This is a genomic window from Rhodobacter flavimaris (assembly GCF_021378075.1).
GTDB classification, from domain to species: domain Bacteria; phylum Pseudomonadota; class Alphaproteobacteria; order Rhodobacterales; family Rhodobacteraceae; genus Rhodobacter; species Rhodobacter flavimaris.
In genome coordinates, this window is sequence record NZ_JAJUOS010000011.1 from 55488 (window position 1) to 113158 (window position 57671).

Below are 57671 nucleotides of genomic sequence, written 5' to 3' on the forward strand. Positions count from 1 at the left end.
ACCGAACTGACCCTGCGCCTGCATGGCCAGCCCGAGGCGATCTCGTCGGCCGTCTGCGCCTTCGACACGCTGGAGGCGGCGGTCGAGACCGTGCAGATGACGATCCAGATGGGCATCCCGATGGCCCGGATCGAATTCGTGGACGAAGAGATCGCCCGCGTCTTCAACAAGATGAACGGCACCACGATGCCCGAAAAGCCGCATCTGCTGATCGAGTTCCACGGCTCGAACGATGGCGTGGCCGAGGACAGCAAGCGTTTCGGCGAGGTCGTGGCCGAGATGGGCGGCGCCGATTTCCAATGGGCAACTTCGAGCGAGGATCGCAACCGCCTGTGGAAGATGCGCCACGGCGCTTATACCGCTTGCCTCGCCTCGCGTCCCGGCTGCATGGGGCTGGTGACGGATGTCTGCGTGCCGATCTCGCGCCTGGCCGAGGCCGTGGCCGCCGCGCGCGCCGATATCGAGGCCGAGGGCCTGATCGGCCCGATCCTGGGCCATGTCGGCGACGGCAATTTCCACGCAATCGTCCTGCTCGACCGCGAAAATGCGGACGAGTTGGCCCGTGCCAAGCGCGTCGCGAAGAAGCTGGCCGAGCGTTCACTGGCCATGGGCGGCACGATCACCGGCGAACATGGCGTCGGCCTTGGCAAGCGCGGCCTGATGACCGCCGAGCATGGTGAGGGCTGGCAAGTGATGGGCGCGATCAAGGCCGCGCTTGATCCGCAGAACATCCTCAATCCGGGCAAGGTTGTGCCCGATCTGCCGCTGCCGGAGAGCGCGAAATGAGCCTAGCCACCCCCGCCGATCTTCCGCGCTTTTTCGCCGCCGCATGGGGGGCGCGCGACGCCCGCGCCATTGCCGCGCTGTTTGCTGAGGATGCCGATTTCCTCAGCTTGACCGGCGGCACCGCCGAGGGCCGCCGCCAGATCGCCGAGCTTCTGGCCAGCGAGCTTGCCGGAGCCTTTTCCCGCGCGCGGCTTGTTACCGGCAAGACCAAGATGCGCACTGTAGGCTCCGATGCCGTCGTGCTGATCCAGCGCTTTGTGCTGACCGGGATCGTGCATGAGGACGGCTCGGACGCGGGCCGGATCGGCGCGATCCTTTGCGCGACATTGGGGATTTCACCCGAAGGCTGGCAGGTTGTCGCCGCCCAGTTCGTGCCCGAGGGCTGATCAGCCCGCCAGCAAGGCCTCGGCCGCGGCGCGGGCGGCGTCGGTCACCTCGGCGCCCGCGATCATGCGCGCGATCTCGTCGCGGCGCTGATCGGCGGCCAGCGCGACCACTTCCGAAGTCGTCATTCCGTCCGAGACCGATTTCTGCACGCGAAAATGGTGATTGCCCCGCGCCGCAACCTGCGGCGAGTGGGTGACGACCAGCACCTGCGCGGTTTCCGACAACCGCGCCAGACGCCGCCCGACCGCATCGGCGGTCGCCCCACCCACGCCCCGGTCAATCTCGTCGAAGATCAGCGTCACGGCATCGGCGCCCCGCGCCAGCACGACCTTGAGCGCGAGCAGGAAGCGCGAAAGCTCACCCCCCGAGGCGATCTTGTTCAGCGGCCCGGCGGGCGCGCCGGGGTTGGTCGCGACGGTAAAGGCCACCGCGTCGCAGCCCTCGGGGCCCGCCTCACCCGGTGCGATCTGAGTTTCGAACACGGCGCGTTCGAGCTTGAGCGGTGCAAGCTCCGCCGCCATCGCAGCATCAAGCCGCCCGGCAACGGCCCCGCGCGCCTCGGACAGCCGCGCGGCGGCCTGCGCATAGGCCTTTTCGGCCACGGCCATGTCGGCCTCAAGCCGCGCGATATCGCCCTCGCCCGCATCCAAGGCGGTAAGGCGGGCGCGCAGATCCTCGGCGAAACCGCCCAGATCGTCGGGCAGCACGCCATGCTTGCGCGCCAAAGCGCGGATCGCGAACAGGCGCTCCTCGCAGGCTTCCAGCGCGCGCGGGTCGAATGACAGCGCATCCAGCGCTGTCTCGACGCCCTGCGCGGCCTCGCCCAACTCGATCAAGGCCCGATCAAGCGCCCCGAGCGGCGCATCGAGCCGCCCCTCGGCCCGGTCCGCCGCGCCCTGCAACCAGCGATCGGCATCGCGCATCGCGCCCTCGGCGCCCTCGGGGCCAAGCGCCTGCAAGGCTCGCGCCACGTCCTGGCGGATCTTCTCGGCGCCCTGCATTAGGCGGCGTTGAGCATCCAGCGTGGCCTCTTCGCCCGGTTGCGGATCGAGCGTGTCCAGCTCACCAACGGCATGGCGCAGGAACTCTTCTTCACCCTTGATCGCGGCCAGGGCCGTCTGCGCAGCGGCCAGCTTGCGCGAGGTCGCGCCGCGTGCCGCCCATGCGGCGCGCACGGCCCCCAACAGATCGTCATGGCCTGCAAAAGCATCCAGCAAGGCACGGTGGCCGCGCGCATTCAAAAGCCCGCCGTCATCCTGCTGACCATGCAACTCGACCAAGGTCGCCGAGACCGCCCGTAGCACCTCGCCCGAGGCGCGCCGATCATTGATCCAGGCGGTCTTGCGCCCGTCGGCGGCATTGACGCGCCGGAGGATCAATTCGTCACCCGCCGGGATACCAGCCTCTTCCAGAACCTGTCGAGCGGGATGCGCCTGCGGCAGATCGAACACCGCCGTCACCTCGCCCTGGTCGGCGCCCTTGCGCACCAGCTCGGCCCGCCCACGCCAACCCAGCACGAATCCAAGAGCATCCAGCAGGATAGACTTGCCCGCCCCGGTTTCACCGGTCAGCACGTTGAGGCCGGAGCGGAAGTCCAGCTCCAGCCGCTCGATGATTAGCATGTCCCGAATGTCGAGCGTGCGCAGCATAGCAACCCCTCAGGCCACCAGCGGCGTCAGAGCCATTCGCCCTTGATCACCTGCCGATAGATCGACGCCAGCCAGCTGTCGCCCTTGGCCTTGGGCGCAAGCCCCTGCTTCTTGAGTAACGCGTAGGCGTCCCCATAGAAGGGCGACGACTGGAAGTTATGCCCAAGAATCGCCGCCGCCGTCTGCGCTTCGTCCGTCAGACCAAGCGCAAGATAAGCTTCGGTCAGACGCATCAGCGCCTCGGGTGTGTGAGTCGTCGTCTGGAACTGCTCGACCACCACGCGGAAGCGGTTGATCGCTGCGGTGTAGTGCCGCTGCTTGAGGTAGTAGCGCCCGATCTCCATCTCTTTCGCGGCGAGATGGTCGAACGCGAGGTCGAACTTGAGGATGGCCGAGCGCGCATAGTCGCTCTCGGGATATTGCTCGATCACGTCGCGCAGGGCTTGCAGCGCCTGGAAGGTCAGGCCCTGATCGCGGCCGACCTCGTCGATCTGGTCGTAATAAGACAGCGCCAGCAGGTATTTCGCATAGGCCGCGTCTTCGTCGCCCGGATAGGTGTCGATGAAACGCTGCGCCGAAGCCCGCGCGGATTCGTAATCCTTGGACTTGTGCTGCGCATAGGCTTCCATGATCAGCGCGCGCTTGGCCCATTCGGAATAGGGGTAAAGCCGCTCGACCTCGGAGAAATAGTAAAGCGCCGTATCGGGCCGACGGGGGTTACCCACCTCAAGCTCGTATTCGCCGCGCTTGTAGATTTCCTCGGCGGTGAAGGTTTCGAGCGGAGGCTTGCCGCCATCGCCCGAACAGGCTGCAAGAGCCATCACCAGCATTAGACTTCCGACCCGAAGTGCCGCAGTTCCGCCGCGCGTCATGCCCTGCCCTATCCGTTTCGCCCGAAGCCGTCCCGCCCGGTGCATCGTCCGATCCGCCCCCTCAAAGAGGCGACTGCTTCGCCCGTCCTAGCACAGAAAAATTCCGGGCGCAAAACGCCTTTCGTACCCTTGGGCGAACTGCGGCGATCCGTTTCAGCAGGCGGCAAGCGCGGGGCGGCACACGCCAGCGCCGGGCAGACCATAGGCCTGCTGCTGGCTGCATTCTTCCCAGCACCACGCCTGCGGTTCGGCGAAAAGCGCGCGCAGCAGGCGGTTGGTCATCGCGTGGCCCGCGCGAACGCCGGTGTAGCGCCCAAGAATCGGCGCCCCCGCCAGCGACAGATCGCCAAGCGCGTCGAGCATCTTGTGGCGCACCGCCTCGTCCGAGTGGCGCAGGCCGCCGGGGCTGAGCACCTTGTCGCCATCGACGACGACGGCGTTTTCATAGGTGCCGCCGAGGGCCAGGCCATGTGCGCGCATGTAATCCACATCCGCCTGGCGGCAGAAGGTGCGGCTGTCCATCAACTCGCGCACGAAGGCGCCATTGGCCATGTTCAGGCGCTTGGCCTGCTTGCCAATTGCGGCATCGGCGAAGTCGATGGCAAAGTCGATCTCCAGCGCCGAGGCGGGCTCCAGCCGCGCAACGGCCTCGCCCTCGCGGACTTCGACCGGCTTCAACACGCGGATGGCGCGCAGATTGCCGCCAAGATTGCGCAGGCCGACTTTGCGAATAGCCTCAACGAAAGGCGCGGAGGAACCATCGAGAATCGGAACCTCGTGGCCGTCGATCTCGATCAGCGCACTGTGAACACCGACGCCGGTCAGCGCGGCCATGACATGCTCGATCGTCGAGACCGACACGCCATCTTCATTCTCGATCAGGGTGCAAAGCTTGGAAGGGGTGACGCGATCCCAGAGCGCCGCGATGCGCGGGTTGGCGCCAGCAACATCGGTGCGGCGAAAGACAATCCCGTGTCCGGCGGGCGCAGGGCGCAGGACCATCCGCACGGGCGCACCGGAGTGCAGGCCCACGCCGTCGAAGGTCACCGAGGAACCGAGTGTCGTCTGCACGATCTTGCCCTTTCGTTACACGTTGTTCCCGGAACGGAACGTATTTGTTTCCGCCAGACCCGAGTCCGCAGCATCAGTTAAGAAACCCTGACGCGCATCACAATTCACTCTTTGCAACAAACTGAAACAAATGAATGCAGCTGCGGCAAATCCCCGCCGAGCGAGGCATAACCACCTGTTTTCACGACAAAAAAGGCCGGGGCACCCCAGCCTTTTTCAGAAAGTTTGTGAAGCGATTAATTCGCCTGACGACGCAGAAAGGCCGGAATCTCGATCCGATCCTGCTCACCGTCGCCTTCGTCCTCATAGGTGGCCTGCTGCGGCTGAGCGGCCTGACGCTGCGGCACCTCCTGTCCCGGCTGTGCGGCATGGCCGGTCATCCGGTTGATCAGCGAGTTGATACCGAAGCGCGGCTTCTCGGCCTGCGGCTGGGGCTGCGGCGCGGCCGGACGACTGGCCGACATCGTCGGGCGCTGCGCGGCCTGCTGCTGCGGCACCTTGTTCACGGCAGCCTGGAGGCGCGCCATCGCCTCGGGCGAGGGCGTTCCGGGTGCGCGCGGACGCGGCGCCACGAAGGCGGCGGCATCTTCCTCGACATGCAGATCGCGCGGCGCGGCCGGACGCGGCTGGTAGGCCGGGGGCGGCAGGTGGTCGGCGGCTTCGGGCTGCTGCGGCGCGGGGGCCGCGTCGAACAGGTTGCGCTCGACCGGCTGCGGCGCCGGGGCTGCGGGCTGCGCGGCGACGACCGGCTGCGGGGCGGGCTGCGGCGCCGGAGCGGCGGCAACGGGCTTCACTTCCGGTTCAGCCGGCTTCAGCGGCTCGGCCAGTGAGCGGCGCGGCACCGGGATCTCGGCGGTGACCGGCGCGGCGTCGATACCCGTCGCCACGACCGAAACGCGCATCGCGCCTTCCATCTCGGGGTCCAGCGTCGAGCCGACGATGATATTTGCCTCCGGGTCCACCTCTTCGCGGATCCGGTTCGCGGCCTCGTCCAGCTCGAACAGTGTCAGATCGTAGCCGCCGGTGATGTTGATCAGCACACCCTTCGCACCCTTGAGCGAGATCTCGTCGAGCAGCGGGTTGGCGATTGCCTTTTCGGCGGCCTGCACGGCACGCTCGTCGCCCGAGGCTTCACCGGTGCCCATCATGGCCTTGCCCATCTCGTCCATCACCGCACGCACGTCGGCGAAGTCGAGGTTGATCAGGCCCGGACGAACCATCAGGTCGGTAACACCCTTAACGCCCTGGTAAAGGACGTCATCAGCCATGGCGAAAGCCTCGGTGAAGGTCGTGCGCTCGTTCGCCAGGCGGAACAGGTTCTGGTTCGGGATGATGATCAGCGTATCGACGACTTTTTGCAGCGCCTCGATACCGGCCTCGGCCTGACGCATCCGCTTGGTGCCTTCGAACTGGAAGGGCTTGGTCACGACGCCAACGGTCAGCACGCCCAGCTCACGCGCGGCCTGCGCGATGATCGGCGCCGCGCCGGTTCCGGTGCCGCCGCCCATACCGGCGGTGATGAAGCACATATGCGCGCCGGCCAGATGATCGACGATCTGCTCGATGGATTCCTCGGCGGCGGCCGCGCCCACGCTCGGGCGCGCGCCGGCACCCAGACCCTCGGTGACCTTCACGCCCATCTGGACGCGGGCCGAAGAGCGCGATTGTTGCAGCGCTTGCGCATCGGTATTGGCCACGACGAACTCGACCCCTTCAAGGGCCTTCTCGATCATGTTGTTGACTGCGTTGCCCCCGGCGCCGCCGACGCCGAAAACGGTGATCCGCGGCTTCAGCTCTTCGTGATCCGCCATCATCAAATTCAAGGTCATGGATTTCCGCCTGTTTTTATGTGATGAGCCGCGCCGCCGCGGCCAATTGCCCCCAAAATTAGACCGATTTTACCTTCGAATCCGGGGAACGTCACTTAAAAAACACGCTGTCTCCACAAAATGTGGAGAGTGCCTTGCCGCTGTCAGCGGTATTTCGCGCATACGTCAGGATCTGGTGGAAGCGAATCGGGCAGGCCCCTGCCCTAGCTTTCACCAGTTCTCGCGGAACCAGCGGAACGCACGGCGCAGCGAACGCGCGCCAAGCCGTTCGGCCGGAGTTTCAAAGTCCCACCACTCGTCCTGCGGATGGGCCGCAAACAGCGCCAAACCGACCACCGAGGAAAAGCTTGACCCCGTCGCCGCCTGCGGTAGCCCCTGCACGCGCAGCGGCCGCCCGAGGCGCACGTTATGGCCCAGAATGCGCGCCGCGAGCCCGTCGAGGCCGGGGATCTGGCTGGCGCCGCCCGTCAGCACGATCTGCTGCGAGGGCAGATGATCAAAGCCCGCTGCATCCAGCAGCGCGCGCACGTCCTCAAGGATCTCTTCGACGCGCGGGCGCATGATGCCGATCAGCTCGGCACGGCTGACCTGACGGCGGTCTTTTTCCCAATCACCCGAGCTGCCCGACAGCTCGATCATCTCGCGGTCATCCATCCCGGTCGCAACCACGCCGCCGTGGAAGGTCTTGATACGCTCGGCCACCGCCATGGGCACTTGCAGCCCCGCCGCGATATCGCGCGTCACGTTATCGCCGCCAAGGCGCACCGCATCGGCAAAAATCATGTGCTTTTTCATGTAGATCGACACGCCGGTCGCGCCGCCACCCATGTCGATACAGGCCGAACCCAGTTCCAGCTCATCCTCGACCAGCGATGACAGCCCCGACACATAGGCCGAGCTTGCCACCCCGGCGAGTTCCAGATCGCAGCGACGGATGCAGTAAATCAGGTTCTGAATGACCGATTCATCGACGGTCAGCAGGTGCATGTCCACCGCCAGGCGCTGACCGACATGGCCGCGCGGATCGCCCAGACCCGAGCGATGATCCAGCGCGAAGTTTACCGGATGGGCGTGCAGCACCTCGCGCCCCTGCCCGATCGGCGGCAGATCGCACGAGGCCAGCACCCGCGCCACGTCCTGCTCATCGACCTGACCGCCCAGAACCTCGACATCGCCCGCCAACCCGTAAGAACGCGGCTGCGCCCCGGCAAAGCAGGCAATGACGTGATCGACGCGCGTATTGGCCATCTTCTGCGCGGCTTGCACGGCGGTGCGGATCGCGCGCTCGGTCTCGGCCATCGCGTCAATCTCGCCAAAACGCACACCGCGCGAGCGGGTCGTGGCGGCACCGATCACCCGGAAGCCCGACTGCCCGGCCAGCGAGCCGATCCCCTCGGCGTCGCGCAGCGTATCCGCCCCATCGAAGCGCAACACAAGGCAAGCGATCTTCGACGTCCCGATATCCAGAAGCGCCACAACGCCGCGCTGCATCGCAGCCTTGCGCATGTTCCGCATCGCACGTTGGGACTGGTAAAGATCGGTCATGGCGTTGCCTTCACTTGGATCGTCTGCCCGGCCAGCGTCTTGAACGTGTCCATCGCGGTTGCGCTAAGGCGCAGGGTCGGGCGTTCGCGGTTGCGCAGGTCGAGCTGGGTGAAATCGCGGGCCAGTAGATCCTCGGCCGCGTCGAGCGCGAGCAGGCGCTCGACCGCGCGGGCGGGCTCGGTCTCGGGCAGAAGGATGCGCTGGTCGTGGTCGAGCACCAGATCCCACCGACGCTCGCCCATCCGCACCAGGCCACGGGTGCGCGGCAGGATCGGCTGCGCGGACTCGAGGATCTCAAGCGCCTCGGGCACGGCGGCATCGGCGCCCTCTCCCGCGATCAGCGGCAGGTCGGAACGCGCCGCGCGGTCAAGCAGCGTCGCGACGCGGTGGCCGGTCTCGTCCAGCATCTCGATGCCGGTGACGGTGCGCCACAGGATCGCGGGCTCGCGCTCGGTCACGCGCACCTCAAGCAACCCGCCCGAGCGCACCACGATCGACACATCGCGCACCGCGTCGAGCTTGGCGATGGTGTCGCGGTAATTGTCCAGATCGATGGCGAAGGACGAGGCGGGCAGTTGCACGGGCAGCATCGCGCGGATCGCGGTATCGACCTCGGGCGAGGCGCCCTCGATCTTCATCAGCGAGACCATGAATTCCGGGCGGTTCTGCACCGCCGTCTTGATGTCCTGATAATCCTGCATCAACTCGGCGCGGCGGCCTTCATCACCAAGCCAGATGCCAAGCCCGAGCGTCACCGCGAAGACCGGAACGCCGATCCGGGTGAAGGCGCGCACGAAGGGGGTCAGCCACAGACGCTCGAGCCGGTAGGCCAGACGCGACGGCGCGGGATCGCGGCGCATGGCGCGGGGGGCGGCGGCGCGCGACTGATCGCGGTGCAGATAGCGGGGTTCGGCGCTCAGCGGTCGCATGAGGCATCCTCCACCAGCCAGGCGCAGAGATCGGCGAAAGACAGCCCTTCGGCGGCCGCCTGCTCGGGCGAGAGCGAGGTCGGCGTCATGCCCGGCTGGGTGTTGGTTTCCAGCAGCACCAGCCCCGCAAGGCCGCGCGTGTCGTCCCAACGGAAATCGGTGCGGCTGAGGCCCCGGCAGCCAAGCGCCTTGTGCGCGCGCAGCGCATAGTCGCGGCAGGCCTCGGTGATTTCGGCAGGGATATCGGCCGGGCAGACGTGACGCGAGCCGCCGACATTGTATTTGGCGGCGTAGTCATACCAGCCGGTGGTGACGATCTCTGTCACGCAAAGCGCGCGGTCGCCCATCACTGAGCAGGTCATCTCGCGCCCCGGCGCATAGGTTTCGACCATCACAACATCTGGCATGGTGTCAGCCAGTTGCGGCGGGCTGTTCGCGCCATCGGTGACCAGATAGACGCCGACCGACGATCCTTCATTGTTCGGCTTGACCACATAGGGAACCGGCAGAACGTGGCGCGCCATCACCTCGGATTTCGCGGCCAGAACGCTTTCGACGACAGGCAGGCCTGCCGCGCGATAGACATCCTTCGAGCGGCTCTTGTCCATCGCGATGGCCGAGGCCATCACGCCCGAATGCGTGTAGGGAATGCGCAGCCACTCAAGCAGGCCCTGAACGCAGCCATCCTCGCCCCAGCGACCATGCAAGGCATTGAAAACACAGTCCGGTTTCACATCGGCCAGGCGCGCGGGCAGATCCGCCCCCGCGTCGATCTCGATCACATCGAAACCCGCCACCCGCAGCGCCTCGGCACATTCACGCCCCGAGGAGAGCGACACTTCCCGCTCTGCGGAAAGACCACCCTTCAAAACCGCCACACGGTGGGTTGCCCTGCTCGACACACCCGCCAATTTCGCCTCTCCCGGGGTTGTCCCCGTGGAATGTTGTTCGTTGTCAGTCGCGCGCCGGGCCGATCAATATTCGCCCACGCGCATGATTTCCCACTCTAGCGAAATTCCCTGGGTCTGCAAAACCTTTTTGCGGACCTCTTCGCCAAGGGACTCAAGATCTTGTGCCGTGGCGCCGCCCGCATTGATCATGAAATTCGAGTGCATCTCGCTCATCTGCGCACCGCCGATCCGGGCGCCGCGCATGCCGGCATTGTCGATCACTTTCCAGGCCTTGAGATCGTGCACATCGTCGGCCCGCCCGGTCGAGGACGCGCCCGAGGGGTTGCGGAAGGTCGAACCGGCCGAGCGTTCCTTGGTCGGCTGGCTGGCATCGCGCTTGGCAAGCTGATCCTCCATCCGCGCGGCAAGCGCATCGGGAGCGCCTTGCGCGGCACGGAAGGTCGCCGAGACCAGAACCGCGCCCTCGGGCAAGACGCTTGAGCGATAGGCAAAGCGCAGATCCTTGGCCGTCAGCGTGAGGCGCTGGCCGGTGCGCAGAATAACGTCTGCGCTGACCAGACAATCGGCGACATAGGACCCGTAGCAGCCCGCATTCATCCGCACCGCACCGCCGATCGAGCCGGGAATGGTGCGCAGGAAGGTCAGATCAAGCCCCGCCTCGGCGGCCTTGCGCGCGACATGGGCATCCAGCGCGGCGGCCCCGGCGGTGACGGTATCGCCCGACACCTCAATCGCGTTGAAGCCTCGCCCCAGCCGGATGACAACCGCCCGGATACCGCCATCGCGCACGATCAGGTTGGACCCGACGCCCATCGGGAACACCGGAACCTCTGCCGGAAGGGCTGCCAGGAAGGCCGCCAGATCCTCGGCATCCGCAGGCTGGAAAAACCAGTCCGCCGGGCCACCGACCCGAAGCCATGTCAGATCGGCAAGCGAACGGTTCGGCGTCAGGGTGCCGCGCGGGGTATAGGCCATGTTTTCCATGGCCCCGCTCTACCCCGCCACGGGGCTGCTCGACAAGGGGCGTGGCGCTATTCCGAATGCGCCCCGCGCTCGGATCGCAGCGAACGCAACAGGTATTTCACCGGCCAGCGCAGGACAGACAAGCCGCCCGCCAGCACAAGGATGCCCCAGACCGGCCCGTTCTCATAGGTGACCCAACCCAACACCGGCACGCCCGTGGCGATCAGCACCCAGGCAGCCGGCCAGTGCCAGCGGTTCGGACCAACCGCGATCAGGGTGGCGATCAGCGCCCAGACACAGGCGGCGGTCAGCGAATGGGTCATGCGACACCCCCAAGTGCGGCGAACAATGCGGCCGCTGAGGCCGCCGCGCCGAACAGCGGCACGATCATCGGAACGCGGAACGACGCCTCGGCGCTGCGGCGCTTGAGGAAGACAAGCGACAGGTTCACAAGGATGAAGACGCCAAGCAGCACCATCGAGGTCGCCTGCGCCAGCGCCGACACCGGCAGCATCAGCGCCGAGGCCAGCATCAGCGCGCCCGCCAGCACCGTCGCCAGAACCGGCGTGCCAAAACGCGGATGCGCCTTGTTGAAGATCGCAAGCCCCGGTGCGCGCCGACCAAGCCCGAACAGAACCCGCGCCGCCATGACGATCTGCGCCAGAACCCCGTTTAGCGCCGCCGCCACCGCGATCGCCGCGAGCAGCTGCGCCGAGTTGCCCGCGCTCTCCCAAACCAGCGCCAGCGGACGCTCGGACCCCGCAAGGGTCTCGACCGGCACTGCACGCACAGCGGCGAAACTGACCAGCAGATACAGCGCCGTGGTAATCGCCAGCGCGGCGAGGATTGAGCGCGGCAGGGTGCGGTTCGGGTCGCGCACCTCCTCGGCCATGTTGACCATGTCCTCAAAGCCGATGAAGGCGAAAAAGGCCAGCGCGGCGGCCCCCGCCACGCCCGACCAGTTCACCGGCGGCAGCGCGGCCATCTCTGGGACGGCGGGCGCCGAAAACCCGGCCCAGATCACCAGCGCAAGGCCCACAACCTCGATCAGCGTCAGGATGGCGGCAAAGGCGAGGGTCTCGAGCACCCCGACAACCGCCAGGGCGCTCAGTGCCGCGCCAAGGCCGAGGATGATCAGTGCTGGCTCCAGCGGCACAAGCAGCGCCAGGTAACCCGCCCCGCCCCGCAGGACGGCGGCGGCGGAAATGACGCCTGCGAGCACGATGGCCAGCCCCACCAGAACGGCCAGTGCATGGCTGCTCAGGCCTTCCTCGACATAGGCGACCTCGCCAGCCGCTTCGGGCAGACGCACCGAGAGTTCGGCGTAAGACAGCGCCGAGGGCGCGGCCACGATCCCCGCGATCAGGAAGGCCAGCGGCGCCCAAATCCCGGCCTGCGCCGCGACGGCGCCGACCAGAACATAGATCCCTGCGCCGACCATGACGCCCACCCCATAGGCGGTCATCAGGCCGGGGCCGAGACGCCGCTTGAGGGCAGGCGCGGCCATGTCAACTCGTCCCTAACCGGGCGGGCAGGCCATTCGCCCAGGTGGAGATCGTCCCTGCCCCGAGACAGACGACGATGTCGCCCGGGCGGGTCTGTTCTTTCACCAGCCGCGACAGGTCTTCCTCGGACAGGATCGCGCGGGCGTGGCGGTGACCGTGGCGGATCAGGCCCGCCACCAGATCGTCGCGCGAGGCGCCGGGGATGGGTTCTTCGCCCGCGGCATAGACCTCGGCAATGGCGACAACGTCGGCCTCGTTGAAACAGGCGCAGAAATCGTCAAACAGGTTGTGCAGACGCGAATAGCGGTGCGGCTGGTGCACCGCGATCACGCGCGCATCGGGCGTGCCCGAAACGGCCTGACGCGCGGCGCGCAAAACGGCGGCGATCTCGACCGGGTGGTGGCCGTAATCGTCGATGATGGTGACGCCGCCCAGAACCTCGCCCACCTTGGTAAAGCGCCGGTTCACGCCGCCGAAATTGGCCAGCGCCTCGCGGATCTCTTCCTTTTTCATGCCCAGATGGCGCGCGACAGCCACCGCCGCCAGCGCGTTCGAGACGTTGTGGTCCCCCGGCATAGGCAGGGTGCAGCCTTCGATTTTCGAACCTTCGCCCTCACCCTGAAGCAGGATGTCGAAATGCGCTATGCCCTTCTGGAAGGTCAGGTTGACCGCGCGGACATCGGCCTGCGCGTTGAAGCCGAAGGTCACCACGCGGCGGTCATTGACCTTGCCGACCAGCGCCTGCACCTCGGGGTGGTCGGTGCAGCACACAGCCAGACCGTAGAACGGGATGTTCGATACGAAATCGTAAAAGCCCTTGCGCAGGTTCTCGATGGTGCCCCAGTGCTCCATATGCTCGGGGTCGATATTGGTCACGATGGCGATGGTCGCGGGCAGGCGGTTGAACGAGCCGTCGCTTTCATCCGCCTCAACCACCATCCACTCACCCGCACCGGCACGTGCGTTCGAGCCATAGGCATGGATGATCCCCCCGTTGATCACGGTCGGATCGAAGCCGCCCTTGTCGAGCAGCGTCGCCACCATCGTCGTGGTGGTCGTCTTGCCATGCGTGCCGGCCACAGCGATGTTCGAGCGCAGGCGCATCAGCTCGGCCAGCATCTCGGCGCGGCGCACCACGGGCAGACCGCGTCGGCGGGCCTCTTCCAGTTCGGGGTTACCCGGCTTGATCGCCGAGGAGATCACGACGACGGCTGCCTCACCGATATTCTCGGCGCGCTGGCCTTCGAAAAAGGTCGCGCCAAGCTCGACCAGGCGATCGGTGATCTTCGAGGCCTTGGCGTCCGAGCCCTGAACGCGGAAGCCCTGCGTCATCAGCACTTCGGCGATGCCAGACATGCCGATGCCGCCGATGCCCACGAAATGGATCGGCCCGAGTTCCCCGGGAAGCTTGGTGGCGGCAGCACTCATGACGGATTTCCTGCAAGATGTTCGACAATTTCAACCAGCCGCCCGGTGGCATCGGGAATACCGTAGCGCAAGGCGGCGTGGGCCATTTGCACCGCCCCCTTGGGATTGTCCAGAACAAGGGTGATCTGTTCGGCCAGCGCGGCGGCCTCCAGCTTGCTTTCCGGGATCATGATCGCGGCGCCTGCCTCGACCAGCCCGCGGGCATTGGCGGTCTGATGGTCGCCGGTTGCGGCGGCGAAGGGGATCAGGATCGAGGGGCGCCCGATGACCGAGATATCGGCGACCGACGAGGCCCCTGAGCGCGAGATCACCAGCTGGCATTCCGACAGGCGGCGCGGCACATCGTTGAAGAAGGGCTGCACCTCGGCGTCGATACCGGCCTCGGCATAGGCGGCCACTACGCGCTCCATATCCTCATCGCGGGCCTGATGGGCGACGCGCAGACGGGCCCGCAGGGCCTCGGGCATGCTGGCCAGCGCGGCGGGCACTACATCCGACAGGATGCGCGCGCCCTGCGAGCCGCCGATCACCAGCACCGACATCGGGTAATCGCCCGGCGGGATGTAGGGGGCACCCGCGCGCTCCAGCACCGAGGCGCGCACCGGGTTGCCGGTGTGAAGGCCCTCGACCCCGGCGGGCAGATCGGTCGGCCAGGTGCCGCAAGCGAAGGCGCGCACCTTCTTGGCGAAGACCTTGTTCACGCGCCCCATGACGCCGTTTTGTTCATGAATGGCCGATGGGATGCGCAGCAGTTGCGCCGCCGACAGAGCCGGGATCGTCGGGTATCCGCCAAAGCCCACAACGACGCTCGGCCGGTCGCGCAGCCCCGCCTTGACGGCGGCGGCAACCCCGCCCGCGATGCGGAACGGCACGCCCAGCTTGGCCAACGCCCCGCCTCGCGCGAAGGTCGCCGAGGCGACCTGCTCGATCTGCACTACATGCGGGAAGCCCCCCGCATAGCGCGCGCCCCGTGCATCGGTGGACAGCTTGACCCGCCAGCCCTTACGCACCATCGCCTCGGCCAGTGCCTGCGCGGGGAACATATGCCCGCCCGTGCCGCCGGCGGCGATCAGGAGAAGCTTGGAGTTGCGGCTGGTCATGACGACCTCTCAGTGTTTGCGGCGGGCCAGAATGTCGGAGATCTCGCCCTGCGGGCGGCTCCGCGTCAGCGCAAGCAGCATCCCCACCGCGATCCCCGAGGCAATCACCGACGAGCCGCCGTAGCTGACGAAGGGCAGCGTCATCCCCTTGGCGGGCAGCAGACGCACGGCAACGCCCATGTTGATCAGCGCCTGCACACCGAAGGCACACGCCAGCCCTGCCCCGGCAAGGCGGGTGAAGGGGTCGCGTTCTTTCATTAAGCGCAGGAGCGAGCGCACCACCACCGTCGCGTAAAGCGCGATGATGCAGAGTACCAGAACCAGGCCGTATTCCTCGGCGGCAACCGCGATGATGAAGTCGGTATGCGCATCGGGCAGCGACCATTTCACCGTGCCCTCGCCCACGCCCACGCCGAAGAAGCCACCTTCTTGAATTGCGTTGGTCGCATAGCCGATCTGGGTGCGCGGGTCGATCTCGGTTGAGAGAAAGCCGTTGATCCGGCGCGCGAAATGCTCGGAGGTGTTATAGGCCAGCACGCCACCCGCAGCGGTCAGCCCACCGATGGCGGTCAGAAGCACGATGGGCGCGCCGCCCACGAAATACATCACCATCCAGGAAAACAGGATCAGCGAGGCCTGTCCGAAGTCGGGTTGCAGCGCGAGCGCGATCACGATGATCGCGGTAAGGATGAACGAGTAGAACCGCCCCGGAGGTCCGCCCACCTCATGCGCTGCCGCCATGAACCATGCGGCGATCACAACGAAAGCGGGCTTGAGAAACTCGGACGGCTGCACCGAGGCGAACCCGAACGAGAACCAGCGCACCGCGCCTTTTCCGAAATCCGTCCCGAAGACCGGCAGCAGCAGGATCGCCATGAAGGCCCCAGCAAAGCCGATCACGCCTAGGCGGCGCACTTGCGTCGGGCTCATCATCGAGACCAGCCCCGCAACGCCAAGCGCCACGATACCGAAGAAGGCTTGGCGCTTGACGTAGTAGAAGGGCTCAAGCCCGTTCTTGTCCGCCAGCGGCACCGAGGCCGCCAGCCCCAGAAGCATCCCGATGCCGAAAAGCACCAGAATGGCCGAGAGCGACCACTTGTCGATCGTCCGCCACCACCGGGGAAGAACAGGCTCACCGGCCCGAACGGGCACGGTGCCAAACACCATCTCTGTCATGGCTTTACCGCCGTCGCTGCCTCTGAACTGCCCGTTTTCCGGGTCTGCGTGGAAGCTTAGCCCAAAGTGCTGCCGCTGCATAGGGGAACATGGGCCGAACGGCAGGGTTTCGCCCGCAGGCATTGGGTCACTCGCGCGAAGGTGAAGTGTCTGTCCGAGCGTTTGGAGATGAGGGTTTTCGGCCCTTTATCCGCATGGCATGGTAGCGCAAACGGGAGGGGTGCGATGAAGGTCGGGATCGTCGGAACGGGCATGGTCGGGTCGGCCGCGGGCTATGCGCTGGCGCTGCGCGGCGGCGCGAGCGAGATCGTGCTGGTCGATCACAACAAGAAGCTGGCCATCGCTCAGGCCGAGGACATCGCCCATGCGGTGCCCTTCGCCCATGCCTGCGTCGTCCGCGCGGGCGGCTACGAAGAGCTTGAGGGCGCGGGCGTGGTGATTCTGGCGGCGGGCGTCGCGCAGAAACCCGGAGAAAGCCGCCTGAGCCTACTGTCGCGCAATGCCGAGGTGTTCTCCGAGGTCATCGCGCAGGTCCGTCGCGATGCCCCCGATGCGATCCTGCTGATCGCCTCAAACCCGGTCGACATCATGACCGAGGTCGCGCTACGCGCATCGGGCCTGCCGCGCGAACGCGTCATCGGCTCGGGCACGATCCTAGACACCGCGCGCTTTCGCAGCCTTCTGGGCACGCATCTGGGCATCGCGCCGCAATCCGTCCACGCCTATGTGCTTGGCGAACATGGAGATTCCGAGGTTCTGGCCTGGTCAGCGGCCCGCGCGGGGTCAGAGCCCATCGCGCGCTTTGCGGTGCAGGTCGGCGCGCCGATCACCGGCGAGATCCGTGCGCAGATCGACGCGAGCGTGCGCCGCGCGGCCTATCGGATCATCGAGGGCAAGGGCGCGACCTGGTATGGTATCGGCGCGGGGCTTGCGCGCATCGTGCAGGCGATCCGCGACGATCAGCGCACGGTCCTGTCGGTCTCGATCGTCACGCCCGAGGTCGAGGGGGTGGCCGACGTGGCCCTCAGCCTGCCGCGCATCGTGGGGCGCGCGGGTATCCTGACCACGCTGATGCCGGAACTGACCGAAAGCGAGGCCGCCGCGCTACGTGCCTCGGCCGAGTTGCTCAAGGAAACCGGCGCGGGCCTGCAGTAGAGCTGCCTCAGCCCGGCAGCGCCTGCACGAGCTGCGTGAAATGCTCGCCGCGTTTCTCGAAATTCGGGTATTGGTCAAAGCTGGCTGCGGCGGGGGCCAAGAGCACGGTATCGCCGCCCTCGGCCTCTTCGGCGGCGCGGGCAACGGCGCGCTCCATCGTCTCGCAGATCTCATGCGGGATTTCGCCCAGTTCCAGTGCGAAATCGCGGCCCGAATGGCCGATGAAATAGGCTTTCTTCACCGAACCGAGGAAGGCGCGCAGGCTGGCCACCCCGCCCTCTTTCCCAAGCCCGCCCGCGATCCAGCGGATGTTCTGGAAGGCCTGCAACGCCTTCGCGGCGCTATCGACATTGGTGGCCTTGGAGTCGTTCACAAACCGCACCCCGGCCTTTTCGGCGATCGTCTGCGAGCGGTGCGGCAGCCCGCCGAAGCTGTGGAAGGCCTCTTCGATCTGGCGCGGCGCAAGGCCGAGCGAGCGGCAGGCCGCATAGGCCGCGCAGGCATTCTGGTGATTATGCGCACCGGGCAGCCCGCGCACCTCGCGCAGGTCGATCGAGGCCACCTGCCGCCCCTTGCGCCACTCGCTAAGGAACCCCTTGCGGGCAAAGACCGACCAGCCGAAATCGCCCAGTCTGCGCGCCGCCGAGACGCGGATCACCCGGTCATCCTCGCGCGCGACGGCGATCTGGTTGGCGAGGAAGACGCCCTCTGGCTCATCCACGCCGATGATGGCGCGGTCCGGCCCACCCTCGGCGAACAGACGCCGCTTGGCCGCGAAATAGCCCCCCATTCCGCCGTGGCGGTCAAGATGGTCGGGCGAGAGATTGGTGAAGACCGCGATGTCGGGCGTCAGCGCCCGGGCCAGATCGGTCTGATAGCTCGAGAGTTCGAGCACCACGACCTCGCCATCCTCGGCGGGGTCGATGTCGAGCACGCCCCGCCCGATATTGCCCGCCATCTGCGTCGGGCGACCGGCCTGGGCGAGGATGTGGTGGATCAGCGCCGTCGTCGTCGATTTGCCGTTCGAGCCGGTCACGCAGACCGTGCGCGGAGCGATGTCAAAATTGTCCCAGTCGCGCGTGGCCCAGGAGCGGAAGAAAAGGCCGATATCGTTATCGACCGGAACCCCCTCGGCCATGGCACGGGCGATCAGCTTGTTGGGCGCGGGGTAAAGATGGGGGATACCGGGCGAGACGATCAGCGCAGAGACGCCTTCCCAAGCATCGGCGCGGTTCAGGTCATGGCAGGTCCATCCGGCAGCCTCGGCGCGGGCGCGCGATTCCGGGCTGTCATCCCACAAGAGCGGGGTTGCCCCACCGGCTTGCAGCGCGGCGGCCGTGGCAAGACCGGAGCGACCCAGCCCCAGAACGGCGACCTTGTGACCCTCGTAGCCCTGAACCGATATCATGATGCCCCCTGAACTGCGCGCGGGGGCGCTGCCCCCGCACCCCCGGGATATTTGAGCAAAGCCGAAAGGGGAAGGCCCCTCAGCGGATCTTGAGCGTGGCGAGGCCGATCAGCGCAAGGATGAGCGAGATGATCCAGAAGCGGATGACGATCTGCGGCTCGGCCCAGCCTTTCTTCTCGAAGTGGTGGTGGATCGGCGCCATCAGGAAGACGCGCTTGCCGGTGCGTTTGAAATAGGCGACCTGGATGATGACGCTCAGCGCCTCGACCACGAAGAGGCCGCCGACGATGGCGAGAACAAGCTCGTGCTTGGTGCAGACGGCGATGGCGCCAAGCGCGCCGCCAAGCGCGAGCGAGCCGGTGTCGCCCATGAAAACCGCAGCCGGGGGGGCGTTATACCACAGGAAACCCAGCCCCCCGCCGATGAGGGCGGCGGTGAAGACCAGAAGCTCACCCGTGCCGGGCACGAAATGGACGCCGAGATAGTTGGTGAAGTCAACGCGGCCGACGACATAGGCGATGGCGCCAAGGGTGCCCGCCGCGATCATCGCGGGCATAATCGCGAGGCCGTCGAGCCCATCGGTCAGGTTGACCGCGTTGGCGGCGCCCACGATGACGACCATGCCAAAGGGGATGAAGAAATAGCTCAGGTTGATCAGCACGTCTTTGAAGATCGGCAGCGCGAGGCGGTTCGACAGGTCCGCCGGGTGCAGCCACGAGGCCGCGACCGCCGCCACGGCAGCCAGAGCGAGGCCAAGCAGCATCCTGGTGCGCGAGCTGACGCCCTTGACGTTCTGCTTGGTCACCTTGGCGTAGTCATCGGCAAAACCGATCAGCGCATAGCCATATGTCACGCCAAGCGTGATCCAGATGTAGCCGTTATCCAGCCGCGCCCAGAGGAGCGTCGAGAAGAGCATCGCCGAGAGGATCAGAAGTCCGCCCATGGTGGGTGTTCCAGCCTTGGCGAAATGGGTCTGCGGCCCGTCCGAGCGGATCGGTTGCCCCTTGCCCTGCTTGCGGCGCAGGATGTCGATCAGCGGCCGGCCAAAGAGAAAGCCAAAAATCAGCGCGGTGAAGAACGCCGCCCCCGCGCGGAAGGTAATGTAGCGAAACAGGTTGAACACATCGCCCCCGTCCGACAGGTTGGCCAACCAATACAGCATTACTCTTTCCCTTTATGTGCTTCGGCGGCGCCGGGTTGACCCAGTTTCTTGAGCGCGTCAACCACCAGACTGACCTTCGAGCCCTTGGAGCCCTTCACAAGTACGACGTCACCCGCATCGACCAGATGCGCGGCCCGCGCGGCCAGGTCTTTGGCGGTCTCGTGCCACTCGCCACGTTTGGCGCGAGGCAGCGCCTCATAGAGCGCACGCATACGTGGACCGGCCAGATGCACCGTATCGACAGACCTCATCGCGGCCAGAGTCGCGATCTCGGCATGGAGGGCGGCCTCGTCCGGGCCGAGTTCGAGCATGTCGCCCAGCACCGCCACGCGGCGGCCACGTGCCACGCGCCCCACCCCGTCGCGCGGCTGCGCACCCGCCAGAACCTCAAGCCCCGCCGCCATCGACGCCGGGTTGGCGTTGAAGGCATCGTCGAAGAGGTCAAAGCTCTGCGTCTCATCCACGATATCCATATAAACGCGCTCGCGCGCGCCGCGCCCGGCGGGAGGCTCCCACAGGCCGATGTCGCAGGTCAGAACGGCCTGATCGGCACCGACCGCCTCGGCCAGCGCAATCACGCCAAGAGCGTTCGTTGCAAAATGCTTGCCCGGCGTCATCACTTTGAACAGCATCGGCTGGCCCGCCGCCTCGGCGCGCACGATGGTCGCATCGCCCGCAATCTGCGCCGAGATCAGGCGATAGTCTGAGCCCTCCTCGGGCCCGAAGGTGATGGTGCGCGCGGCGCGCGTCTCGGCGGCGACGCGCAGGATCGGCGTCACGCCAAGGCCGGTGGGGATCACCGCGACTCCGTCCGGCTCCAGCCCTTCGAAGATCGCGGCCTTTTCCCGCGCGATGCCCTCGACGCTGTCGAAGGCCTCCAGATGGGCGGGCGCGACCGTCGTGATCAGGGCCGCATGGGGGCGCGCCAGGCGCGCCAGCGGCGCGATCTCGCCGGGGTGGTTCATTCCGATCTCGATTACCGCGAAATCGGCATCCTGCGGCATCCGCGCAAGTGTGATCGGCACACCCCAATGGTTGTTGAAGCTTGCCTCAGCGGCGTGAACCTTACCCTGCGAGGTCAGAACCGCGCGCAGCATCTCTTTGGTCGAGGTCTTGCCGACCGAGCCAGTCACCGCCAGCACGCGCGCGCGCGTTCGGGCGCGGGCGGCGCGGCCCAGATCCTCAAGCGCGGCCAGCACGTCGGGAACGATCAGCAGCGGATCGGCCTCCGTGCAGCCCTCGGGGAGGCGCGAAACCAGTGCGGCGGCGGCGCCTTTCGCCAGCGCATCGGCAACGAAATCATGCCCGTCGCGCACGTCCTTGAGCGCCACGAACAGATCGCCCGGCCGGATCGAGCGCGTGTCGATCGAGATCCCGGTGGCTGCGAAGGCGCGCGTGGCGCGCCCTCCGGTGGCTTGGGCCGCGTCGGCAGAGGTCCACAATACAGCCATCTCAGATCTTCCCATCCAGCGCGGCCACGGCCACGCTTGCCTGCTCGGCATCGTCAAAGGGGTAGATATCGGTGCCGATGATCTGCCCGGTTTCATGGCCCTTGCCGCAAATCAGCAGCGCATCGCCCGGCCCAAGCATATCCACCCCGCGCAGGATCGCCTCGGCGCGGTCGCCAACCTCTTGCGCCTCGTCGCCGGCGCCTTCCATCACCGCGGCGCGGATCAGGGCGGGGTCTTCGGTGCGCGGGTTGTCGTCGGTTACCAGAACCTTATCGGCGTTCAGCGCCGCCGCGCGCCCCATCAGCGGGCGCTTGGTGCGGTCCCGGTCGCCGCCCGCGCCGACGATGGCCACCAGATGGCCCATAACATGGGGGCGCAGCGCCTTGATCGCGGTCTCGACCGCGTCCGGCGTGTGGGCGTAATCGACGAAGACCGCCGCGCCATTGTCGCGCGTGGCGGCAAGTTGCATCCGCCCCCGCACCGTCTGTAACTTGGGCAGGGTTCCGAAGACCGCGCTGGCCTCGGCCCCGCAGCCGATGGCGAGCGCGGCGGCGGTCAGGACGTTCATCGCCTGGAAACCGCCGATCAGCGGCAGGCGCGCCAGATGCACCGTCCCCTCCCATGAGAAGCGCAGATCCTGCCCGGTCGCATCGTAACGCTGCCCGAGCAGGCGCATCTCGCAGCGTTCGTCATGGCCGATGCGGATCACGCGCTGGCCGCGCACGCGGGCATACTTCACCAGCTCCTCGCCCTTGGGATCGTCAGTGTTGATCACCGCCACTCCATCCTCGGGCAGGACGCGGGTGAACAGCCCCGCCTTGGCGGCAAAATACTCATCAAACGTAGCGTGGTAATCGAGGTGATCTTGCGTGAAATTCGTGAAGGCCGCCGCCGAGAGGCGCACCCCGTCCAGCCGCTTTTGCACCAACCCGTGCGAGCTGGCCTCCATCGCCGCATGGGTCATGCCAGCGGCCTCCATCTGCGAAAGCAGCCGGTGCAGGGTGATGGGCTCGGGCGTTGTATGGGCGCTTGGCGCGGTGAAGGCGCCCTCGACGCCGGTCGTGCCGATATTGGCGGCCTCGAAGTCCAACAGCGTCCATATCTGGCGCGTGAAGGTCGCGACGCTGGTCTTGCCATTGGTGCCCGTGACTGCAACGACCGTCGCCGGTTGCGCCCCGAAGAAAAGCGCCGAAGCGAAGGCCAGCGCCTGACGCGGATCCTCGACCACCACCAGCGCGACGTCGTGGCCACTGGTGGCCTCGCGCGCGATCTCGGCGCCTTCGCGGTCGGTCAGGATGGCAATGGCGCCGCGCTCGAGCGCGGCAGGCACGAAGCTTGCCCCATGCACCTTGGTGCCCGGTAGTGCTGCGAAAAGATGCCCGGCCTTGGTCAGGCGGCTATCGACCGACAGCCCCGTCACGGCGACATCCGCCCCATGCAGCACGGTCAGCCCCAATTCGCTCAGCGGCTTCGCCCCGTTACCCATATCATGTGCCCCCGTTATCGCTCCCGCCATTTATCGTGGAGCGGCCCCGCGCGTCAACGCAGCCCGACCGCGGCGGCGGGAAACGGCCGCCGGGGCGCGCGCTCAGTCTTTCTTCACAAGCTGGATGCCGGCAAGCTCGGTCGGGCCTTCCTGCGGGCGCAGACCCAGCAGGGGCGCAACGCGGCGGATGACCTCGGCGGCAACCGGAACGGCGGTCCAGCCCGCGGTGCGGCGCGGCTCGGAGCCTGCATTTTCCGAGGGCTCATCAAGCGTCAGCACCAGCACATATTTTGGATCGGTGACGGGGAAGACCGAGGCGAAGGTGGCAATCACCTTGTCCTTGTAATAGCCGCCCGTGGGCTTGGCCTTGTCAGCGGTGCCGGTCTTGCCCGCGACCTGATAGCCCTTCACATCGCCGAATGAGGCCGTCCCGCGCGTCACCACCGCCCGCATCATCGCCAGCGATTTCTGCGCTACATCGGCGCTCATCACCCGCTCGCCCGGCCCTTTCGCCGCGCCTCGGATCAGCGTCGGGGTCACGCGCAGACCGCCATTGGCAATCGTCGCATAGGCCGAGGCCAGATGCAGCGGCGAGGCCGAAAGCCCGTGGCCGTAGCCGATGGTCATTGCCGTGATCTCGGGCCATTTTTGCGGCACGATGGGGCGGCCCGTCGGCGCCTCGACCAGTTCGACCGCGGTAGGCTCAAGGAAGCCCATGCGTTCAAGGAATTCGCGCTGACGCTCGCCGCCGATCATCTGCACGATCCGCGCCGTGCCGACGTTCGAGGATTTCACGATCACGTCGGTCACCGAGTTCTCGGGCCCGTAATTGTGGAAATCGCGGATGCGGTGGCGGCCATAGACCAGCGGGGTCTTGGTCGGAACCTTGGTTTCGGGGTTCACGAGGCCCAGTTCCATCGCCTGCGCCACCGCAAAGATCTTGAAGGTCGAGCCAAGCTCATAGACGCCCTGCACCGCGCGGTTGAACAGCGGGCTATCCGAGGCATCGCCCTTGGTCAGGGGGGCCGGACGATCATTCGGGTCGAAGTCCGGCAGGCTGGCCATCGCCAGCACTTCACCGGTCTTGACCTCCATCAGGATCGCCGTCGCGCCCTTGGCGTTCATCAGCTTCATGCCGCCGTCAAGGATCTCCTCGATCGCCGACTGAAGCGTGAGGTCGATGGTCAATTGCAGCGGCGCACCGTTGTTCTCTGGGTTGCGCAGCCAGACGTCGAAGGCCTTCTCGACCCCGGCGACACCGACGATCTCGGCGGAACTCACGCCCTCGGCGCCGAAACGCGCGCCGCCCAGAATATGCGAGGCAATCGCGCCATTGGGATAAAGACGCATCTCGCGCGGGCCGAACAGAAGCCCCGGATCGCCGATATCATGCACCGCCTGCATCTGCTCGGGCGAGATTTTCTTCTTGATCCAGACGAACTTGCGCGCACCGGTGAAGTCGCGCACCAGCCGCTCGCGATCCAGATCGGGGAAAATCTCGACCAGTTTGTCGGCGGACCGCTCGGGATCGACCAGCATCGGCGGCTGCGCGTAAAGCGCGTGGGTCACAAGGTTGGTGGCCAGCAGGCGCCCGGCGCGGTCGGTGATATCGGCACGCTGCGCCAGAATCGGCGCGCCGCTCTCGGACAACTGAGGCTCTTGCGGCTCGGTATTGGCCAGAACGCCCATGCGCACGCCAACCGTCATGAAGGCGCACAGGAACATCACGCCCATCATCAGCAGGCGGCCCTCGGCGCGCATCCGCGCCTTGTCGCGCGTGGCCTCGCCGCGCAGGCGGATGTTCTCGCGCTCGATCGCGTCGGGGTTCTCGCCCTTCGCACGGGCGTCGAGGATGCGGGCCAGAGGACGCAGGGGCGTGCGGATCATTCGGCTGCCTCCAGGGCCTGGGTGCTTGCGATGACGTCAATCGGCTCGGAGACCGGCTCTTCGGGCGGCAGCGGATAGGCGACCTGCGCGACCGAGCCGAATTGCTCGGGCGAAAGAGGCAACAGTTGCAGACGCTCGAAGTTCAGATCGACAAGCTCGCGCAGCCGGTCGGGGCGGTTCAGATAGGCCCATTCGGCGCGCAGCACGCTTAGCCCTTCGTGCAGCGAGGCGATCTCGCGGTTCAGCGCGCGCAGCTCGCCTTGCAGATCCTGAGTTTCGTAATTCACCCGGTAGGCCCAGAAGGCCAGGCCCATCACGCTCAGCGCGGTGGCAAGGTAAATAAAGTTCCTCATCTGGATCTTCCTTTGGAACCTTGGGGGCGAAGGACGGGGGCGGGCAGCCCGAGCGAGGCACGATCTGCCTGCCCGGCCGGAGCATCGGTGCGGCGCGCGACCCGCAACTTGGCCGAGCGGGCGCGCGGGTTGTCGGCCAGCTCCTCATCGTCGGGACCGACCGACTTGCGGGTCACCAGCTCGAAGGCGGGGCTCTCGGCGGCCTGGATCGGCGCATAGCGCGACCCCTGCGCTGCCCGGCCCGAGCGCGCCAGGAAGAAACGTTTGACCACACGGTCTTCGAGCGAATGGAAGGTCACCACCGCCAGCAACCCGCCGGGCTTGAGCGCGCGTTCAGCAGCCTCCAGCCCCTCGATCAGCTGGCCGAATTCATCATTCACCGCGATGCGGATCGCCTGGAACGAGCGCGTCGCGGGATGGCTCTGGCCCGGCTTGGGGCGCGGCAGACAGCGTTCGATCACCGCGACCAGCTCGCGCGTGGTCTCGAACGGCTTCACCTTGCGCGCCTCGCCAATCGCCCGCGCGATCCGGCGCGAGGCGCGTTCTTCGCCGTAGTGATAGAGAATATCGGCCAGTTCTTCTTCCGAGGCGGTATTCACCAGATCCGCTGCCGTCGCACCCTCGGCCGACATGCGCATATCGAGCGGGCCATCCTGCATGAAGGAAAAGCCGCGCTCGGCCTGATCAAGCTGCATCGAGGACACGCCCAGATCGAGCACGACGCCGTCAAGCCCCTGCCCTTCCGAGATTTCCTCGGCGTATTCGTCAAGCGCCGAAAAGGTCCCTTCCACAAGGATCAGCCGCTCGCCGTATTGCCCGCGCCAGCTTTCTGCCATGTCGAAAACCGAAGGATCGCGGTCCACGCCGATGACCCGTTCGGCCCCGGCCTCCAGCAGGCCGCGCGTATAGCCGCCCGCGCCGAAGGTGCCGTCAAGCCATAGCCCAGAGACAGGCGCGACCGCTTTGAGGAGCGGCCGCAGAAGAACTGGAATATGGGGTCGGTCGGCGTCGGACATCAGGCGCCCCCGATCTTTGGCAGGTTGACCAGCGGGTCATATCTTTCGGGCCGATCCGAGGCACGCTCGGAGGCCAGTGCATTCTGCTCGGCCTCGTAGGCCTCGGGATCCCAGATCTTGAACGAGGTCCCCGCCGAGGCAAAGAACGCCTCTGCCTTCAGGCCGATCTTCTCGCGCAGCTTTTGCGGCAGCACGAGGCGGCCGTCGCCGTCGATATCGGTCTGGTGGGACTGGGCGTACATCAACTCTTCGATCTCGGCGCGCTCGACCGAGCCGCGCTGCATCGCGTCGATCTGCTCGTCGATCTCATAGATCGCTTCCATGGTAAAGACTTCGAGGAACTTTCGCTCGGCCCCGCCGTAAACAATGACGATCTGCGGGCGTGCGCCGGGCTGCCAGTCGGGGTCACCCGCCTCGATCACGCGGCGGAAGGAGGCCGGGATGGAAACGCGACCCTTCGCGTCCACCTTGAAAGTCTCCGAACCTCTGAACCGCCGTGCCAAAGCTGGCGCTCTCCTGTCCCGTTCCCCCTTGGTGCCGCATAGGAAAACGGCGGATCGGGCTGCTGCCACTGCCCGATCCGCCGCCCTCGTCCCATCTCTGGGTATGTCCGACTGCGCGCGCCACCTGGGGGGATGTCTGCTCGCTCGCGCGCCGGATCCTTAGTTCGTGAAGCGGGTGCCTGTATGAAACCCGGTCTTTTCGCCGTGAGGTCTTGTTGCCTCTTAACCTCGCCTCCGATGTACAAGGGATGCCATGGGAAATCATGGGAAGCAACAGGAATTTTCCCCACCCGACGGAATATCTGCCATTACGGATAACAGAAGATCAACAGGTAGTGGTCAATACCGGCAGACGATTCGCATCATGTAGGATTCAGACGCAGCAGTTTGCGCTATATATAGATCCGACGCCGAAAACGCCGCGAGCCCCACGAAATCCCAGAAAGATCTCCGGAATGCCGATAGGTCCAGCAAAACAAGGACCGAAATCGGCTCCCCTCCGCGATCACGGTGGAGTGATTCGGCGTGATCGCGGACTAATAGCGGTCAGATTCCATGAATTCCCATACCGCATGACGACCGAAATGGAAAAGGGCGCCGAAAAGGCGCCCTTCGTTATCCGTATGGCAATTGACTCAGACCGCGCCTGCCTCGATCAGCTTGCGCGCGATCCCGGCGTAAGCCTCCGACGCCGCGCCCTCGCCCGTCGCGACGGGCTGGCCGGCATCCCCGGCAAGGCGCACTTCGAGATCAAGCGGCAGCTCGCCCAAGTAGGGCAGCCCCAGACGCTCGGCCTCGGCAGGGACACCGCCATGGCCGAACAGATGCGCCTCATGGCCGCAATTGGGGCAGACATAGGTCGACATGTTCTCGATCAGGCCGATGACCGGCGTGCCGAGGCGGCGGAACATATCCAGCGCCTTCTTGGCATCCAGCAGCGCCACGTCCTGCGGGGTCGAGACAACGATCGCCCCGTCAAGCCGCGTCTTCTGGCACAGCGTCAGCTGGATATCGCCCGTGCCCGGCGGCAGGTCGATGATCAGCACATCAAGCGGGCCGTAGTGATCCCAGGCCACCTGCCCCAGCATCTGCTGCAACGCGCCCATCAGCATCGGGCCGCGCCAGATCACGGCCTCGTCCTCTTTCAGCATCAGTCCGATCGACATGACCACGACCCCGTGGGCCTGAAGCGGCAGGATCGTCTTGCCATCGGGCGAGGCCGGACGCTTGTTCACCCCCATCATCCGCGGTTGGCTTGGCCCGTAAATATCGGCGTCCAGAAGGCCCACGCGCTTGCCCGCGCGCGCAAGCGCGACCGCGAGGTTCGACGAGACGGTCGATTTGCCAACCCCGCCCTTGCCCGAGCCGACGGCGATGACATGGCGCACCCCCTCGACGGCCTGCGGTCCGGCCTGCGGCGTCGGATGCTGACCGATCTTGGGGCCCGCGCCCATCCCCTTTGCGGGACCGGAGGGAACCACGACCGTGACACTCTCGACCCCCTCAAGCGATCGCACGGCGGCCTCGATCACGGGCTTTGCGGCGGCAAGCTCGGCCTCGGACGCGCCCTCGAGAACGAAGCGGACGATTCCCCCCTGCACCGCAAGCGCACGCACCAGATCGCGCGACACCGGGTCGCCACCAGAGGGCATTGCCACACCTCGAAGCGCTTTGAGGACCGATTCCTTGCTCAGGGACATAATTTTCTCCTGTCGATTTCGCGGGGACTGTGGCGTTTTTGCCGCGCGCCGCAAGGGGGTGCGGTAATTAATGCAAACAAAATGCGCAATTTGACGCAGGGTGAAGCGAAGATTTGTCGGAAAATAGAGCAATAAGGGTCATGCATTTTCTGCATGGCAGCATTGATCCCGCCAGCCATTGTGCACCTGCAGCATTAGCGCCATCTTGATCCCAACAGCGGCACAGGACCGCAGAACGATATCTAGAAGGTTAGCAGAAGATGGCACTGGCACAGGACATTCGGATCATGGAAACGGGCGTGGCTCGCCTGTTCTCTGGGCTCTCCGAGGCTCTTGCACGCCGCAAGGTTTATCGCCAGACCCTGCGCGAACTCAAAGGCCTTTCGAGCCGCGAGCTGGACGATCTGGGCATTCATCGCTCCATGATCACCCGCATCGCGATGGAAGCGGCCTACGGCAAGTAACACGTTTCCAGAGGCCCCTCCTCCTCCCTGGGCCTCGGAACTTGGCGGCACCCACTCCTCCCTCGGGTGCCGCCTGAAATACCGGCCACAGACCAGACGGTCATGCCGGACGCCGATGCGAAGGCCCGTCCTCCTCCCTGGGCCTTTGTAGAGAAGACGGCGGCCCCCTCCTCCTCCCTGGGGCCGCCGTACTTTCTCAGCGGCACGAAATACGCCCTGCGGGGCAGAGACACGAAAGGCCCTTCCTCCTCCCTGGGCCGATCGTTTGGGCGGCGCCCCTCCTCCTCCCTGGGGCGCCGCCACAAGAATACCGGGTCCTTCCTCCTCCTTGGACCCGGGTGCGGCGCCGCCCTCTTCCTCCTCCCTGAGGGTGCGCCTGAATACCGACGGCCCGTCCTCCTCCCTGGGCTGTTCGGAAAGTAGACGGCGGGCCCCTCCTCCTCCCTGGGCCCGCCGTTTTTCTTTTGCGGCTTGCCTGTCGCGAGCCCGCGGGGCATCAGGGGGCAAAGGGGGTGCCATGCTTTCCTATCAACACAGCTACCACGCCGGGAATCTGGCCGACGTCCACAAGCACGCACTGATGGCGGCAATGCTTGATTACATGAAGCGCAAGGACAAACCGCTAAGCTACCTTGAGACGCATTCCGGCCGCGGGCTTTACGCGCTCGACGCGGCCGAGGCCGTCAAGACCGGCGAGGCCGCGCAGGGCATCGAGCGGATCGCGCGTCTGAACTGGTTCGCCCCCGATCACCCCTATGCCCGCGCCCTCGCGGCGGTCCGCGCCGCGCATGGTGCGCGCGCCTATCCCGGGTCGCCCCTGCTGGCCGCCACCCTGCTGCGCCCGATCGACTCGATCCAGCTGTGCGAGCTGCACCCGCAGGAATTCGCGGCCCTGCGCAGCGCGATGGAGCCCCATGGCGGCGTCTTTCACCAGAAGGACGGGCTGCAAATGGCGCTAGCACTGGCCCCGCCCACCCCGCGCCGCGGTGTCATGCTGATCGACCCCTCCTGGGAGGTAAAATCCGACTACGAGGCGATCCCCAGGCTGATCGGCCAGGTCGCGCGCAAATGGAACGTGGGTGTCATCGCGCTCTGGTATCCGATCCTGGCCCCGAGCGTCGCGGCAAGCGAGGCACAGCGCGCCATGGTGCGCAACCTGCGCGCCAGCCACCCCGAGGCGCTGATCTCCGAGGTTCGCTTTCCGCCCGCGCGCGAAGGCCACGGCATGATCGGTTCGGGTATGTTCGTGCTGAACCCGCCCTGGGGGCTGGCAGATGAAGCACAACGGCTCGGCCGTCTCTTCGCGAAACTCTGAACGCGCTCAGAACGGCACGTCGCCCGCCTCGTCTGCGGGCACCACGAACGAGGCCAGCAGCTTCTTGGTGTCGGCCTTGTCGAAGGCCACGACGATCTTGTCGCCCTCGGAGCCGAGCACCTCGCCATAGCCGAACTTCTTGTGAAAAACGCGCTCGCCAATCTCGAAGGCGACCGTCTCGGCGTCGATGATCATCGCCCCACGCCGCTGCGGTTGCGAGCTGACGCCCCGCGACTGCATCCGCTGCCAGCCCGGCGAGGCATAGACATCGGCCCGGCTCGCCCGTTCCTCGATGCCGCCGCGGCCATAGGCGCTGGCCGCGCCAAACCCGCCCCCGGCCATGCCCGAGGGAAGCACCTCCACATGCGCCGCCGGAAGCTCGTCAATGAAGCGCGACGGCAACTGGCTTTGCCACTGGCCATAGACGCGGCGATTCCCGGCAAACGAGATTGTGCACAACTCCTCGGCCCGGGTGATGCCGACATAGGCCAGCCGCCGCTCCTCCTCGAGCCCCTTCCGCGGCGCTTCATCCATCGAGCGCTGGCTGGGGAACAGCCCATCCTCCCAACCCGGCAGGAAGACGACCGGAAACTCCAACCCCTTCGCCGCGTGCAGCGTCATGATGGTAACCTTCTGGTCCCCCTCGTCGCGGTCATTATCCATGATCAGCGCGACATGCTCGAGGAACCCTTGGAGATTTTCGAACTGCTCCAGGGCCTTGAAGAGTTCCTTGAGGTTTTCGAGCCTCCCCGGCGCCTCGGGGGTCTTGTCGTTGAGCCACATCTGGACATAGCCGCTGTCTTCGAGGATCTGCTCGACCAGCCGGATGTGCGAGTGATCATTCGCGGGCGGAACCGCGTCCGCCTCCAGCTCGATCAGCGCGTCGTCGTCCTCTGCGGGGCTCGTGGCCGTAGCGGGTGAAGCCCCGCGCACCGCCTCATGCCAGCGCGCGATATTCTCGACAAAGAGCCGCAACTGCCCGGCGGCCTTGCCACTCATCTCGCCCGATTGCAGCACCAGCCGCGCCCCGTCGAACAGGCTCAGCCCGTTTTCGCGCGCGGCCCGCTGGATCGTGTTCTGCGCTTTGTCGCCAAGGCCGCGCTTGGGCGTGTTCACCACGCGCTCAAACGCCAGATCGTCATCGGGGCTGACCGCCAGCCGGAAATAGGCCATCGCATCGCGAATCTCGAGCCGCTCGTAAAAGCGCGGCCCGCCGACAACCCGATACGGCAAACCGATCGTCAGAAAGCGATCCTCGAAGGCGCGCATCTGGTGCGAGGCACGCACGAGGATGGCCATTTCATTGAAGTTGAACCGATCCAGCGGACTGTCCCAGACCGATTTATACTTGCTCAGGTAGCTGGCGTTCGCTTCTTTTTGCAGTAGCCAAGTAATGAGGTTTCTGACCTTCTCGTCATTATAGGCACGGCCACTGACGAAAGCCCACCTAGCCAAATCTCGCCGCGTCGTCCATCGGATCCCATGCTCAGCAAAGCGCCGCAGTTCGGCGTCCAATCTAATCGAGCGAAGGTTTAGCCGTTCCCGCGCCTCCCGAGCCCGTCCACTCTTAAGATCTTCAATCTTTTCGCCAATCCGGCGCGCCTCTTCCTCGCCATCCCAATGGCTGGCAAGCTGCACTCTCTCGCCCTCTTTCGCATCGGTCTTAAGCGTCTTGCCAAGACGCTCCTGATTTCTCGCGATCAGCTGCGTGGCCACCGCCAAGATATGCGGCGTTGAGCGATAATTCTGTTCCAGCCGGATCACCGCCGCGCCGGGGAAATCCTTTTCGAACCGCAGGATATTGCCCACCTCGGCACCACGCCAGCCGTAGATCGACTGGTCGTCATCGCCCACGCAACAGATGTTGCGATGCCCCTGCGCCAAGAGCCGCAACCACAGATACTGCGCAACGTTCGTGTCCTGATACTCATCCACCAGGATATACTTAAACCGACGCTGATACTGCTCGAGCACGTCCTTATGCGTCTGGAAGATCGAGACCATGTGCAGCAGCAGATCGCCGAAATCGACGGCGTTGAGCGTGCGCAGCCGCTCCTGATAGGCCGCATAAAGCTCGGACCCGCGATTGTTGAACGCCGCGGTTTCAGCGCCCTTCACCCGGTCGGGCGTCAGCGCGCGGTTCTTCCAACCGTCGATGATCCCGGCCAATTGCCGCGCCGGCCAGCGCTTCTCATCCATATTCGCGGCGACGATCAACTGCTTGAGCAGCCGGATCTGATCGTCCGTATCGAGAATGGTAAAGTTCGGCTTCAGCCCCACCAACTCGGCATGACGCCGCAAGAGCTTGACGCAAACCGAGTGGAAGGTGCCAAGCCACGGCAACTCAATGACTAAGCGATCCGATCGCTCAGCGTGCACTTCACCTTTCTTATCAGAATACGGCGGATTGCGAAGCCGATCCGACATTTCGCGCGCCGCCTTGTTGGTGAACGTCACCGCGAGAATCTCGTTCGGACGCGCACGACCGGTTCGAACAAGATGCGTAGCCCGCGCCATCAGCGTCGAGGTCTTCCCCGTGCCCGCCCCCGCCAGGATCAACACCGGGCCATCCAGAGTCACCGCAGCCTCACGCTGAGCGGGGTTCAACCCGTTCAGATATCCCTGCTCGGCATCAGGCACGCTCCCCCGCATCGCGCCCATGGCGCGCTGCGACAGGCTCAACGCCCCCTCGAATGCATCATCTTCGTCAAAACCGCTCATGGCGCCAATCTAGCTGCCTCTGCGCGGAAGGCCAAGAGAAGTTCACGCAATGTTCGCATCTTCTTCTTGGCAAAAATACCTCGGGGGTGAGGGCCGCAGGCCCGAGGGGGCAGCGCCCCCTCCCTCAGCCGCCATGCAAGAGCGAGGCAAACAACCGCGGATCAAGACTGTCGGACGCGAAGGTCTCGCCCTCGGTCAGCAGCGCCACGGCATCGTGGCTATGCAGGCTTTCCTGATGGCTAGCCACCACGCGGAAATCGCCCACGCGCGGATCGGCCAGAAGACCGGCCGCAAAGGCGCGCACCGCATCCTCGACAAAGATGGGATTGGCGGCGTTCAGCTCGGCAAAGGCCTGCTCGTCCTCGCGCTTTACCATGACCTGGGTCTCGGTCGGCACGGCGGCGCGGGCGATGTCGATCAGATCTTCGAACCACAGCCGCTGCCCCGGCTCGGCCACCACCGAGATCCGCGCGACCGAGCGCTGCGAATGCGGCGTCGCCAATTGCCCACGCACGCGGCGGGCGTGCTCGGACAATTCCAGCGAACAGGGGCAGGTCGAGGAATAGACGTAGTCGAGATGGATAATCCGCTTGCGCGTCCCGGCGCGGTCGATCTGTTCAAGCGCGAAGTCGTAATACTGCCAGCCCGACAGGCCCGAGCGCAGGCTTTCCACCCGCGTCGGGTAGGAAAACCGCATCTGCAACCTCGCGTCGAAGCTTTCCAGGTGATCCTTGTAGTCATCGACCGCCTGCGACATCACCCCGCTCGAGAACGCGGTTTCCGAATGGGCATAGAACGAGCGCATGATGCGGCTCATGTTGATGCCCTTCTTCTCGGCCTCAAGGCTAACGGTGCCGGTGACCGAGGTCTCCAGCGTGATCTCGCCCCCCTCGCGCAGCCGGTAGCGGATCGGCAGGCGGAAGTTCGAAATGCCAACGTGCTCGATCCGCGTCTTGGCGCCTACGATCAGCGAGGCGGGGCCATTTTGCAGATCCGGCAGGCCTGCCTTGTAGCTGGCATCCACCTTGAAGTCAGGATCATAGGTCCGGTTCAGATCCGGGTAATTGCCCACTGCGCGCTCGGGCAGCAGCCGGGCAATCGCCGGATCGAGCAAAGCGATCTCGGTCTCGCTCGCCTGCGCAGCCCAGGCGCGCAGAACCTCCAAAGCGGCCTTGGCCTCATCCGTATCCGGCATCGCAATGCGGTCCTGAATATTCATTGGGTCCCCTTGCGGACTTGTCCCGGACGACCCCCGGGCACTGATGCATATGGGGGTAATACGGGAAAAGTCCAAAACAAGTTGCGCGCGGACGACACAAAAAGATCAGGCTGCGTCCAATGCCTGCAACACATCGGCCACCAGATCCGAGCCATCCTCGATTCCCATCGAGATCCGCACCATGCCCGGCGTGATATTGATCAGCGCGCGCTCTTCCTCGGACAGGTTCTTGTGCGTGGTCGTGGCCGGATGGGTCGCGATCGACTTGGCATCGCCGAGGTTGTTCGAGATCGAGATGATCTTGAGCGCATTGAGGAAGCGGAACGCCGCCGCCTTGCCGCCCTTGAGATCAACGCAGACCATCGTCCCGCCCGAGCCCATCTGCTCCATCGCAAGCGCGTGCTGCGGGTGATCGACCAGCCCCGGATAGATCGCGCGGGCAAGTTTTTCATGCCCCGCGGCCGCCGAGGCCACCATCGCCGCATTCGCCGCCTGCGCGCGCACGCGCAGATCGAGCGTCTGCATCCCCGACAGCATAATCCAGGCGTGGAACGGGCTCATCGCACCGCCGGTATGCTTGACATAGGTTTCCAGTGGTCCGCGGATATATTCCTTCGTGCCGCAGACCACGCCGCCAAGCGCGCGCCCGCCGCCGTCGATATGCTTGGTCGTCGAATAGGCGACGATGTCCGCGCCCAGTTCGACCGCATTAGAGAAGATCGGCGAAGAGAAGACATTGTCCACCACCACGACCGCGCCATTGGCATGGGCAATCTCGGACACGCCCTTGATGTCGATGACCTCAAGACCGGGGTTCGAGACGCTCTCGAAGAAGCAGACCTTGGTCGCTGGGGTCATCGCGGCGCGCCACTCGTCAAGCTTGGTGCCATCGACCAGCGTCACACCGACGCCAAAGCCTTGCAGCACCTTGAGCACATGCAGGCACGAGCCGAACATCTGCCGCGCGGCTACGATATGATCGCCCGTCTTGACCAGGCAGGTCAGCGCGCCGTTGATCGCGGCCATGCCGCTGGCGCAGGCGAAGGCATCCTCGGTGCCCTCGATCGCGGCGATGCGGTCTTCGAACATGCGGGTGGTCGGGTTACCGTAGCGCGCATAGATGAATTCGTCGTCGCCCGACGACAGAAAGCGCGCCTCGGCCGCCTCGGCCGACGGATAGACGAACCCCTGCGTCAGAAACAGCGCCTCGGCCATCTCGCCATACTGGCTACGACGGATGCCTTCATGGACGAGTTTCGTGCGGGTTTTCCAATCCTTCGACATGGAGCGGCCTTTCGTTTCAGGGTTCCCTGCCCTAACGCCGCGCCGCGCCTGCGTCAACCTGCCACGCCATGCGCCAGACGGGTTTCGGCCTTGTATTCAAGGGGCTGAATGCGGGAGCGCCTCAGGCGTCGTCGCCACCCGCACCTGGCTTTTCATAGCCATAGCGGGCGAATAGACGGCTTTGCCCCATGAAGAAGGCGAACATGATGATCGTCAGCCCGAAGGTCTTGAAGTTGACCCAGGTCTGATCCGACATCGTGCGCCAGATTGCCTCGTTCGCGATGGCAAGGCCGAAGAAGAGCGCGATCAGACGTTTGGTCAGGATGATCCAGCCCTCGTGCTGCATGGGCAGCGCGTCATCCATCACCAGTTGCAGCCAGGGCTTGCCGCGCATCAGCCCCACGCTCAGCAGCACAGCGAACAAGAGATAAATCAGCGTGGGCTTCATCTTGAAAAACTTGGGATCATTGAGCCAGACCGACAGCCCGCCGAACACCACCACCAGCACGAGCGTCGCGATCTGCATGGGCGCCAGCCGCCCTGTCAGCCGCCACAGCGCCAGCGTCGTCGCCACCAGAAGCGGGACAAACAGCGCGGTCGCCACCACAAAGCCCGAATAGGCCGTCCCCCCGATGGTGACATCGGTATCCTTGAGGCGCGAGAAGGCCACGAAGAACACGACCAGCGGCCCGAACTCGAGCCCCGCCTTCACCCAGGGATTGATCTTGCGTCCTGCCATTCCTACCCCGCCACTTCGACGATTACGGCACCCACCGCGATCAGCGCCATCAGCGCAGTGCGGCGCGGCCCCACCTTTTCCCCCAGCACCAGCCAGCCGATCAGCGCGGCGAACACGGTCGAGGTCTCGCGCAGCACGGCGGCCTGCCCGACATTGTCGAGCCGCGTGGCCATCATGATCGCGCCAAAGGAGAAATAGGCCACGAAAGCCCCGATGACACCCCTTTTCAGAAGCGGCACGAATTCCGAGGACGGCACGTTGCGCCAGCGCCGCAGCGTCAGGAGCGGCATGAACCAGCCGTCGATGAAGAAGAACCACGCAAGAAAGGTGAACGGGTCGGCGGTCGCGCGGATGCCATAGGCGTCGTAGGTGGTGTAAAGCGCCACGAACCCGCCCGTCAGCACCGCAAAGCCAAGCGCAGGGATCATCGTCTCGCGGTTCAGGGTGATGGTGCGCAGGTTGTAGAGCGCAAGGCCGTAGATGCCCGCGACCAGCACGCCAACGCCAACCCACTGGCCCGCGTTGAAATGCTCATCAAACAGGAACCCCGCCCCGATGACCGCGAAGAGCGGGCCGGTGCCGCGCACGACCGGATAGACGACCGTATAGGCGCCCCGGCTGTAGGTCATCGCCTGCGCCAGCTTGTAGCCCGCATGAATCACGAAGACGCCCGCAAAGATCGGCCACATATGCGGCTCGGGCCAGGGCACGACAAACAGGGCAAAGGGCGCGGCGATCAGGCCATAACAGGCGTCGATGGCCGCGCGGCTCAGCCACGGGTCATGCCGCCCTTTTTGCAACGCGCCGAACAACGCATGGAGCAACGCGGCAAGCAGCGCCAGCGCCAATGCCGCCTGATGGCCTGCGGCCGTGCCCTCAAGCGACGTGAGAAATTCGCTCATGGCGCCATGGCCCCTTGTGGCGCATGGCCCTTATTCATTCGCGCCGACCAGTGCGCGGGCAAAGTCCTCGGGGTCGAAGGGCGCCAGATCGTCGATCTGCTCACCCACGCCGATGGCATGGATCGGCAGACCGAACTTGTCCGCCAGCGCGACCAGAACGCCGCCCTTGGCGGTGCCGTCGAGCTTGGTCATCACCAGCCCCGAGACATCGGCGATCTTCGAAAAGATCTCGACCTGACTTAGCGCGTTCTGCCCCGTCGTCGCGTCCAGCACCAGAAGCGTGTTATGCGGCGCGGTCTCGTCCTTCTTGCGGATCACGCGGACGATCTTGGCCAGTTCCTCCATCAGGTCGGCGCGGTTTTGCAGCCGCCCGGCGGTGTCGATCATCAACAGATCCGCACCGTCCTCCTGCGCCTTGGTGAGCGCATCGAAGGCAAGCGAGGCCGGGTCCGAGCCCTCGGGCGCGGTCAGCACTGGCACCCCGGCGCGGTCGCCCCAGACCTTGAGCTGCTCGACCGCCGCAGCGCGAAACGTATCGCCCGCCGCGATCACCACCTGCTTGCCTGCCGCGCGGAACTGCGAGGCGAGCTTGCCGATCGTCGTGGTCTTGCCCGAGCCGTTCACGCCCACTACCAGCACCACCTGCGGGCGCTTGGGGTAAATGGGCAGCGGGCGAGCCACCGGCTCCATGATGCGGGCGATCTCATCGGCCAGAAGCGCCTTGATCTCGGGGACCGACAGCTTCTTGCCCATCCGCCCTTCGGCGATATTCGCGCTGACCCGCAGCGCCGTATCGACGCCCATATCCGAGGCGATCAGCAGCTCTTCGAGGCTTTCGAGCATCTCATCGTCAAGCACCCGGCGCGGGGCGGCGGCATCCTCACCCTTGCCCAGAAGCCGCCCGAAGAAGCCGGGCTTGCGCGCCTCGGCAGGCACCCGTGCAGGCTGCGGCGCCGTAGCGGCCGGAACCGCGGGCGCTGGCGCCTCGGGGGCTGCGGGCTCGGGCGCCTCGGCGACGATGGCCTCAAGCCCTTCTTCGAGCTTCGAGGAGGAGCGCGTCAGGCGCGACTTCAGTTTTTGGAAAAACGACATCAGGCAGCCCTTCGGGTGGTTTCTTCTCACCTAATCAATCCGGGCGCCCGATGGAAGGGCGAAGCTCAGGCGGCGCCCCACAGGATCAGGGCCTGTCCGCACCAATAAAGCACCCAGAGCAGCCGCTGGCAGGCGCGGCGCAGCGGCCCATCCCCTAGCACGAACATCTGAACGGCCAGCACGAGGTCCGAGGCGACGAAAAGCATAGCGCCCGCGCGCAACATTCCGCGCCCCTCAAGCCCGAGGGCCGCAAGGCTCATCGCGAGGATCACCAGCACATAGCCTCGCACTGGCCAGCGCAGCGCGCCGGTCCGGGGGGCAAGCCAGACCTCGGTCGAGGCGCCAAGCAGCATGAGCGCCACGATGGCGGGCCAGCCGGGCATGCCCGCCCCCATGCCGATGAAGGCTACGACATAGCTAGCGTGGCCCGCTGCGAAACCCGCCATGCCCAGCAAAAACGCCCGCTCGCCGTCGCGCGACAGGAACCAGTCGCCGACCGCGCCAAGCGCCAGCCCAAGCGCGATGGTCCATGGCGCGCCAAGCAGCGGTGCGGCCAATGCCAGCGCCGCGACCGATCCGGTCTTGACCACACTCTTGCGCAGGGAGGATGGTGCCGTGGCAAATGCCAAGAACTGCCAAACCGCCAGAAGCGCCGCAATACTGACAAGAAGCTGCTCCATCATGGCGCCACAGCGCCAGAAAATCGCCGGGCGATCAAGGCTGACCCATCGGCAGTTCGCGCAACCGGCAAGGCTCCGACGCAAACGAGTATGAGTAATGACGACCCAGACCGATCCGCCCCGTTCTCCCGGCCCGCTGTCCGCTCTTGCCCGTCTGGGGCGCGCGACGCCGGGCGTGGACCTGTTCGCGCTGGTGACGCTCGCACCCGTGCCACTGCTGCTTCTGGGTGCGTTCCTGGGCGGCGCCTTCGTCTGGGCCGCGCTGATCTACATGACGATCCTTATCTTCGCGCTCGACGAGATCATCGTCCGCGCCTCCCCCGATGCGCCCGAAGGGGCCGAGTTTCCGGCCGCAGACAAGCTCTCGATCGCGCTTGGCTGCGCGCATTTCGTGCTGCTGGCGGTCGCGGTAGCGGCGGTGTCGGGGGCGACCGGCCTTGGTTGGGCCGCGCGGGCGGGCCTTTTCTGGGCCTTCGGGCTGTTCTTCGGGCAGGTGTCGAATTCGAACGCGCATGAACTGATCCACCGCGCCAACTCACGTTTGTTCCAACTGGGCAAGTGGGTCTATATCTCGCTGCTGTTCGGGCATCACGCATCGGCGCACCGGCTGGTGCATCACCGTTTCGTCGCCACGCCCGACGACCCCAACACCGCCGCATTGGGTGAGGGCTTCTGGTCCTTCTTCTCCCGCGCCTGGAGCGGTTCGTTCATCGCCGGCTATGAGATGGAGCGCACCCGCATCGTCACCGCCGCGCAGCAGGACGGGGCGCGACGGATGATCAACCCCTATGTCGGCTACGTGCTTGGCGGGTTGTGGTTTGTCCTGATCGCGGGGCTCGCCTTCGGACTGGCCGGGGTGCTGGCCTTCCTGGCGCTGAGCCTTTACGCGCAGCTTCAGCTGCTGCTGTCGGACTATGTCCAGCATTACGGGCTGGAGCGCGCTCGTCTCGACGAGGCGCACTTTGAACCCGTCGATTTCCGCCACAGCTGGGATGCCCGCCAGCCGGTCTCCGCGCTCTGGATGCTGAACGCGCCGCGCCACTCGGACCACCACGCCCACCCGGCCCGCGCCTATCCCGCGCTGCGTCTTGGCGACACCCGCGACAAGGCGCGCCCCATGCTGCCCTACTCGCTGCCGGTGATGGCGACGCTTGCGCTGATCCCGACGCTGTGGCGACGCACGATGGACCGCAAGGTCCGCACCCTGCGCAAGCATCACGAGGCCGCTCGCGCGCCGCTCACTTCTTAGTGGCTTTCACTATGGGGCCGTTCGTGCCACTCTGCGGCCATTCTGACCGGAGTGTTTCATGGCCCTGCCCCACCTGATGACCGCCCTTGCCATTGCGCTTGTACCGAGCCTGGCCTTCGCGGCAGACGGCAAACCGCTCGACGCGGCGGGGTTCGACGCGCGCACGGTGGGCAAGACGATCACCTATTTCTCGGGCGGCGAACCCTACGGGGTCGAGCAATACCTTCCCGGCCAGCGCGTGATCTGGGCCTTCACCGAGAGCGAATGCAAGGAAGGCCGCTGGTTTCAGGCGGGCGAGTTCATCTGCTTCGACTACCGCGACAACAACGGCCTGCAATGCTGGACCTTCTTTGATCGCCCCGAGGGGCTGATGGCCCGCTTCCAGGGCAGCCCGGAAAGCGAGCCGCTGATTTCGCTGCAAGAAAGCGACAAGCCCCTGTCCTGCCCCGGCCTGAACGTCGGCGTCTGATCAGAACAGGCTGCCCTGCTTGGGCGGCTCGGGTTTCTTGGCGCGCGCGGCTTTGGGTGCGGGCTGCGGGGTCGGCGGGGCATCGGTGCCCGTGACCACCGGCAGACGGCCATCGTGGAACTCAATCTCCAGCGCCGCGTGTGTGGCTGCGGCGGCCTTGCTGGTCACAACATCGTCGCCTGCGCGCACAACCGCATAGCCGCGCCGCAAGGTTTCGCGATAGCCAAGTGTCTGGCGCATCCGGTCAAGCCGCTCCAGCCGCTCCGCCAGCGCTTCGAAGCGGGCGCGCGGGACGCGGTGCAGGCGCTCACCCAGACCTTCCAACTGTGCGCGGCCCATGCGGTTCTGCTTCTCGGCATCGGCTCGGGTGCGCGCCAGCGCCGGGGCCAGTCGCCCCGCCAGCCCGGCCAGCCGCCGCGCCTCTTCCGCCATGTAGCGGCGCAAGACATGCGGGGCGATGCGCGCCTCAAGCGGCGCGAACATCGCGCGCTTACGCGTGGTAACCATCCGCAGGGCGGGGCCAAGGCGGTCGCTCATCAGGTCGAACCGCTGCCGCGCAGGTTGCAGCAGCGTATCCGGGCGTCCAAGCGCGCGCGACAGATCGGACAGCCGCTGGCCACGCTGATCAAGCCGCCCGCGCGTCGCCCGCGCCATACGCGCCTCGGCCTCGGCCAGCCGCGCGGCGAGTTCTGCGCGCACCGGCACCGCCATCTCGGCCGCCGCCGTGGGCGTTGGCGCGCGACGGTCCGAGGCAAAGTCAATCAGCGTCGTATCGGTCTCATGCCCGACGGCCGAGATCAGCGGAATGCGGCTTTCGGCGGCGGCACGCACCACGGCTTCTTCGTTGAACCCCCACAGATCCTCAATCGAGCCACCACCACGCGCAACGATCAAAAGATCAGGGCGCGGGATCGGGCCACCCTCGGGCAGGGCATTGAAGCCCCGGATCGCGGCCGTCACCTCGGGCGCGCAGGCCTGCCCCTGCACCGCCACGGGCCAGATCAGCACCCGGCGCGGAAAACGGTCACGCAGCCGATGCAGAATATCGCGGATTACCGCGCCCGAGGGCGAGGTCACCACACCGATCACCTCGGGCAGATAGGGCAGCGGGCGCTTGCGCGCGGCGTCAAACAGCCCCTCGGCCGCCAGCGCCTTGCGCCGCGCCTCAAGCATGGCCATCAGCGCGCCCGCCCCGGCGGGTTCGACATCATCGACGATCAGCTGGTATTTCGACTGACCCGGAAAGGTCGTCAGCTTGCCGGTGGCGATGACCTCCATCCCCTCTTCGGGGCGCACCTGCATCCGCGCGACTTGCCCCTTCCAGCTGACCGCCGCGATCACCGCACGATCATCCTTGAGGTCAAAATAGAGATGCCCCGAGGACGGGCGCGAGACCCGCCCCACCTCGCCGCGCACGCGCACGCGGCCGAACTCGCCCTCGATCACGCGCTTCACCGCGCCCGAGATTTCCGAGACGGTATAGTCATGGGCGTTCGAGCCGGGGGTTTCGTCCAACAGATCCATTGCGCGCCTTGCCTGATTTGGGTCCAGACCTTAGAAGGCGCAGCAAGGATGGCCAAGGGGGTTGAGCGATGAATATTCTGTTGCTGGGTAGCGGTGGGCGTGAACATGCGCTGGCCTGGGCGATCAAGCAGAACCCGAAATGCGACCGGCTGATCGTCGCGCCGGGCAATGCCGGGATCGGCGCGGTTGCCGAACTGGCCTCGATCGACCCCTGCGACAGCGCCGCCGTGCTGGCCTGCGTCGAGGAAAACGCCATCGACTTCGTCGTGGTCGGCCCCGAGGCCCCTCTGGCCGCCGGCGTGGCCGACGCGCTGCGCGGCGCAGGCATCCTGACCTTCGGCCCCTCGGCCGCTGCCGCGAAACTTGAGTCCTCCAAGGCCTTCACCAAGGAGATTTGCGACGCCTGCAAGGCGCCAACCGCAGGCTACGCGCGCTTCGACGACCTCGAAGAAGCCAAGGCCTATGTCCTCGCACAAGGCGCGCCTATCGTGGTCAAGGCCGATGGCCTCGCCGCCGGTAAGGGCGTCATCGTCGCGATGACCCTCGAAGAGGCGCTGACCGGTCTTGAGGAGATCTTCGGCGGTGCCTTCGGCGCGGCTGGCGCCGAGGTGGTGATCGAGGAATTCATGGAGGGCGAGGAAGCCTCGTTCTTCATCCTCTCGGACGGCGAGAACGTGCTGCCCGTCGGCACCGCGCAAGACCACAAGCGCGTGGGCGACGGTGACACCGGGCCGAACACGGGCGGGATGGGTGCTTACTCGCCCGCGCCGGTTCTGACAGACGCGATTCAGGCGCAGGTGCTGGATCAGATCGTCAAGCCGACCGTGGCCGAGATGGCCCGCCGCGGCACTCCGTTCCAGGGCGTGCTCTACGCGGGCCTGATGATCAAGAACGGCCACGCGCGCCTTGTCGAATACAACGTGCGCTTCGGCGACCCCGAGTGTCAGGTGCTGATGCTCCGCCTCGGTGCGCAGGCGCTCGATCTGCTCCTGGCCTGCGCCGAGGGCCGCCTGCCCGACGTTCAGGCGCAATGGGCCGACGATCACGCGCTGACGGTGGTGATGGCCGCCAAGGGCTACCCCGGAAGCTACGAGAAAGGTACCCCGATCAGTGGCCTCGACGCCCTGCCCGAAGACAGCTCCAACATGGTCTTCCACGCCGGCACCGCCCTACAAAACGGCCAACTGGTCGCCACCGGCGGGCGCGTGCTCAACGTCACCGCACGCGGTACAACCCTGCGCGAAGCCCAACAAAAGGCCTACGCGATGGTCGACCAGATCGACTGGCCCGAAGGCTTCTGCCGCAAGGACATCGGCTGGCGCGCGCTCTGACGATCAAGAAAGGGGGGCTGTCTGCCCCCCTCTTTGCTTACAGCAAATTCACCCCCCGAGGATATTTCAACCACATTGAAGCGCATGTGCGTTTCCCTTCAATGTGGCCCAAATATCCCGGGGTGAATGGCCGCAGGCCAGAGGGGCCGCGCCCCTGAGGCGACCGACGAGCGGCGGGCTTGCCCGCCCGAGGAGGGCGCACTCTCCTCAGCAGTTCGGCACGTTGACCGCCAGTCCGCCAAGGCTCGTTTCCTTGTAATGCTCGTGCATGTCGCGGCCGGTCTGGCGCATCGTTTCAATCGCCGCGTCAAGCGGTACAAAATGCGACCCATCCCCGCGCAATGCGAGGGAAGCGGCGGAGATCGCCTTGATCGCGCCCAACCCGTTACGCTCGATGCAGGGCACCTGGACCAACCCCTTCACCGGATCGCAGGTCATCCCGAGATGGTGCTCCAACGCGATCTCGGCGGCGTTTTCGATCTGTTCAGGCGTGCCTCCGAGCACCGCAGCCAGTCCCGCCGCCGCCATCGCCGCGGCCGAGCCGACCTCGGCCTGGCAGCCGCATTCCGCCCCCGAGATCGAGGCGTTCGTCTTGATGATCCCGCCGATCGCGGCTGCGGTCAGCAGGAACTCCCCCACCCGCGCACCGGATGCCCCCGGCACATGGTCAAGCCAATACCGGATCACGGCAGGAACCACACCGGCCGCGCCATTCGTCGGCGCTGTCACGACCTGCCCTCCGGCGGCGTTTTCCTCGTTCACCGCCATCGCATAGGTCGATATCCAGTCGTTGATCGTGTGCGGCGGCGCGAGGTTCATGCCGCGCTCGGCCTGAAGGCTTTCCAAAATTCCCTTCGCGCGGCGGCGCACATGCAACCCACCGGGCAGCACGCCGTCACCTACCAACCCGCGCGAGATACAATCGTTCATCACCTGCCAGATCCGGGCAAGCCCCGCGTCGATCTCGGCTTCCGAGCGATAACGACGCTCATTGCGGCGCTTCATCTGCGCGATGCTCAGACCCGAGGCATGGGCCATCTGCAACATCTCGACGGCGGTGCGGAAGGGGAAGGGCACCGGCGAAGGCTCGGACAGCGCCTTGTCATCGACGGCCTCGTGCTCGGCTGCGGTCAGCACGAAGCCCCCACCGATCGAGTAATAGGTCTCTTGCATCAGCACGTCGCCTTGCGCGTCGAGCGCCTCAATGACCATGCCATTGGCGTGTCCGGGCAGCGCCGGGCCGAAATCGAACACAAGATCGCGGTCGGGATCGAAGGCAAGCACGTTCAGACCCGGAGGATGGATCGTGCCCGTGTCGCGGTTTGCAGCCAGCGCGGCCTCGGCGGCCGTGTGATCGTAGCTTTCGGGCAGAAAACCCGCCAGCCCAAGGATCGTGGCGCGATCCGTTGCATGCCCCTTGCCGGTAAACGCAAGCGAGCCGTAGAGCCGCGCGCGCAATCCATGCGCGTGGAACGGCGAGGCGCGCAGGCGATCAAGAAACCGCCCCCCGGCCACCATCGGGCCCATGGTGTGCGAGGAAGACGGGCCGACGCCCACCTTGAAGATGTCGAAAACGCTTAGAAACATGTTGGCTCCCTGTCGCGCACAGCTTGGCATGAAACGACGCGGACGCGGGTGTAAAAACGACCTTCCGCGCCCGAAACGCGCACAGCCATGTCAGCCAGGCGCAGGCGAGATTCGCCCTCGCACGTACGGGCGCGATTGCCTATAAGCGAGACGGACCAATTGCAGGAGACGCCCATGCCCGCCGAACTCTCCCCCATCGACAAGGCGAAATTCGCCGCTGCCCGCCGTGCCGTCGACTTTGTCGAGGACGGAATGAAAGTGGGCCTTGGCACTGGCTCGACCGCCGCCTGGATGGTGCGCTGCCTGGGCGAGATGGTGCGCGAAGAGGGGCTGAGCATCGTGGGCGTGCCCACCTCGACCCGGACGGCCGAACTGGCCCGCCAGGTCGGCATCAAGGTCGTCACCCTCGAAGAGGCCAAGTGGCTCGACCTGACCATCGACGGCGCTGATGAATTCGACCCCGAGCTGAACCTGATCAAGGGCGGCGGCGGTGCGCTGCTGCAAGAAAAGATCGTCGCCACCGCTTCGGACCAGATGATCGTCATCACCGACGCGGCCAAGGAAGTAGCCCAGCTGGGCGCCTTCCCGCTGCCCGTCGAGGTCGTGCCCTTCGGCTGGCAGACCACGCGCGGCCTGATCGAGGAAATGCTTTCCAGCATGGACGTCATGGGCCGCCAGACCGCGCTGCGCCTCAATGGCACCCAGCCCTTCCTGACCGATGAGGGCAATTACATCGTCGATTGCCACCTCAAGCGCATCGGCAACCCGCGCCAGCTCAGCCTTGTGCTGAACCAGATCCCCGGCGTGGTCGAAAATGGCCTCTTCATCGACATCTGCGACAAGGTCATCATCGGCGGCGCAGATGGCACGGTGGAGCTGCGCGACATCAATGACGGCAGCGTGTCGCATGACCGCATCGACTTTGCCGAAGAATCGAACATCTTCAGCGATCTGGACTGAGGCGCTGGCCGCGCGGCCAGCGCGGCCTAGATCAGCCCCGAGCAAACCAGAACGGGAAGAGACATGACTTTCGACTACGACCTCTTCGTGATCGGCGGCGGTTCGGGGGGCGTGCGCGCCGCGCGCATCGCCGCAAGCGAACATGGTGCTAAGGTCGCGCTGGCCGAGGAATACCGCATGGGTGGCACCTGCGTGATCCGCGGCTGCGTTCCCAAGAAACTGATGGTCTTCGCCTCTCAAGGCCCCGCCATGATCGAGGAGGCGCGCGCCTACGGTTGGGACGCACAGATCGGCGGCTTCGACTGGACGGCGTTCCGGGGCAAGCTTGACGCGGAACTCGACCGGCTCGAGCGCATCTACCGCGCGGGCCAGCAGGGCGCGGGCGTGACGGTCTATGACCAGCGCGCCACCGTCGCGGGGCCGCATGAGGTGCGCCTGGCCGATGGCTCCATCGTCACCACCAAGCATATCCTCGTGGCCGTTGGCGGACGCCCCTTCGTGCCCGAATTCGAAGGCCGCGAGCATGTCATCACATCGAACGAGATCTTCAAGCTCGACGCGCTGCCCAAGCGCCTTCTGATCGTCGGCGGCGGCTATATCGCCTGCGAGTTCGCCTGCATCATGGCGGGGCTTGGCGTGCAGGTCACGCAGTTCAACCGCTCGCCCCTCTTGCGCGGCTTCGACGCCGAGTGCCGCGACCTGATCGTGGCGCAGATGCAGGCGCGCGGGATCGAGATTCACACCGGCATCGTCATCTCGAAGATCGAAAAGACGGATCAGGGCCTGCGCATCCATGGTTCGGACCTGCGCGACGACACGTTCGACGCGGTGCTTTACGCCACGGGCCGGGTGCCGAATACCGACGGGCTGGGCCTTGAGGCCGCGGGCGTGAAGCTGGTCGGGAATGGCGCTGTGGCCGTCGATGAGTGGTCGCAAACCAACGTGCCCTCGATCTACGCTGTAGGCGACGTGACCGACCGTATCCAGCTGACGCCGGTCGCGATCCGCGAGGGCCACGCCTTCGCCGATACCGTCTTTGGCGCCAAGCCGCGCAAGGCCGATCACGAACTGGTCGCGTCGGCGGTCTTTACCCAGCCCGAATTCGGCACCTGCGGCCTGAGCGAGGAAGACGCCCGCAAGCAAGGCCCGGTCGAGGTCTATGTCTCGGCCTTCCGGCCAATGCGCTCGATGTTCGCGGGATCGGACGCGCGGGTGTTGATGAAACTTGTGGTCTGCAAGGAAACGCAGCGCGTTCTGGGCTGCCATATCGTGGCTCCGGACGCGGGCGAGATGATCCAGATGGCGGGCATTGCCATGAAGATGGGGGCGACCAAGGCGCAGTTCGACGCGACCTGCGCGGTCCATCCGACCATGGCCGAAGAACTGGTGACGATGCGAAAACCCGTGCGCACGGCTTGAACCCGCGCGCGACCATGCCCAAGTGGCTTAGGAACTGACAAGAAGGTGAGGATGGCATGAGTAACGGAGGTCCCTGGGGAACAGGTGGCGGTGACGACGACGAGCGCGAGAACCGCCGCCCCGGACAACGCCGCCCCAATGAGGGCAACCCGATCCCCGAGATCGAAGAATTCATGAAGAAAGGCTCCGAGCAGCTCAAGGTGCTCATGGGCGGGCGCGGCGGCGGGGGCGGCGGTCGGCCCACCGGCGGCGGCAGGCCCTCGGGGCCGGCCTTCACCGGCTCGACGCTCGGCATCGCGATCCTGGCTGCGGCGGGCGTATGGGCCTATGCCTCGTTCTATACCGTCAAGCCCGAAGAACGCTCGGTCGAGCTGATGTTCGGCCAGTACAAGTCCACCGGCAGCCCCGGCCTGAACTTTGCGCCTTGGCCGGTCGTGACCGCAGAGATCGTTCCCGTGACGCGCGAACAGACGGTCGATATCGGCACCGGGCGCGGCAGCGAACTGGACACAGGGCTGATGCTGACGGGCGATCAGAACATCGTGGATATCGAGTTCCAGGTGGTCTGGAACATCTCGGACCCGGCCAAGTATCTCTTCAACCTCGCCGATCCCGAAGACACGATCCGCGCGGTATCTGAATCCGCGTTGCGCGACATCATCGCGCGCTCGGAACTGGCGCCGATCCTCAACCGCGATCGCGGTGCGATTGCGGCCGACCTGCGCCAGGCCGTGCAGGCGACGCTGGAAACCTACGACGCGGGCATCAACATCGTGCGTGTCAACTTCAACCGCGCCGACCCGCCGCGCGAGGTGATCGACAGCTTCCGCGAAGTGCAGGCCGCCCAGCAGGAACGCGACCGGCTTGAGAAAGAGGCCGACGCCTATGCAAACACGGTGACCGCAGGCGCCCGCGGTGCCGCCGCGCAGCTGAAGGAAGAGGCCGAGGCCTACCGCGCCCAGATCGTCAACAATGCCGAGGGTGAGGCCGCGCGCTTCGTCTCGGTCTATAACGAATACGTCAATGCGCCCGACGTGACCAAGCGACGGATGTTCATGGAGACGATGGAAAAGATCCTAGGCTCGGTGGACAAGGTGATCGTCGATCAGAATGCGGGAACGGGCGTTGTGCCCTACCTGCCGCTTGACCAGTTGCGCAAACCTGCCACGGGAGGGTCGAACTGATGGCCAAGGCTCCGTTTCTGATCCCCGCCGTCGCGATCGTGGCTGCCGTCGGCCTTTCGTCACTGTTCGTCGTGGACGAGCGCGAAAAGGCACTGGTGCTGCAATTCGGCCAGGTCAAGCAAATCAAGACCGACCCCGGTCTTGGCTTCAAACTGCCGCTGATCCAGGAGGTCGTGACCTACGACGACCGCATCCTCAGCCTGCCGACCCGTCCGCTCGAGGTCACGCCGCTCGACGATCGCCGCCTTGTGGTCGATGCTTTCGCGCGCTGGCGTATCGTCGATCTCGTCAGGTTCCGCGAGGCCGTGGGCGTGGGCGGCGAGACCGTCGCGAAAAGCCGCCTCGACGGCATCCTGAACAACGCCATCCGCGAGGTTCTGGGTTCGGTGCCCTCGACGGCCGTGCTGTCGGATGACCGCACGCCGCTGATGAACCGTATCCGCGATCTTGCACGGCGCGAGGCCGCGGCGCTTGGTATCGACGTGATCGACGTGCGCCTGACGCGTACCGACCTGCCCGAGCAGAACCTCTCGGCGACCTATGACCGGATGCGCGCCGAGCGTGAACGCGAGGCCGCGGACGAGCGTGCCCGTGGTGGCGAAGCCGCGCAGCGCGTTCGCGCAACCGCCGACCGTACCGTGGTCGAGGTGACCTCGGAGGCCCGCAAGCAGGCCGAGATCATCCGCGGTGAGGCCGATGCCGAGGCCAACCGCGTCTATGCCGAGGCCTATGGCAAGGACCCCCAGTTCTTCGCCTTCACCCGTGGGCTTCAGTTCTACACCGAGAGCATGAAGCCCGGGTCGTCCTCGCTGGTGACGCAGCCCGACAGCGTCTATTTCGACTATGACCGCTTCCTTGAATCGATCGGGGAGCGTCGGGCGCCCACGCAATGATCGAAACGCTGATCACAGGCCTTGGCCTTGTTCTGGTGATCGAGGGGCTGGCGCTTGCGCTGGCCCCTTCGCGTATCGAGGAGGCGCTGGCCTTCCTTGCCGCCATCGGCCCCGAGCGACGCCGCGCGCTTGGCCTTGCCGCGCTGGCGGTGGGTGTTGCCGTGCTTTGGGGGCTGCGCCTGCTGGCGTGATGTGCTCAACTGCGGCTCACACCGATTTGAGACTTCGCGACGGTGTTTCATTTGCGCCCTACCGGGCTAAGGTATTTATCAAAGGTATCGCCGGGGCACCCCACCACCCGGCCAATAATTCAAGCGGGAGCCAAGCATGACGACACGAACCCTTTCCCTGACCATCCCCGCCCCCCTGCGCAACGGCCTGTCGGGCGCCCTTGGCGCTGCAATGCTGGCCATCGCGCTGGCGGTTGCGCCGATCGCGCCGGCCCATGCGCGCGCCGCGCCGGAAAGCTTTGCGGATCTGGCGGAAAAGGTCAGCCCGTCGGTCGTCAACATCACCACCTCGACCGTGGTCGCCGCGCCCGTCGATGGCCCCCAGTTCCCCGAGGGGTCGCCCTTTGACGAGCTGTTCCGTGATTTCGGCTTCCCGAACATGCCGCAGAACCGCCAGCAGGGGCCGCGCCGCTCGAACGCGCTCGGCTCGGGGTTCGTGATTTCAGAAGACGGCTATATCGTCACCAACAACCACGTCATCGAAAACGCCGACGAGATCCAGGTCGAGTTCTTCTCGGGCGAGACGATGGATGCCAAGCTGATCGGCACCGATCCCAAGACCGACATCGCGCTGCTCAAGGTCGAAAGCCCCAAGCCCCTGCCCTTCGTGAGCTTCGGCGACTCGGATGCGATGCGCGTGGGCGACTGGGTCATGGCCGTGGGCAACCCGCTTGGCCAGGGCTTCTCGGTGTCAGCGGGCATCGTTTCGGCGCGCAACCGCGAGCTGTCGGGCACCTATGACGACTACATCCAGACCGACGCCGCCATCAACCGTGGCAACTCGGGTGGTCCGCTGTTCAACATGGACGGCCAGGTGATCGGCGTGAACACCGCCATCCTGTCGCCCAATGGCGGCTCGATCGGGATCGGCTTCTCGATGGCCGCGAATGTGGTCAACAAGGTCGTCGGCCAACTGCGCGAATTCGGCGAGACCCGTCGGGGCTGGCTTGGCGTCAAGATCCAGGACGTGACCGCCGACATGGCCGAAGCGATGGGCCTTGCCGCGGCCGAAGGCGCGCTGGTCTCGGAAGTGCCCGAGGGCCCCGCACAAGAGGCGGGCATTCTGGCGGGCGACATCATCACCTCCTTCGATGGTGGCGAGGTCAAATCGACCCGCGATCTGGTGCGCCGCGTCGCCGATGCGCCGGTGGGCCAGGCGGTGCGCGTCACCGTCCTGCGCGGCGGCAAGAGCGAAACGCTGCTGGTCACGCTTGGCCGCCGCGAACTGGCCGAGGGCGAGGCCGTCCCGGCCGCCGTCACCAAGCCGCAAGAGGCCGAAAAAAGCCTGCTTGGCATGACCGTCACCCCCCTCACCGCCGAGCTGACCACCGAGATGGGCCTGCCCTCGGGCACGACGGGCCTTGTCATCAAGGAAATCGCCGAGGACAGCGCGGCCTTCGAGAAGGGCCTGCGCACCGGCGATCTGATCGTCGAAGCGGGCCAGCAGCCGGTCGCGGAAATCTCCGAGCTTGAGGAGCGGATCGAAGAGGCAAAGGATGCCGGCCGCAAGTCCGTGCTGCTGCTGATCCGCCGCGCCGGCGAGCCGCGCTTCATGGCGCTGCCGATCGAGTGATCGCCGCTTCCCCCGACGCGAAAGGCGCCCTGCGGGGCGCCTTTTCTTTTGTCGGAAGGGATTTTACCGCGACGGATTGCCCGTTTGGCCGCGTTACTCTGGTCATTGCGCGGGGCATGTCCTAAATCAGGGCCAACGCAATAGGGCGGCCCGCGGGCCAAAAGACGGAACGAGACATGGCGAAGATCATCTATATCGAACACAACGGCACCCGCCACGAGGTCGAGGTGAAACCCGGCGCGACCGTCATGGAAGGTGCGCGCGACAATGGCGTGCCCGGCATCGACGCCGATTGCGGCGGCGCCTGCGCCTGCTCGACCTGCCATGTCTACGTCGATGAAGCCTGGGCCGACCGACTGCCCGCCAAGGACTCGATGGAAGAGGACATGCTCGATTTTGCCTGGCATCCCGATCCGGCGCGCTCGCGCCTGACCTGCCAGATCAAGGTCACGCCCGAGCTGGACGGCTTGGTCGTGCACATCCCCGAAAAGCAGATATGAGACTGCGCACAGCGTTCAAGGGCCGGGCTCATCCCCGGCCCTTTTTGCTGCCTGCCCTCCACTATCGGAAACCGGCGACGCATTTGCGACGCGCCTCAGGTCGATTTTCGCGATTGCCGCGTCGCTTCCCGGCTGGCGCGCAACCGCCTTCGGCCCGATTGTGCGCCAGACACCACCGCCACTCCGGCGAGATGAAGGAAACGCAAATGAGCTCTTACGTTCTTACCGTGCAATGCCCCTCGACGCGCGGCATCGTCGCGGCGATCGCGAACTACCTCGCGGACAGCGGCTGCAACCTGACCGACTCGCATCAGTTCGACGACACGCTGACCGGTCAGTTCTTCATGCGCGTGCACTTCAGCTCGGAAAAGGGCGTGGGGATGGACAAGCTGCGCGAGGGCTTCACCGCCGTTGCCGACAAGTTCGCGATGGAATGGGCGATCCACGACGCGGGCACCAAGATGAAGGTGCTGCTGATGGTGTCGAACTTCGGCCACTGCCTGAACGACCTGCTTTATCGCTGGCGCATCGGCGCGCTGCCGATCGAAATCGTCGGCGTCATCTCGAACCACCTGACTTATCAGAAGGTGGTGGTGAACCACGACATCCCCTTCCACCACATCAAGGTGACCAAGGAGAACAAGCCGGTGGCCGAGGCGCAGCTGATGTCGGTCGTCGAGGACACCGGGGCCGAGCTGGTCGTGCTGGCGCGCTACATGCAGATCCTGTCGGACCAGCTCTGCGAGAAGATGTCGGGCCGGATCATCAACATTCACCACTCGTTCCTGCCGTCCTTCAAGGGTGCGAATCCCTACAAGCAGGCCTATGAGCGCGGCGTGAAGCTGATCGGCGCGACGGCCCACTATGTGACCGCCGACCTCGACGAGGGCCCGATCATCGAGCAGGACACCGTGCGCATCACCCATGCGCAATCGCCTGATGACTATGTCTCGCTCGGCCGCGACGTCGAGGCGCAGGTGCTCAGCCGCGCGATCCACGCCCATATCCACCACCGCTCGTTCATCAACGGCAACAAGACGGTGGTCTTCCCGGCCTCGCCGGGCTCCTACGCCTCGGAACGGATGGGCTGACCCATCTCAGGCCCGCGCCCGGCGCGGGCCTTTTCATTTCGCGCGGCTTTCTACGGGCCCGAGTAAAACGACGCGCGAAGCCGTCGCTTTCAGGATGGACGGCATCTCGGGCGCAAGATAGCCCGAGCTTATGAGCGAACATGACCGAATCTTTCCCGGCATCGCCCTGATGCTGGGCTTTTGTGTGATTGCGCCCCTGATCGACGTGGCCTCGAAACTGGCCGCGCAATCGGTCCCGGTGGGCACGGTCACGCTTGGGCGTTTCGTGGTGCAAGCCGCGCTGATGGCACCCATCGTTCTGGCGATGCGGCTGCGCTGGCGCATTTCTGGCACGGCAGCAAGGTTGCTGGTTGCGCGGGCGGCGGTCTCGATCCTCGCGACCTATTGCTTCGTTGCTGCGGTGCAGGTCATGCCGATCGCGGACGCGCTGGCCATTGCCTTTGTTGAGCCCTTCGTCATCCTGCTGATCGGCCGCTTCGTCATGGGCGAAGAGGTCGGGCCGCGCCGGCTTGGCGCCTCGGTCGTGGGCTTCATCGGCGCGCTGTTCGTCATCCAACCCTCGTTCATCACTTTCGGGCCGGTGGCGCTATTCCCGCTTGGGACGGCGGTCTGCTTTGCGCTTTACATGCTGCTGACCCGCGCGCTGTCGCGGCACATGCACCCGGTGACGATGCAGCTGCACACTGCGCTGGTTGCCGCCGTACTCTGCGTGCCACTGCTGGCGCTTGGCACCGCGGCGGGCCTCAAGGAGGTATCCTTCGCCCTGCCCCAAGGCATCTTCTGGCTTTGGGTCTTCTGCGTAGGCCTTGCTGCCACGATCAGCCACATGTCAATGACCTATGCGCTGAAACTGGCGCCGTCGTCGACGCTGGCACCGCTCCATTATTTCGAGATGCTGACCGCCACACTGTTCGGCTATGTCTTCTTCGACGATTTCCCGAACCTTCTGACCTGGATCGGCGTCGCGATCATTACGGGTTCCGGCCTCTACATCATCCACCGCGAGCGCGTCACCGCAGCGCAAGCGCGGAAAGTGCGGCTGGCAAATGCGGCTTCGGCAGTAGGATCAGTGCCGGGCCGCTAAGCCACAGCCGCACCGCGCCCACGACCTCGTTCGAGGTGCCCACGCGGCCATCGGGGGTCAGTTCCAGCCCGTCGATCGGCCAGCGCAGCCCTTCCGAGCGCCCCGCGACCCGGCCAAAGGGAAAGATCGAGAACCGCGCGCCGGGCGGCAGATCAAGCGCCAGTGCCTCGGGCGCGCGGAAGATCACGTCCTCCTCGCCGATCAGCAGGATGCGTTGGCCCGCGCGCTGCGCCACCTCGTTCAGCGTGGCAAGCGTGTGATCCAGCCGCAGCCCGGTAAAGCCGAGCGCAAGATAGAATTCGGCGCGCACATGGGTCAGGCATTTTCCGAAATCGGTGCTGTCCTGCTCGGCGATTTCATGGATACGGCCCGCCAGACGCGCGCGTGCAGCTGCGCTCAGGCTGTCCATGTCGCCGATCACCGCCTCGGGCATCGTGCCCAGCTCCAACGCGCGATCCCCGCCCCCGTCAGCCGCGATCAATCTGGGCGCAATTGTGAGCGCGGATTGCAGATCGTCGGCTGCGACGGCGCCTCCACCGAGCAACGTAACTCCGCCAGAAATGTGGACAAATTCGACCGTCATGGCATGATTGATGCCGATTAAGGCACGTAATTACAATCGAGACCGGAAAAATTCCCTGAGTTTGCCTTTTTTCGTTCACGCTAAAGAACCAGTTCACCCTGATCGTGGCCGGACGTCGGTTTAGAAGAAAGCGAGAGTTCCATGGTTGGTGCGAGTAAGATCCTCACCGTGTCCTACGGGACCTTCTCCTGCACGCTGGAGGGCTTTGACGAGCCTTTCACCACCATGAAGGCCATAGCCGAGTATTTCCGCGACCTGGCCGCGGATGACCGCTACTTCGGCGCAGAACCGCCGCAGCCCGATGCCGAAATGCTTCACCGCATCGCAGAGCGCGAAATTCAGCGCCGCGTGGAGGCCAAGATCCAGGCCAATGGCGTCGTGCTGCGCCCGCAGATCGAAGAGGCTGCCCCCGAGCCCGTGGCCCATCCCGCGCCTGCCGCTGCCGCACCGGCGCCCGAGCCTGTCACGCAGCCCGCCCCGGCCCCGCAGCCCGCCGTGGCAGAGGATTCGGTGGCCGCAAAGCTTCAGCGCATCCGCGCCGCGGTGGCATCTGCACGCACCGCCGCCGTGCAGCCGGACGCTCTTGCGGAAGAGGCCGAGATCGCGCCCGACCCCGCAGCGGAAACCAGCTTCGCCGAGAGCGAGGATTTCGGCTACCAGCTCGATATTTCCGGCCCGGTCGAGGCCGCGGAGGTGAATGCCGAGCCCGAAGTCGTGGCCGAGCAAGAACCTGCCCCGACGCCGACCTTCGCCGCCGACCCCGACGCCGCCGCCCGTCGTCGTGCCTCGCGCCGTGCCGCGCGTGCTGCCGTTCTGGCCCAAACGGCGGCCGAACTGACTGCGCCCGTTGCGCCCGAGCCAGTTCTTCCGGTCGAAGATGAACTCGACGAGATCACGCCGGTTTCGGAACTGACCGCGATGCTGCAAGCCGAATCGGCGGCGGTCGAGGATGCCCCCGCCCCAGCGATCCAGGAAGAGCAGGAGGAGGAAGAGCCCCTCGTGCTGCAAACGCCGGTCGGGCCGCTGCGCCGCGTTCTGGTTGACGAAGCTCCGGCGGCCGAGACGGAAGCCGAGGACGATCTGCTGGCCGAACTGCGCGCATTGCGCAACCAGAGCGAGACCGTCGAGGAAACGGCCGAGATGATCGAACCTCTGCCGGAACCGGAAATCGAGCCGGTTCCCTTCGATCTTGTCGAGGACGAGATTGCCGTCGAAGTTGTGGCGGAAGCCGTTGCCGGGATCGAGCCCGTTGAAGAATTCGCTGTTCCCGAGCCTGTCGAAGCGCCCGTCGAATTCGAACCCGCCGAAGATACCGCCGAGCTCGAAGCCCCCGTCGAGCCGGTTTTCGAACCCGAACTGCCCGCCGCTGAAGAGCCGCGCGGCCTCGACCATGCCGCGATGTCGGCCGAGCACGACGCCGATGTCTCGCGCCTGATGGAGAAGGCCGACGAGCAGCTGGCCGGGCGCGAGAACCGCCGCCGTTTCTCGGCGATTGCGCATCTTAAGGCCGCCGTCGCCGCGACCGTTGCCGACCGCCGCTCAAAGACCGCGCCCAAGGCCGAAGACCAGACCGGCCCCTATCGCGCCGACCTGAGTGAGGCTGTGCGCCCGCGCCGCCCCTTGCAAGCAGAACCCTCGACGCCGCGTCCGGAACTGAGCGAAGCGCGCCCCGCACCGCTGGTTCTGGTCTCCGCACAGCGCATCGACCGCGACAGCGAGACCGTGCCGCCCACCGCCCCGGTGGTGCGCCCGCGCCGCATACCCAGCCGCCTCGTCGCCAATATCTCGCCCGAGGACGAACTGGTCGAGTTCGCCGAGGCCGACCTGCCGCCGATGGCCCCGAGCGAAGCCGCGAGCTTCGCCGAATTCGCCGAGGCACGTGGCGCCCAGGGCCTGACTGAACTGCTCGAAGCGGCTGCCGCCTATACCGCGCAGGTCGAGGGCCGCCCGCATTTCTCGCCCCCGCAGGTGATGCGCAAGATTGCCTCGGTCAGCGAATGCGCCGAAACCTCGCGCGAGGAACGCCTGCGCGGCTTCGGCGCGCTGCTGCGGCAGGGTAAGATCGAAAAGGTCCGTCGCGGGCAGTACGCCATCGCCAAGGCCTCGCGCTATTACGACGAAAGCAAGAGCGCCTGATTGCAAGACCGTGAAATGAAAAGGAGGGGCATTTGCCCCTCCTTTTACTTTTTCGCGTCGGGATCTTCGCGCCCTACCCCGGTGAAGACCGGCTTGAGCGGCAGCATCCACAGGAACCCAAGCCCCACATAGACGAGCAGCTCGCCCCAGATCGGCAGGCGTCCGAACCGCTCGTTCAGCCAGCCCGTCAGCGTGACCGCCACCATGATATACAGCGGCAGCCCTACCACGAGGACCAGGATCGAGAGGCGCCGGCGCGCCTTATAGGACAGGGCCACCGGCTCAGTCCTCGAAGGGGTCGGTGACAAGGATCGTGTCGTCGCGCTCGGGGCTGGTCGAAAGCAGCGCAACGGGGCACTGGATCAGCTCTTCGATGCGGCGGACGTATTTCACCGCGGCGCCCGGCAGATCGTTCCACGAACGCGCGCCCTCGGTCGACTGGCTCCAGCCTTCGACCTCTTCGTAGATCGGCTTGCAGCGCGCCTGCTGGTCCGAGGCGGTCGGCAGGTAGTCGAGAACCTCGCCGTCCAGCTCGTAGCCGGTGCAGATCTTGATCGTCTCGAACCCGTCGAGCACATCGAGCTTGGTCAGCGCGATGCCGTTAATGCCCGAGATGGCGCAGGTCTGGCGCACCAGAGCCGCGTCGAACCAGCCGCAGCGGCGCTTGCGCCCGGTGACGGTGCCGAATTCGCGGCCACGGGTGCCAAGGCGCTCGCCGTTCTCGTCATGCAGTTCCGACGGGAACGGGCCTTCGCCCACGCGGGTGGTATAGGCCTTCACGATGCCCAAGACGAAGTCGATGGCATTCGGGCCAAGGCCCACGCCCGTCGCCGCCTGACCGGCGATGACGTTCGACGAGGTCACGAAGGGATAGGTGCCAAAGTCGATATCCAGAAGCGAGCCCTGCGCGCCCTCGAAGAGGATGCGCTTGCCGGCGCGGCGCTTCTCGTTGAGCACCTTCCAGACCGGGGCTGCGTATTGCAGGATTTCGGGGGCGATTTCATTGAGCTTTTCTAGGAGCGCGATCTTGTCCACCGGCTCGAGGCCCAGACCGAGGCGCAGGGCGTTGTGGTGCACCAGCGCGCGATCAACGCGCAGTTCCAGCGTGGCCGGATCGGCGAGGTCGGCAACGCGGATCACGCGGCGGCCAACCTTGTCCTCGTAGCACGG

52 protein-coding genes (2 of these 52 cut by a window edge) are annotated in these 57671 nt (G+C 65.8%); 18 read left to right on the forward strand and 34 right to left on the reverse strand.

All coding sequences use genetic code 11. The annotated features are described in order from the left end of the window. Positions 1-786: the 3' portion of an FAD-binding oxidoreductase gene (locus LZA78_RS13990; protein ID WP_233677539.1), read on the forward strand. The gene continues 609 nt to the left of window position 1, outside the view; only the last 786 of its 1395 coding nucleotides appear in the window; the start codon falls outside the window, past its left edge; it ends in the stop codon at positions 784-786. Beyond that, the gene (locus LZA78_RS13995) at positions 783-1172 is read left to right on the forward strand and encodes an SgcJ/EcaC family oxidoreductase (protein ID WP_233677540.1); all 390 of its coding nucleotides are present in this window, start codon (positions 783-785) and stop codon (positions 1170-1172) included. The genes LZA78_RS13990 and LZA78_RS13995 overlap by 4 nt, the downstream gene beginning before the upstream one ends. Here the strand turns inward: LZA78_RS13995 and recN are convergent, their stop codons facing one another. From recN to LZA78_RS14060, 13 genes are all read right to left on the reverse strand, one after another. After that, positions 1173-2822, reverse strand: a complete 1650-nt coding sequence (gene recN, locus LZA78_RS14000; RefSeq protein WP_233677541.1) for a DNA repair protein RecN — start codon at positions 2820-2822, stop codon at positions 1173-1175. Positions 2823-2848: 26 nt separating this feature from the next. Further along, entirely contained in the window at positions 2849-3694 is an 846-nt protein-coding gene (locus LZA78_RS14005) for an outer membrane protein assembly factor BamD (protein ID WP_255697493.1), read from the reverse strand. Positions 3695-3847: 153 nt separating this feature from the next. Beyond that, positions 3848-4765: a UDP-3-O-acyl-N-acetylglucosamine deacetylase gene (gene lpxC / locus LZA78_RS14010; protein ID WP_233677542.1), complete on the reverse strand. Its 918-nt coding sequence runs from the start codon at positions 4763-4765 to the stop codon at positions 3848-3850. A 236-nt stretch (positions 4766-5001) separates the two neighbouring features. Next, positions 5002-6594 carry a cell division protein FtsZ gene (gene ftsZ, locus LZA78_RS14015; protein ID WP_233677543.1) on the reverse strand — a complete coding sequence of 531 codons (1593 nt, stop codon included), beginning with the start codon at positions 6592-6594 and terminating at the stop codon, positions 5002-5004. Positions 6595-6804: 210 nt separating this feature from the next. Next, positions 6805-8139, reverse strand: coding sequence for a cell division protein FtsA (ftsA, locus tag LZA78_RS14020; protein WP_233677544.1), 1335 nt, complete (start codon positions 8137-8139; stop codon positions 6805-6807). Beyond that, on the reverse strand, positions 8136-9068 hold the full coding sequence (locus LZA78_RS14025; RefSeq protein WP_233677545.1) for a cell division protein FtsQ/DivIB: 933 nt from the start codon (positions 9066-9068) through the stop codon (positions 8136-8138). The genes ftsA and LZA78_RS14025 overlap by 4 nt, the downstream gene beginning before the upstream one ends. Further along, a complete protein-coding gene (locus LZA78_RS14030) occupies positions 9056-9979 on the reverse strand; it encodes a D-alanine--D-alanine ligase (protein ID WP_233677546.1) in 924 nt (307 codons plus the stop codon). Before LZA78_RS14030 ends, LZA78_RS14025 begins: the two co-directional genes overlap by 13 nt. Positions 9980-10042: 63 nt before the next feature. After that, positions 10043-10963: a UDP-N-acetylmuramate dehydrogenase gene (murB, locus tag LZA78_RS14035; RefSeq protein ID WP_438811083.1), complete on the reverse strand. Its 921-nt coding sequence runs from the start codon at positions 10961-10963 to the stop codon at positions 10043-10045. A 47-nt stretch (positions 10964-11010) separates the two neighbouring features. After that, entirely contained in the window at positions 11011-11265 is a 255-nt protein-coding gene (locus LZA78_RS14040) for a DUF2484 family protein (protein ID WP_233677547.1), read from the reverse strand. Further along, positions 11262-12449, reverse strand: coding sequence for an APC family permease (locus LZA78_RS14045; protein WP_233677548.1), 1188 nt, complete (start codon positions 12447-12449; stop codon positions 11262-11264). Before LZA78_RS14045 ends, LZA78_RS14040 begins: the two co-directional genes overlap by 4 nt. Position 12450: 1 nt before the next feature. Further along, positions 12451-13875, reverse strand: coding sequence for a UDP-N-acetylmuramate--L-alanine ligase (murC, locus tag LZA78_RS14050; RefSeq protein WP_233677549.1), 1425 nt, complete (start codon positions 13873-13875; stop codon positions 12451-12453). Continuing rightward, complete coding sequence (locus LZA78_RS14055) at positions 13872-14975, reverse strand: UDP-N-acetylglucosamine--N-acetylmuramyl-(pentapeptide) pyrophosphoryl-undecaprenol N-acetylglucosamine transferase (RefSeq protein WP_233677550.1); 1104 nt, start codon at positions 14973-14975, stop codon at positions 13872-13874. Before LZA78_RS14055 ends, murC begins: the two co-directional genes overlap by 4 nt. 9 nt (positions 14976-14984) lie before the next feature. Then, entirely contained in the window at positions 14985-16151 is a 1167-nt protein-coding gene (locus LZA78_RS14060) for a peptidoglycan glycosyltransferase FtsW (protein ID WP_233677551.1), read from the reverse strand. 225 nt (positions 16152-16376) lie between these two features. Here LZA78_RS14060 and LZA78_RS14065 point away from each other — a divergent pair, with 225 nt between their 5' ends. Further along, complete coding sequence (locus tag LZA78_RS14065) at positions 16377-17306, forward strand: L-lactate dehydrogenase (RefSeq protein WP_233677552.1); 930 nt, start codon at positions 16377-16379, stop codon at positions 17304-17306. Positions 17307-17313: 7 nt separating this feature from the next. Here the strand turns inward: LZA78_RS14065 and murD are convergent, their stop codons facing one another. The 9 genes from murD to LZA78_RS14110 all read right to left on the reverse strand — a co-directional run bounded on the left by murD (position 17314) and on the right by LZA78_RS14110 (position 28272). Beyond that, the gene (murD, locus tag LZA78_RS14070; RefSeq protein ID WP_233677553.1) at positions 17314-18714 is read right to left on the reverse strand and encodes a UDP-N-acetylmuramoyl-L-alanine--D-glutamate ligase; all 1401 of its coding nucleotides are present in this window, start codon (positions 18712-18714) and stop codon (positions 17314-17316) included. A gap of 79 nt (positions 18715-18793) precedes the next feature. Continuing rightward, a complete protein-coding gene (gene mraY / locus LZA78_RS14075; RefSeq protein WP_233677554.1) occupies positions 18794-19876 on the reverse strand; it encodes a phospho-N-acetylmuramoyl-pentapeptide-transferase in 1083 nt (360 codons plus the stop codon). Continuing rightward, on the reverse strand, positions 19876-21327 hold the full coding sequence (locus tag LZA78_RS14080) for a UDP-N-acetylmuramoyl-tripeptide--D-alanyl-D-alanine ligase (protein WP_233677555.1): 1452 nt from the start codon (positions 21325-21327) through the stop codon (positions 19876-19878). The genes mraY and LZA78_RS14080 overlap by 1 nt, the downstream gene beginning before the upstream one ends. Position 21328: 1 nt before the next feature. Next, positions 21329-22813 (reverse strand): UDP-N-acetylmuramoyl-L-alanyl-D-glutamate--2,6-diaminopimelate ligase, encoded by a 1485-nt coding sequence (locus LZA78_RS14085; protein WP_233677556.1) that lies wholly within the window; start codon positions 22811-22813, stop codon positions 21329-21331. A gap of 102 nt (positions 22814-22915) precedes the next feature. Next, positions 22916-24700, reverse strand: coding sequence for a peptidoglycan D,D-transpeptidase FtsI family protein (locus LZA78_RS14090; RefSeq protein WP_233677557.1), 1785 nt, complete (start codon positions 24698-24700; stop codon positions 22916-22918). Next, on the reverse strand, positions 24697-25053 hold the full coding sequence (ftsL, locus tag LZA78_RS14095; protein WP_218630720.1) for a cell division protein FtsL: 357 nt from the start codon (positions 25051-25053) through the stop codon (positions 24697-24699). Before ftsL ends, LZA78_RS14090 begins: the two co-directional genes overlap by 4 nt. Further along, positions 25050-26069: a 16S rRNA (cytosine(1402)-N(4))-methyltransferase RsmH gene (rsmH, locus tag LZA78_RS14100; protein ID WP_233677558.1), complete on the reverse strand. Its 1020-nt coding sequence runs from the start codon at positions 26067-26069 to the stop codon at positions 25050-25052. Before rsmH ends, ftsL begins: the two co-directional genes overlap by 4 nt. Further along, positions 26069-26572 (reverse strand): division/cell wall cluster transcriptional repressor MraZ, encoded by a 504-nt coding sequence (mraZ, locus tag LZA78_RS14105; protein ID WP_255697495.1) that lies wholly within the window; start codon positions 26570-26572, stop codon positions 26069-26071. The genes rsmH and mraZ overlap by 1 nt, the downstream gene beginning before the upstream one ends. Positions 26573-27207: 635 nt before the next feature. Then, positions 27208-28272, reverse strand: a complete 1065-nt coding sequence (locus tag LZA78_RS14110; protein ID WP_233677560.1) for an Mrp/NBP35 family ATP-binding protein — start codon at positions 28270-28272, stop codon at positions 27208-27210. 260 nt (positions 28273-28532) lie between these two features. On the opposite strand from LZA78_RS14110, the gene LZA78_RS14115 reads away from it, so the two are divergent. Together LZA78_RS14115 and rlmJ are read left to right on the forward strand one after the other, a co-directional pair. After that, positions 28533-28736, forward strand: a complete 204-nt coding sequence (locus tag LZA78_RS14115) for a DUF1127 domain-containing protein (RefSeq protein WP_233677561.1) — start codon at positions 28533-28535, stop codon at positions 28734-28736. Positions 28737-29253: 517 nt separating this feature from the next. Next, on the forward strand, positions 29254-30051 hold the full coding sequence (gene rlmJ, locus LZA78_RS14120; RefSeq protein ID WP_233677562.1) for a 23S rRNA (adenine(2030)-N(6))-methyltransferase RlmJ: 798 nt from the start codon (positions 29254-29256) through the stop codon (positions 30049-30051). A 6-nt stretch (positions 30052-30057) separates the two neighbouring features. Here rlmJ and LZA78_RS14125 read toward each other — a convergent pair whose 3' ends face one another. The 7 genes from LZA78_RS14125 to LZA78_RS14155 all read right to left on the reverse strand — a co-directional run bounded on the left by LZA78_RS14125 (position 30058) and on the right by LZA78_RS14155 (position 38691). After that, a complete protein-coding gene (locus tag LZA78_RS14125) occupies positions 30058-32772 on the reverse strand; it encodes an ATP-dependent helicase (protein ID WP_233677563.1) in 2715 nt (904 codons plus the stop codon). 124 nt (positions 32773-32896) lie between these two features. After that, positions 32897-33991: a GTP cyclohydrolase FolE2 gene (folE2, locus tag LZA78_RS14130; RefSeq protein ID WP_233677564.1), complete on the reverse strand. Its 1095-nt coding sequence runs from the start codon at positions 33989-33991 to the stop codon at positions 32897-32899. A gap of 105 nt (positions 33992-34096) precedes the next feature. Continuing rightward, positions 34097-35275, reverse strand: a complete 1179-nt coding sequence (locus LZA78_RS14135; protein ID WP_233677565.1) for an aminotransferase class I/II-fold pyridoxal phosphate-dependent enzyme — start codon at positions 35273-35275, stop codon at positions 34097-34099. Between the two features lie 121 nt (positions 35276-35396). Then, a complete protein-coding gene (locus tag LZA78_RS14140) occupies positions 35397-36014 on the reverse strand; it encodes an inner membrane-spanning protein YciB (protein WP_233677566.1) in 618 nt (205 codons plus the stop codon). Positions 36015-36016: 2 nt separating this feature from the next. Then, positions 36017-36916, reverse strand: a complete 900-nt coding sequence (locus LZA78_RS14145; protein ID WP_233677567.1) for an EamA family transporter — start codon at positions 36914-36916, stop codon at positions 36017-36019. Between the two features lie 30 nt (positions 36917-36946). Beyond that, positions 36947-38008 (reverse strand): signal recognition particle-docking protein FtsY, encoded by a 1062-nt coding sequence (gene ftsY, locus LZA78_RS14150; RefSeq protein ID WP_233677568.1) that lies wholly within the window; start codon positions 38006-38008, stop codon positions 36947-36949. Positions 38009-38073: 65 nt separating this feature from the next. Next, entirely contained in the window at positions 38074-38691 is a 618-nt protein-coding gene (locus LZA78_RS14155; protein WP_233677569.1) for a lysoplasmalogenase, read from the reverse strand. Positions 38692-38785: 94 nt separating this feature from the next. On the opposite strand from LZA78_RS14155, the gene LZA78_RS14160 reads away from it, so the two are divergent. Next, complete coding sequence (locus LZA78_RS14160) at positions 38786-39937, forward strand: alkane 1-monooxygenase (protein WP_233677570.1); 1152 nt, start codon at positions 38786-38788, stop codon at positions 39935-39937. A 58-nt stretch (positions 39938-39995) separates the two neighbouring features. Next, entirely contained in the window at positions 39996-40406 is a 411-nt protein-coding gene (locus LZA78_RS14165) for a hypothetical protein (protein WP_233677571.1), read from the forward strand. Here the strand turns inward: LZA78_RS14165 and xseA are convergent, their stop codons facing one another. Then, positions 40407-41930, reverse strand: a complete 1524-nt coding sequence (gene xseA, locus LZA78_RS14170; RefSeq protein ID WP_233677572.1) for an exodeoxyribonuclease VII large subunit — start codon at positions 41928-41930, stop codon at positions 40407-40409. 68 nt (positions 41931-41998) lie between these two features. Between xseA and purD the strand changes: the two genes are divergently transcribed. Next, positions 41999-43261, forward strand: a complete 1263-nt coding sequence (gene purD / locus LZA78_RS14175; RefSeq protein ID WP_233677573.1) for a phosphoribosylamine--glycine ligase — start codon at positions 41999-42001, stop codon at positions 43259-43261. Positions 43262-43468: 207 nt separating this feature from the next. Here purD and LZA78_RS14180 read toward each other — a convergent pair whose 3' ends face one another. Beyond that, complete coding sequence (locus tag LZA78_RS14180) at positions 43469-44848, reverse strand: L-serine ammonia-lyase (RefSeq protein ID WP_233677574.1); 1380 nt, start codon at positions 44846-44848, stop codon at positions 43469-43471. 174 nt (positions 44849-45022) lie between these two features. Here LZA78_RS14180 and rpiA point away from each other — a divergent pair, with 174 nt between their 5' ends. The 9 genes from rpiA (at position 45023) to LZA78_RS14225 (ending at position 53782) form a co-directional block, all read left to right on the forward strand. Then, positions 45023-45808 carry a ribose-5-phosphate isomerase RpiA gene (gene rpiA / locus LZA78_RS14185; protein ID WP_233677575.1) on the forward strand — a complete coding sequence of 262 codons (786 nt, stop codon included), beginning with the start codon at positions 45023-45025 and terminating at the stop codon, positions 45806-45808. Between the two features lie 63 nt (positions 45809-45871). Beyond that, complete coding sequence (gene gor / locus LZA78_RS14190; RefSeq protein ID WP_233677576.1) at positions 45872-47227, forward strand: glutathione-disulfide reductase; 1356 nt, start codon at positions 45872-45874, stop codon at positions 47225-47227. Between the two features lie 56 nt (positions 47228-47283). Then, positions 47284-48411: an FtsH protease activity modulator HflK gene (gene hflK, locus LZA78_RS14195; protein ID WP_233677577.1), complete on the forward strand. Its 1128-nt coding sequence runs from the start codon at positions 47284-47286 to the stop codon at positions 48409-48411. Continuing rightward, complete coding sequence (hflC, locus tag LZA78_RS14200; protein ID WP_233677578.1) at positions 48411-49304, forward strand: protease modulator HflC; 894 nt, start codon at positions 48411-48413, stop codon at positions 49302-49304. The genes hflK and hflC overlap by 1 nt, the downstream gene beginning before the upstream one ends. Beyond that, the gene (locus LZA78_RS14205; protein ID WP_233677579.1) at positions 49301-49495 is read left to right on the forward strand and encodes a DUF2065 domain-containing protein; all 195 of its coding nucleotides are present in this window, start codon (positions 49301-49303) and stop codon (positions 49493-49495) included. Before hflC ends, LZA78_RS14205 begins: the two co-directional genes overlap by 4 nt. A gap of 136 nt (positions 49496-49631) precedes the next feature. Next, complete coding sequence (locus LZA78_RS14210; RefSeq protein ID WP_438811084.1) at positions 49632-51107, forward strand: DegQ family serine endoprotease; 1476 nt, start codon at positions 49632-49634, stop codon at positions 51105-51107. Positions 51108-51283: 176 nt separating this feature from the next. Beyond that, complete coding sequence (locus LZA78_RS14215) at positions 51284-51607, forward strand: 2Fe-2S iron-sulfur cluster-binding protein (protein WP_233677580.1); 324 nt, start codon at positions 51284-51286, stop codon at positions 51605-51607. A 206-nt stretch (positions 51608-51813) separates the two neighbouring features. Beyond that, entirely contained in the window at positions 51814-52698 is an 885-nt protein-coding gene (purU, locus tag LZA78_RS14220; RefSeq protein WP_233677581.1) for a formyltetrahydrofolate deformylase, read from the forward strand. A gap of 130 nt (positions 52699-52828) precedes the next feature. Next, complete coding sequence (locus LZA78_RS14225) at positions 52829-53782, forward strand: DMT family transporter (protein WP_233677582.1); 954 nt, start codon at positions 52829-52831, stop codon at positions 53780-53782. Here the strand turns inward: LZA78_RS14225 and LZA78_RS14230 are convergent. Further along, complete coding sequence (locus tag LZA78_RS14230; protein ID WP_233677583.1) at positions 53709-54365, reverse strand: thiamine diphosphokinase; 657 nt, start codon at positions 54363-54365, stop codon at positions 53709-53711. The genes LZA78_RS14225 and LZA78_RS14230 overlap by 74 nt on opposite strands. Before the next feature lie 141 nt (positions 54366-54506). On the opposite strand from LZA78_RS14230, the gene LZA78_RS14235 reads away from it, so the two are divergent. After that, a complete protein-coding gene (locus tag LZA78_RS14235; RefSeq protein ID WP_233677584.1) occupies positions 54507-56501 on the forward strand; it encodes a hypothetical protein in 1995 nt (664 codons plus the stop codon). 44 nt (positions 56502-56545) lie between these two features. On the opposite strand, the gene LZA78_RS14240 is transcribed toward LZA78_RS14235, so the two are convergent. Then, entirely contained in the window at positions 56546-56779 is a 234-nt protein-coding gene (locus LZA78_RS14240) for a DUF2842 domain-containing protein (protein WP_233677585.1), read from the reverse strand. 4 nt (positions 56780-56783) lie between these two features. Beyond that, positions 56784-57671, reverse strand: partial view of an adenylosuccinate synthase gene (locus tag LZA78_RS14245; RefSeq protein ID WP_233677586.1) — the 3' portion only. Its footprint extends 405 nt past the window's final position; the window shows 888 of its 1293 coding nt (coding positions 406-1293); its start codon lies beyond the right edge, outside the window — the gene reads right to left on this strand; the stop codon is at positions 56784-56786.

Coding starts and splice junctions, on each gene's coding strand:
- LZA78_RS14140 (WP_233677566.1), bottom strand. CDS start 36,014: ATGGCAGGACGCAAGATCAATCCCTGGGTGAAGGCGGGGCTCGAGTTC.
- LZA78_RS14230 (WP_233677583.1), bottom strand. CDS start 54,365: ATGACGGTCGAATTTGTCCACATTTCTGGCGGAGTTACGTTGCTCGGT.
- LZA78_RS14065 (WP_233677552.1), top strand. CDS start 16,377: ATGAAGGTCGGGATCGTCGGAACGGGCATGGTCGGGTCGGCCGCGGGC.
- murD (WP_233677553.1), bottom strand. CDS start 18,714: ATGATATCGGTTCAGGGCTACGAGGGTCACAAGGTCGCCGTTCTGGGG.
- gor (WP_233677576.1), top strand. CDS start 45,872: ATGACTTTCGACTACGACCTCTTCGTGATCGGCGGCGGTTCGGGGGGC.
- LZA78_RS14005 (WP_255697493.1), bottom strand. CDS start 3,694: ATGACGCGCGGCGGAACTGCGGCACTTCGGGTCGGAAGTCTAATGCTG.
- LZA78_RS14165 (WP_233677571.1), top strand. CDS start 39,996: ATGGCCCTGCCCCACCTGATGACCGCCCTTGCCATTGCGCTTGTACCG.
- LZA78_RS14145 (WP_233677567.1), bottom strand. CDS start 36,916: ATGAGCGAATTTCTCACGTCGCTTGAGGGCACGGCCGCAGGCCATCAG.
- LZA78_RS14025 (WP_233677545.1), bottom strand. CDS start 9,068: ATGCGACCGCTGAGCGCCGAACCCCGCTATCTGCACCGCGATCAGTCG.
- ftsA (WP_233677544.1), bottom strand. CDS start 8,139: ATGACCGATCTTTACCAGTCCCAACGTGCGATGCGGAACATGCGCAAG.
- LZA78_RS14115 (WP_233677561.1), top strand. CDS start 28,533: ATGGCACTGGCACAGGACATTCGGATCATGGAAACGGGCGTGGCTCGC.
- ftsL (WP_218630720.1), bottom strand. CDS start 25,053: ATGAGGAACTTTATTTACCTTGCCACCGCGCTGAGCGTGATGGGCCTG.
- murC (WP_233677549.1), bottom strand. CDS start 13,875: ATGAGTGCTGCCGCCACCAAGCTTCCCGGGGAACTCGGGCCGATCCAT.
- LZA78_RS14180 (WP_233677574.1), bottom strand. CDS start 44,848: ATGTTTCTAAGCGTTTTCGACATCTTCAAGGTGGGCGTCGGCCCGTCT.
- LZA78_RS14205 (WP_233677579.1), top strand. CDS start 49,301: ATGATCGAAACGCTGATCACAGGCCTTGGCCTTGTTCTGGTGATCGAG.
- rlmJ (WP_233677562.1), top strand. CDS start 29,254: ATGCTTTCCTATCAACACAGCTACCACGCCGGGAATCTGGCCGACGTC.
- LZA78_RS13995 (WP_233677540.1), top strand. CDS start 783: ATGAGCCTAGCCACCCCCGCCGATCTTCCGCGCTTTTTCGCCGCCGCA.
- LZA78_RS14080 (WP_233677555.1), bottom strand. CDS start 21,327: ATGGCTGTATTGTGGACCTCTGCCGACGCGGCCCAAGCCACCGGAGGG.
- folE2 (WP_233677564.1), bottom strand. CDS start 33,991: ATGAATATTCAGGACCGCATTGCGATGCCGGATACGGATGAGGCCAAG.
- purU (WP_233677581.1), top strand. CDS start 51,814: ATGAGCTCTTACGTTCTTACCGTGCAATGCCCCTCGACGCGCGGCATC.
- purD (WP_233677573.1), top strand. CDS start 41,999: ATGAATATTCTGTTGCTGGGTAGCGGTGGGCGTGAACATGCGCTGGCC.
- LZA78_RS14215 (WP_233677580.1), top strand. CDS start 51,284: ATGGCGAAGATCATCTATATCGAACACAACGGCACCCGCCACGAGGTC.
- LZA78_RS14160 (WP_233677570.1), top strand. CDS start 38,786: ATGACGACCCAGACCGATCCGCCCCGTTCTCCCGGCCCGCTGTCCGCT.
- LZA78_RS14125 (WP_233677563.1), bottom strand. CDS start 32,772: ATGAGCGGTTTTGACGAAGATGATGCATTCGAGGGGGCGTTGAGCCTG.
- recN (WP_233677541.1), bottom strand. CDS start 2,822: ATGCTGCGCACGCTCGACATTCGGGACATGCTAATCATCGAGCGGCTG.
- rpiA (WP_233677575.1), top strand. CDS start 45,023: ATGCCCGCCGAACTCTCCCCCATCGACAAGGCGAAATTCGCCGCTGCC.
- LZA78_RS14045 (WP_233677548.1), bottom strand. CDS start 12,449: ATGGCCGCGCCTGCCCTCAAGCGGCGTCTCGGCCCCGGCCTGATGACC.
- LZA78_RS14235 (WP_233677584.1), top strand. CDS start 54,507: ATGGTTGGTGCGAGTAAGATCCTCACCGTGTCCTACGGGACCTTCTCC.
- LZA78_RS14135 (WP_233677565.1), bottom strand. CDS start 35,275: ATGTCGAAGGATTGGAAAACCCGCACGAAACTCGTCCATGAAGGCATC.
- mraY (WP_233677554.1), bottom strand. CDS start 19,876: ATGCTGTATTGGTTGGCCAACCTGTCGGACGGGGGCGATGTGTTCAAC.
- rsmH (WP_233677558.1), bottom strand. CDS start 26,069: ATGTCCGACGCCGACCGACCCCATATTCCAGTTCTTCTGCGGCCGCTC.
- LZA78_RS14040 (WP_233677547.1), bottom strand. CDS start 11,265: ATGACCCATTCGCTGACCGCCGCCTGTGTCTGGGCGCTGATCGCCACC.
- murB (WP_438811083.1), bottom strand. CDS start 10,963: ATGGAAAACATGGCCTATACCCCGCGCGGCACCCTGACGCCGAACCGT.
- LZA78_RS14210 (WP_438811084.1), top strand. CDS start 49,632: ATGACGACACGAACCCTTTCCCTGACCATCCCCGCCCCCCTGCGCAAC.
- ftsY (WP_233677568.1), bottom strand. CDS start 38,008: ATGTCGTTTTTCCAAAAACTGAAGTCGCGCCTGACGCGCTCCTCCTCG.
- LZA78_RS14085 (WP_233677556.1), bottom strand. CDS start 22,813: ATGGGTAACGGGGCGAAGCCGCTGAGCGAATTGGGGCTGACCGTGCTG.
- LZA78_RS14110 (WP_233677560.1), bottom strand. CDS start 28,272: ATGTCCCTGAGCAAGGAATCGGTCCTCAAAGCGCTTCGAGGTGTGGCA.
- LZA78_RS14055 (WP_233677550.1), bottom strand. CDS start 14,975: ATGACCAGCCGCAACTCCAAGCTTCTCCTGATCGCCGCCGGCGGCACG.
- xseA (WP_233677572.1), bottom strand. CDS start 41,930: ATGGATCTGTTGGACGAAACCCCCGGCTCGAACGCCCATGACTATACC.
- LZA78_RS14090 (WP_233677557.1), bottom strand. CDS start 24,700: ATGATCCGCACGCCCCTGCGTCCTCTGGCCCGCATCCTCGACGCCCGT.
- hflC (WP_233677578.1), top strand. CDS start 48,411: ATGGCCAAGGCTCCGTTTCTGATCCCCGCCGTCGCGATCGTGGCTGCC.
- hflK (WP_233677577.1), top strand. CDS start 47,284: ATGAGTAACGGAGGTCCCTGGGGAACAGGTGGCGGTGACGACGACGAG.
- LZA78_RS14225 (WP_233677582.1), top strand. CDS start 52,829: ATGAGCGAACATGACCGAATCTTTCCCGGCATCGCCCTGATGCTGGGC.
- LZA78_RS14060 (WP_233677551.1), bottom strand. CDS start 16,151: ATGACAGAGATGGTGTTTGGCACCGTGCCCGTTCGGGCCGGTGAGCCT.
- ftsZ (WP_233677543.1), bottom strand. CDS start 6,594: ATGACCTTGAATTTGATGATGGCGGATCACGAAGAGCTGAAGCCGCGG.
- LZA78_RS14155 (WP_233677569.1), bottom strand. CDS start 38,691: ATGATGGAGCAGCTTCTTGTCAGTATTGCGGCGCTTCTGGCGGTTTGG.